Origin of the sequence: Catellatospora sp. NPDC049133 (assembly GCF_040648455.1) — a bacterium.
Classification (GTDB): domain Bacteria; phylum Actinomycetota; class Actinomycetes; order Mycobacteriales; family Micromonosporaceae; genus Catellatospora; species Catellatospora aurea.
The window spans coordinates 111903-168809 of record NZ_JBEZDT010000008.1 but is presented as its reverse complement, the minus strand read 5'-3'; the positions used below and the strand labels follow the sequence as shown (position 1 = coordinate 168809).

The window sequence follows — 56907 nt, the reverse complement described above, 5'->3', positions numbered from 1 at the left end:
GCGGCGTACCCCGTCCGGCCGGGTGCTCGACGAGATCTGCCTGCTCACCGCGGACGGCCCGGAAAGGCTGGTGGCAGCCCGGCCGGTCTGGCGGCGCGACGGCGGCGTGCTGCCCGCGGCCGCCGAACTCGGCACACTGCTGCGCGCTCGTGAGGTCGCCCCGCCGCCCTGGCCGGCGGAGTGGTGAGCGCCTCGAACACGGCCACCGGGCCCGACCGGACGGACACGGTCTCCGGGCCCGGCCGGACGGTGCCGACCTGGCGGAGTGCCGTCGCGGTCCGGCTGCGTGATCTCACGGGCCCTGTTCTCGCATCCAGCGTGCGGCGTCGCCTGGCGCGGGCCACGGGGCGGCCGCAGCGCCCCGGTTCCGCCACGACGGCAGGTGCGGGCCCCGACGGGCAGGCTGCTGGCGCGGGCCGGCTCCTTGGGCGACCGGGCACGACCCTGTCGCCGCGCCGTACGGGGGTCGTCGCCGCGGTGGCCGGTGTGGGTTCGTCGCTGCTGCTGGACTCGCCGGTGGGTGGGCTGATCGCGGCCGGGTACACCCTGCTCGCGCTGCGGATGTGGCGCGAGCAGCGGTCCGCCGGGCGCGACGCGGGACACCGGCAGCGGGCCCTCGACCTGCTCTCCGCATCCGCGGCGGAACTGCGGGCCGGTGGCGCGGGCACGGTGCTGCTGCTGCCGGACGACGAGCTGGACCGGGCGGTGCACGCGGCGCAGCGGCTCGCCGCGAGCACCGGAGCGCCCCTGGCCGACCTGCTGGAACGGCTGGAGGCGCAGTGCCGCGCCGCCGACCGGGCCGACGCCGCCGCCCATGCCCAGGCGGCCGGCGCGCAACTGACCGCGGTGCTGCTCGCCGCGCTGCCGATCGGCGGCATCGGGCTCGGTCACCTGATCGGCGTCGACGCGATGCGGATCCTGCTGCACACGCCGACCGGCGTCGCGTGCGTCTGCGGAGCGGCCGTGCTGCAGGCGGCCGGGCTCGCCTGGACCCGCCGGTTGCAGCGGCCTGCGGCACGTTCGGCCGTGGACCGGGCCGTCGGACGGTTCACGGCCCGCAAACGGCTGAGCCGCCTGCCGCTGCGGCGGTCCGCGGAGCAGTCGAGCGGGCGTACCCCCTGGTTGTTCGGGGTGGTGGCGGGCGGTGCGGTGATCGCGCTGCTGCCGTCCCCCGCCGGTGGCGTGCTGGGTGTCGTCGTCGCGGGCGGGACCGTGGTGGTGCTGCGGCGGATGGAGCCCGCAGCCGTGCGTGCGGAGCGGGAGCGGGTGCTGGCCGACCTGCCGTGGGCCGTGGATCTGATCGGCGCCGCGCTGCGCGCCGGAGCCCCGCTCGACCACGCCGTGCGCAGCGTCGGCGCGGCGCTGGACGGGCCGCTCGGCATCCGGCTGCAGCGGATCGGCCGGTCCCTGCGCCTGGGCGCGACCGCGGCCGAAGCCTGGTCGCACCTGGCTGACCTGCCACCGGCCGGCCGCCTCGTCGCGGCCGTGGAACGCAGCTCCGCCAACGGATCGGCGCTGGCCGGCGCGCTGCACCGGTGCGCCGACGACCTGCGCGCCGACACCGCCGTACGCCGCCAGGCCGGGGCGCAGCGCGCCGGTGTCCTGATCGTCCTCCCGCTCGGGCTGTGCTTCCTGCCCGCCTTCGTACTCGCCGGCCTGGTGCCGGTGGTCCTCGCCGTGCTCGGCGAGGTGCTCTGACCCGCCACGAAAGGAGATCGTCATGCCCCGACAGAGGCCACTGCGAACGGAGGTCCCGCCCGTGGACACCACGGTCCTGACGCCGATCCGCCCGCCCGTGCCCGCGCCCGCACGGCTGCGCGATGTCGACGACGACGCCGCCGCGATCCTCGCGGAGTCGGTGGGACCAGCCCGGCGGCCGGTGCCCGACGCCGGTATGAACACCGCCGAGTACGCCGTCGGCACCCTGGCCGCCGTCGCCTTCGCCGGACTGCTGCTCAAGGTGCTGACCAGCGACGGCGTGCAGGCGGCGCTGGCCGGCGTGATCCAACGGGCCCTCGGGTGAGCCGAACGGACCGGGGTAGCGCCACCGCCGAGCTGGCGGTGGCGCTACCCGCCGTGGTGCTCCTGCTGGTCACCGGCATCGGCGCGGTCGCCGCGGTGACCGTGAAGCTCGGCTGCGTGGCCGCCGCCCGCGACGCGGCGCTCGCCGCAGCACGCGGTGACGGCGTGTCCGGTGGGGCGAGCGTCGACGTCACCGGGGAGACGGTCACCGCGACGGTGCGGCGCTCCCTCCGGGTGACCGAGCTGACCTGCACCGCAACCGCCGCCCGCGAACCGGGTGCGCCGTGAGCTCGCTGTATGCGCTCGGCGTGGGCCTGGTCTTCGTGGCCGCGGGCACCGTGGTGGCCGTGGACGGCGCACACCTGGTCGCCCGGGAGCAGGCGCGTACGGCCGCGGACCTGGGCGCCCTCGCGGGCGCGGCGGCGGCGATCGAAGGCGCCGCGGCCGCATGCGAACGGGCCGGGCGGATCGTGGCCGCCAACGCGGCGACGGTCACGGCCTGCCGCCTGGACGGCCTCGACCTCACCCTATCCGTGCAGGTCGTCACCGGGGCGGGCGCGGCCGAGGCCACCGCCGTGGCGGGCCCGGTCCGCGAGGCGACCTGACCAGGTGCGCCCCGGCGGCACCGGTGGGCCGGGCCCCGATCCGCGAGTCAACGGTGACCCGACGGCGGGCCCGATCCGCGAGTCAACGGTGACCCGGGCGCGAGGGCCTGGCACGGCCACCGCCGGCCGGTTGCGGGGGTCCGCGGCGGGTCGTGCGGGTGAAGATCGCTGTTTGGGGACAGAAAGTGAGGTGTGACCGCAGATCATGACCGGAAACAGCGATCATGCCCGGCTCGACGCGCGGGCCGCGCGCCAGGCCGGGCTATTCACCAGGGATGACGCGAAGGCGTGTGGGTTCACCGACGACCAGGTCCGGCGGCGGCTGCGGCGGCGGGACTGGCAGGTGGTGCTCGGTCAGGTGATGACCCGGGCCGCGCGGCCGGTCACGCCGTTGCTGCGGGATCGGGCCGCGTTGCTGGCCGTGCCCGATGCGGTGCTGGCCGGACCGTCCGCGGCCCGGCGCTATGGCCTGGACGTGCCTGGTCTGCGGACCAGCGTCATCGTCGCGCCGGAACGGCGGGTGCGGCTGCCGGGTGTCTCGGTCCGTCGGGAACAGCTGGATCCGGTGGACCTTGTTCTGATCGAGGGAGTCCTGCTGACCGCGCCGGAGCGCACCGTCGTCGACTGTGTCCGCGAGTTGAGCCCGGACCAGGCCGACCTGGTGATGGACCGGGCATTGCAGCGTCGGCTGATCACCTTCGAGGGATTCGCCGCCAGAGTGCAGGCGATGGTGGGGCAGCGCGGGATACGAAGACTGGTCAGGGCGGTGGCGCGGCACGCGCATGGGGCGCGTTCGGTGGCGGAACGGCTGCTGGTGCAGGGACTGCGGCGGGCGCGGATCGAGGGCTGGCGCGCCAACGTGCCGGTCCATGACGCCGAGGGGCTGATCGGTGTAGTCGACTTCGGATTCCTGGAGATCCGGCTGGCTGTGGAGGTCGACGGCCGCGCGTGGCACAGCGCCGGGGACCGGTTCCAGCACGACCGGGAACGGCAGAACCGGCTGGTCCGCGCCGGGTGGACGGTCCTGCGGTTCACCTGGCGGGACCTGACCGAGGACCTGGACGGCGTCGTCCGCCAGATCACCGCCGTCCGCCGCCACCTCACCCGCGCCACCTCACCGCCGCAGACCGGACCACGGTGAGAGATCGCTGTTTCCGGTCAGAACCTGGGGTTCAACCGCAGATCTTGTCCCGAAACAGCGATCTTCCCGGCGCGAACCACCGCGACCAGGTCGGCAGCGATCACCCTGAGGTTGGGGGGAGGTGGGTGAGGATGATGTCGAGGACGGTGACGGCGCCGGGTTTGTCGAGCGGGTTGTTGCCGTTGCCGCACTTGGGGGACTGGACGCAGCTCGGGCAGCCGCGTTCGCAGGCGCACTCGGCGACCGCGGTCCGGGTCGCGCCGAGCCATTCGGTAGCCATGCCGTACGCCCGTTCGGCGAAACCCGCCCCGCCGGGGTGGCCGTCGTACACGAAGATGGTCGGCGCGTCGGTGTCGGCGTGCCGGGCCGTCGACAGGCCGCCGATGTCCCACCGGTCGCAGCTCGCGACCAGCGGCAGCAGGCCGATCGCGGCGTGCTCGGCGGCGTGCAGCGAGCCGGGCAGGTCCTCCAGCCCGGCGACCGCCGATTCCGCGATGGTGGCCCAGACCGCGACGGTGCGCAGGGTACGGGTGGGCAGGTCGAGGGGCCAGGTGCCGAGCACCTCCCCGCTGTCCATCCGCCGCCGTTGGAACGACACGACCTGGCTGGTCACCTCGACCTCGCCGAGGAACAGCCGGACCGGCCCGGCGTCCACGTGCGAGCGGACCTCCAGCACGGTGAGGTCGATGGTGTCGCGGGCGTGCGTGGAGTACGGCGGGTTGTCGGCTTCGACCAGGGCCACCCCGTCGGCGAGGTCGAGCTCGCGTACGACGTAGGTGCGGCCCTGGTGCGTGTAGACGGCCCCGGCGTGCAGGTGGTGGTGGGCGGCTCCGGCGTCGGCGGTGCCGATGAGGCGGCCGGTGGCGGCCTCGATGACGGCGATCGGCGGCCCGCCGGTGCCGCGCAGGTCGATCTCGGGGCGCTGCGGGTGGGTCCAGTACCAGCCGGTGGGGCGGCGGCGCAGTGCGCCCGCGGCGACGAGTTCGTCGAGCAGGGCGGCGTCCGCGCCGAACAGCGGGAGGTCGGCCTCGGTGAGGGGCTGCTCGGCGGCGGCCGTGCACAGGTGCGGGGCGAGCACGTACGGGTTGGCGGGGTCGAACACGGTCGCCTCGACGGTCTTGCCGAACAGTGCCTGCGGGTGGTGCACCAGGTAGGTGTCCAGCGGGTCGTCCCGGGCGACGAGCACGCACAGCCCGTCGCGCCCGGCCCGGCCCGCGCGGCCCGCGCGCTGCCAGACGGCGGCGCGGGTGCCGGGATAGCCGGCCAGCAGCACCGCGTCCAGGCCGGTGACGTCGATGCCCAGTTCGAGGGCGTTGGTGGTGGCCAGGCCGGTGAGGGTCCCGTCGGTGAGCTGCTGTTCCAGGGTGCGCCGCTCCTCGCGCAGGTAGCCGCCCCGGTAGGCGGCGACCTGGCGGCCGAGCCCTGGCTGCGCCTCCTCCAGCGCGGCGCGCGCGTTGACGGCGACGACCTCGGCGCCGCGGCGGGACGGCACGAAGGCGAGGGTGCGTACGCCCTGGACGACCGCGTCGGCGAGCAGGTCGGCGGTCTCCCGCAGCGCGGAGCGGCGAACGGGGGCGGCGTCGCCGTTGCTGTCCGCGCCCGGCAGCTCCGGCGGCTCCCACAGGGCGAAGGTCATCGAGCCGCGCGGGGCGGCGTCCTCGGTGACCGCCCGCACGGGCCGCCCGATGAGCTTGCTCGCGCTGCCCGCGGGGTCGCCGGACGTGGCCGAGGCCAGCAGGAATACTGGCCCGCCGCCCGCCCGGCGGTCGCCGGCGCTGCCCGGCCGCCGGGCGGCGGCGGTGGCTCCGCGACGTGTGCCACCCGTCCGCGAGGCACCTTCAACCGCGCCCTCACCGGCCGACCCGCCGCCGGCCGCGTTAAGAAGGTGCCCTTCCTCTACGGAATCCGTTAAGAAGGTGCCCTTCCTTTCGGTGAGGCGGCGGAGGCGGCGGAGGATGTGGGCGACGTGGGCGCCGAAGACGCCGCGGTAGCTGTGCGATTCGTCGACGATCACGTAGTGGAGGTTGCGGAGCACGCCGGACCAGCGCTGGTGGCCGGGGAGCAGGCTGTGGTGCAGCAGGTCGGGGTTGGTGAGGATGACGTTGGCGTGCTGGCGGATCCAGTCGCGCTCCTCGCGCGGGGTGTCGCCGTCGCAGACCGCGGCCCGCAGGCCGGGCAGGTTCAGGCCGGTCAGCGCGCGGTGCTGGTCGGCGGCGAGGGCCTTGGTCGGCGCGAGATAGAGGACGCGCGCCCGCGGGTGGGTGAGCACGGCGGACAGGGCGGGCAGCTGGTAGGCCAGTGACTTGCCGGAGCCGGTGCCGGTCGAGATGACGACGTCGGTGCCGCCCCAGGCCAGCTCGGCGGCTTCGACCTGGTGCTCCCACGGTGCGGTGATGCCGCCGGAGCGCAGCGTGTCGAGCAGCGGCGCGGGGACCCAGGAGGGCCACGCGGCGGCGCGCCCGGCCCGCGCGGGCAGCAGCTCGACGTGCGTGACCTGGTCACGTTTGAGCCAGTACGGCAGCAGGTCCACTCCAGCACTCTGCCACCGCGGGGCGGGCGTCGGCCAGCGGCCGTCGTCACCCCGTCCCGAGTGCGCGTTAAGGGCAAAGGGCGCGTAGCCCGGAAACCCGACCAGTGGTTAGATGCATGAGGATCGGATGCACGGAGTGATTCCGGGCAGTGACCGGACGTCGTAGAGGAGGTGCCGATGGAGCTGTCGCTGGCCACGCGTGTCGTCGCCGGGCATACCGTGCTCGAGGTCGGCGGCGAGGTGGACGTCTACACCGCTCCGAAACTCCGCGAACGCATCGCCGAGCTGCTCGACAGTGGGGTGACCGCGGTGGTGGTCGACCTCGCCCGGGTCGACTTCATGGATTCGACCGGCCTCGGCGTGCTGGTCGGCCAGCTGCGCAAGGCGCGGGCGGTGGGAGCCTCCTTCGGCGTGGTGTGCTCGCGGGAGTCGCTCCTCAAAATCTTCCGGATCACCGCGCTGGACCAGGTGCTGCCGCTGTACCCGTCCGTCGACGCGGCCACCGCGAGTTGACCCGCGCGGACATGGCGACCGTCCGGCTCGAATTCACCCCTGAACCCGCGCACGTGCGTACGGCGCGGCTGGTCGGCGTGGCCGTCGCCCGGCGCGCCGGGGTGCCCGACGACCAGCTCGACGAGGTGCGCCTGGCGATCGGCGAGGCGTGCGCGCGGGCGGTGGCCCGGCACCAGCGGGTCGGCCTGCGCGACGTGGTCGCGGTCGCGTTCAGCGATGGCGACCGTTATCTCGTGCAGGTGTGGGATCACGCCGGCGACGAGGAGCAGATCACCGACGAGGAGCAGCTCACCGTCGACGTGAGCGCCAGCCTGTTGCAGGCGATCGTGAAGGATCTGCAGGTCCGTCCGCTGGAGAGCGGGCCTGGCACCGAGGTGCAGATGGCGTGGCCGGTCCGGCGCGCCTCGCGTCTTGGGCGCTGATTCACTCATCTGCGGGCATAGAGTCGCTGAGCGTACCGCACAACCCGGGACGGGCGCAGCAACGAAGATCACCGCGACACAGCAGGTGGCGGGTGTGACCCGGACCACGTGTCCGGTTTACAGTTCACGGGTTGTTTCCAGGCCGTAACCGACGTCACTCGTGACCCTCGGCACGGCTGCCTCACAAGTAGATCGTGATCTTTGGGAGGACAAAGATGTCCGGGTCCATCCTCGCTGCCCCCGGCAGCGAGCTGACCCTTACCGGCGCAAACGTTTCGTACGTGGTCGTCGCGGCTGTGATCGCACTGGTGGCGCTGGGTTTCGCCGCCGTGCTGGTCAAGTCCGTGCTGGCAACCGGTAAGGGCACCGAAAAGATGCAGGAGATCGCGGGCGCCGTCCAGGAGGGCGCGTCGGCATACCTGTTCCGCCAGTTCAAGACGCTCGGCATCTTCGTGGTGCTCGCGGTCATCCTGCTCTTCCTGCTGCCGGTCCACGGCGACGGTGACAACGACACCGCGCTGAAGATCGGCCGTTCCGCGTTCTTCGTGGTGGGCGCGCTGTTCAGCGCCTTCATCGGCGGTGCCGGCATGGCGCTGGCGACCCGCGCCAACCTGCGGGTGGCCGCGGCGGCCCGCGAGGCCGAGGGTGGCCGCGAGGCCGCCATGGCGATCGCCTTCCGCACCGGTGGTGTCGTCGGCTTCCTGACCGTCGGCCTCGGCCTGTTCGGCGCGGCGCTGGTGGTCTTCATCTACGGCGTCGACGCCGCGACCGTGCTGGAGGGCTTCGGCTTCGGCGCTGCCCTGCTCGCGATGTTCATGCGGGTCGGCGGCGGCATCTTCACCAAGGCCGCCGACGTCGGCGCTGACCTGGTGGGCAAGGTCGAGCAGGGCATCCCCGAGGACGACCCGCGCAACGCGGCGACCATCGCCGACAACGTGGGCGACAACGTCGGCGACTGCGCCGGCATGGCCGCCGACCTGTTCGAGTCGTACGCGGTGACCCTGGTCGCGGCGCTGATCCTGGGCCGGGCCGCGTTCGGCGTGGAGGGCCTCGTCTTCCCGCTGATCGTGTCGACCATCGGTGTGCTGATCGCGATCGTCGGCGTGTTCCTGACCCGCCTGCGCAAGTCCGACAAGAACGGCCTGCAGGCGATCAACCGCGCCTTCTACATCTCGGCCGCGCTGTCCGCGGTCGCGGTGGCCGGCGCCTCGCTGTACTACCTGCCGAAGACCTTCGGCGAGCTGGGCAAGCCGGAGATCAGCGGCAACCCGCAGACCGTCGCCATCGGCGCGGTCGTCATCGGTATCGTGCTGGCCGCCGCCATCCAGGCGCTGACCGGCTACTTCACCGAGACCGGCCGTCGCCCGGTGCAGGACATCGGCAAGTCGTCGGAGACCGGCCCGGCCACCGTGGTGCTCGCGGGCATCAGCGTCGGCCTGGAGTCGGCCGTCTACTCGGCGCTGCTCATCGGCGGCGCGGTGTACGGCGCGTTCCTGCTGGGCGGTGGCACGCTGGTCGTGTCGCTGTTCGCCATCGCGCTGGCCGGCTGCGGCCTGCTGACCACCGTCGGCGTCATCGTGGCCATGGACACCTTCGGTCCGATCTCCGACAACGCGCAGGGCATCGCGGAGATGTCCGGCGACATCGACGAGCAGGGTGCGCGCACCCTGACCGAGCTCGACGCGGTCGGCAACACCACCAAGGCGATCACCAAGGGCATCGCGATCGCGACGGCCGTGCTGGCCGCGACCGCGCTGTTCGGGTCGTACACCGACACCCTGGGCGTCTCCCTGGCCGAGGCCGGCGAGACCGCGGAGGGCTTCGTCAACAACATGCTCAACGTGGCGAACCCGGCCAACCTGGTCGGTCTGCTGATCGGTGTGTCGGTCGTCTTCCTGTTCTCGGGTCTGGCCATCAACGCGGTGTCGCGTTCGGCCGGCGCGGTGGTGCACGAGGTGCGCCGCCAGTTCCGCGAGCTGCCGGGCATCATGGACGGCACCCAGCGGCCCGAGTACGGCAAGGTCGTCGACATCTGCACTCGCGACGCCCAGCGTGAGCTGATGACCCCGGGCCTGCTCGCGGTCCTCGCCCCGATCGCCGTCGGCTTCGGCCTCGGCGCGGGCGCGCTGGCGGCGTACCTGGCCGGCGCCATCGGCGCGGGCACCCTGATGGCGGTGTTCCTGGCCAACTCCGGTGGCGCGTGGGACAACGCGAAGAAGATGGTCGAGGACGGCGCGCACGGCGGCAAGGGCTCGTCGTCGCACGAGGCGACCATCATCGGCGACACGGTCGGCGACCCGTTCAAGGACACCGCCGGTCCGGCCATCAACCCGCTGCTCAAGGTCATGAATCTGGTGTCGCTGCTGATCGCCCCCGCCGTGGTGGCGCTCTGGTACGGCAGCACCGAGAACGCGACCGCGCGCAACCTGATCGCCCTCGGCGCGACCGTGGTGATCGTCGTGGCCGTGGTCATCAGCAAGCGGAAGCCGATCACCGTCGGCGGCGACGACCAGGGAAAAGCTGACGCTGCGCCTACGCAGCGCGAGAAGGTCAACGCCTGACGCACCGCACCACTGCGGCGCCCTCCCCACGGGGAGGGCGCCGCTCCTTTTTGCCCCGCTCCCACGACTCCCCGCAGCGGCGATCTTGCGTGAATGGACCCAGCGGTGCCCCGTTTGCCCGTGTCGTGGGGTACATCCGTGCAAGATCGCCGCGGGCGTCGGGGTCGGCGCTAGGCTGCACATCATGCGTAGGCCCCGCGCTGGATTCCTGCCGCTGCTGGTTGTGGTGGCGGCGGTTACGGGTGGGTGTGTGGCGGACGGGCCGCCGCCGAGGGTGTGGGCGGCCTCGGTGTGTTCCGCGCTCAATCCGTGGCGCGAGGAGATCGCGACGCTGACCACCCGGGCACAGCAGCAGACGCCCACGTCGACGACGCCCCAGCAGGCCAAGGAGAACCTGGTCCGCATGCTGGAGGGGGCACGTGACGCCAGCGAGAAGGCGCGCGGCCGCATCGTGGACGCGGGAGTGCCCGAGGTCGAGGGCGGGGACGCGATCGCCGGCGGGGTGACCGGGTCGCTGGCGCAGGTGCGGGACGCCTACGGCCGGGCCGGCGAAGCGCTGCGCGCACTGTCCACCGACGACGCATCTGCCTTCTACCAGGGCGTCAGCACGGTGATGACGAAACTGCAGCAGGAGTACGACGACAGCGCCCTGGACACCAGCGAGCTGCGCTCCACCGAGCTGCAACAGGCGTTCGGCGAGGTGCCGGAGTGTCTCTGAACCGCCAGCTGGCCATGTTCTCCGCCGAGTCGGCCCGCCCCTCGGCGTACGACCTCGCGGGGCTGCTCGTCGGGCCGGGCCAGGTGACCCGGATGGGCGGCACGGCGCGGGTGTCGGTGGTCGTCGACGCGGCCTGGCGGGTGCACGCGCTGGCGGCCGAGTTCACCGCGCGAGGGCTGGAGACCAGCTGGGAGCCGGCCGCGATCGAGGGCCACTTCGGGGTGCGCACCGCGTACACGGGCATGCTCGCGCCGCTGGCGGAGGCGTGGCTGCGCGGGTCGGGCAAGCGCCCGCCGGCCGGGTTCGCGCTCGACGGGGCGCGGCTGCGGCTGTGGTTCGCGGCGGCGGGTTCGGTCGACCCGGAGGGCGACGGCGCGGTCCTGCGGCTCGGGGCCAGCGACGAGCACTGCGCGGCACCGGCGCTGCGCGCGTTCACCGCGCTGGCCTGCATGGCCGAGCTGGGCCGGGGGCCGGTGCTGCGGATCAGCGGCCGGCGGCGGGTGGCCCGGCTCCGCGAGCTGGTCGGCGAGCGCCCGGCGACGGCCCCACTGGGCGCGTGGCCCGGCGACCAGCCGGCCACCGACGAGCCAGGCGACCAGGTGCTTTCCGAGGAGCAGGCAGAACCGCGTCCGGTGCGGGTCGCGCGGGCTCCGCGGCTCCGACCGGTGGTGGCCGGGCAGCTGGACACCGGTCAGCTCGTGCCGACTGCGGCCGGGCCGGAGGAGCCCTCTACAACCGGAGCCGAGCCGGAGTCACCGTCGCCAGGCCTGTCCGCCGACCGGGAGCAGCCTGCGGTCGATCCGGGCATGGCGCGGCCGAAGAGGACCCGGCGGAGCACCGCCGCGCCGACCGAGGCCGAGCCGGATCAGGCCGAGCCGGATCAGGCCGGGACGACGGGTCCGGTGCGGACCGGCAGCGACTTGACCGGGCCGTAGCGGGCCACCGGCGCGCCGGTGACGTGCGCCCAGTAGCGGTCGCCGTAGGACCAGTGCCACCACTCGGTCGGGTAGTTCACCATGCCGACCGAGGTCAGCGCGTCGCACAGGAAGCGCCGGTTGCGGGCGGCCTCGGCGGAGACGTTCTCGGAGTCGGTGTGGCAGGCCTCGCTGTCGGTGTCGTTGACCTGCGTGCCCATCCACAGCTCCACGCCGTCGGCGGTGCACAGCGTCAGGTCCACCGCGGCACCCGCGACGTGCGGGGCGACCTCCGGCGGGGAGATGTACCGGCTGGCCCGGCGGTGATACCAGGCCTCGTCGTGGCCGGGCTGGATGACCCGCAGCCGCTGCTTGTGGGAGTCGAAGTACTCCTGCTGCAGGGTCAGCGGGCGGTAGCACTCGACGATCAGCAGCCGCATCCCCGCGGGCAGCAGCGTCTGGGCGGTGACCAGCCGGTCCACCACGCTCAGGCGGACGTGGGCGAAGGCTCCCTCACCGTCGGCGAGCCGTGGGTCGAGCCGCAGCGCGCCGACCGTACGCAGGTCGACCAGGCACTCGTCGCACTCGGCCACCGGCGTCTCCACGACCGCCGTGTCCGACAGCAGCACCATCTCCGCCATGACAACCCTCCCCGCCCCCCGGCCCGCCCCGGTATGCGCCCGAGGGGTCCCCCACCTGCCCGGTCGCGAAGTGAACGCCGGGACGGGTGGCTCGCCCCGTGCCGAGCCACCCGTATCTCCGACAGAAGAAGACTCGCAGGCCGCGCTGGAACTTTTCTGTAATAGACGGGCGTCAGGCCGGTGGCCGCCGCCTCAGCGGTCTCCGTCGAGCTCGCGGATCTCGCGGGCCCCGTGGTCGTGGAAGGTGCGGCGGGCCCGTGCGCGGGCGGTCTGCGCCGCGGCCGTGTCGCCGCGGGCCGCCAGCAGCCGGGACCGGTCCAGCTCCAGACGGGCCTGCCAGACCGGCACGTCCATGGCCTGCCAGATGTCGTGGGCGGCGTCGAAGCAGGCCTCGGCAAGGTCGAGCCGGTGCTCGGCGAGGTGGAGCTGGCCGAGCACGCGCAGCGTCGCGCCCTGGCCCCAGCGGTCACCCATGGTGTGGCTGACCGACAGCGCCCATTCCAGCCGGGGCAGCGCCTCACCGTGGTGGCCCTGGCGCATCCGCGCCTTGGCCAGCGCGCGCACCGCGTACGCCTCCATCAGCTCGTCACCGAGGTCGTGGAAGATCGCGGCGGACTCGGCGCAGCGCCGCTCCGCCTGCGCCCACTCGTCCCGGGCCCGGTGGTAGAGCCCGAGCGTGCGCAGGGTGTGCCCCTCGCCGAGCCGGCTGCCGGCCCGCCGGTAGGCGGCCAGCGACTCGGTCAGGTCGGCCAGCGCCCGGTCGTAGTCGCCCAGCTCCAGCCGCACCGAGCCGGCGATGCGCCGGGAGTAGCCGATGCCGATGTCGTCGCGGGCGTCGTGCAGCAGCGTCGCGGCCTGGTCGAGGAAGTGCACGCCCTCGGCGAAGCGGCCCGGTTCGCGGCAGGCGATGCCCAGCCCGGCCAGCGCGGCGGCCTGCCCGGGGAGGTCGTTCAGCTCGCGGAACAGGCTCAGCGCGGCCCGGAACTGCCGCCGCGCCTCGGTGTAGTGGTCCTGGTCGTAGCGCAACTGGCCGAGTTCGGTGAGGATCACCGCCTCGTCGTGCGGCTTGCCCGCGCGCCGGGCCGCGGTCAGCGCCGCCTCGATCACTCGGGTCCGGGCCGCGAACCGGTTCGCGCCCATGAAGGCCGACGCGTTGCGCGCCGAGGCGAACTCGCAGACCAGGTCGTACAGACCGAGCGCGAGCGCCCGTTCCACCCCGGAGGCCAGCGCGGACTGCTCCGCCTCGAACCAGTCCCAGGGGTCGGCGATGACCAGGGCGGTCAGCTCCTCCGACACGTCGTGCGGGCTGAACGGCCGCCGCCACCGGATCTCGGCGGGCGGCGAGTCGGCGGCGGTGCGGTGGATCAGCGCCAGCCAGCCGCGCAGCGCCCGCGCCACCGCGTCGGCCAGGTCCTGGGCGGGTTCCTCCAGCGCGGCGCACTCGCGGGCGTACAGCCGGATCAGGTCGTGCAGGCGGTAACGCAGCCCGCCCATGCGGTCCACGCCGACGAACTCCACCAACTGCGCGTCGACCAGCTGCTCGACCAGCTCCTCGGCCTCGGCCAGGGAGGTCTCGACCAGCCAGGACACCACCCAGGGCGAGAAGTCGGGCACGCCGAACCAGCCCAGTCGGCGCAGCGTGGCGCGGCAGTCGGGGTCCAGCGCCCGGTAGCTGAGCTCGATGCTGCTGCGTACGCCGACGTCGCCGGCGGACAGGTGGTTGAGCCGGCGGCTCTCGTCGGCGAGCCGGTCGGCCAGCGGCTTGAGCGGCAGCGCCCGCCGGCCGGCCAGCCGGGCGCTGACGATGCGCAGCGCCAGCGGCAGGTTGCCGCAGTATTCGACGATCCGGCGGGCGGCGTCGAGGTCCTCGTCGACCCGCTCGTCCCCGGCGAGCCGCCGCAGCAGCAGCAGCGCCTCGTCGGGCTCCAGCACGCGCAGGTCGGTCAGCGTGGTGCCGGACAGCCCGGCCAGGCGGTCCCGGCTCGTGATGACGACGGCGTTGCCCGCGTGGCCCGGTAGCAGCGGCCGGACCTGCTGCTCCGAGGCGGCGTCGTCGAGCACCAGCAGCATGCGGCGCTGTGCCAGCAGCGATCGGTACAGGTCGGCCCGCTCGCCGAGGCCCTCCGGCAGCTGGGCCTGCTCGACGCCGAGCGCGCGCAGGAACCGGGACAGCACCTCGCCCGGCTCGGCCGGGACGTCGCTCATGCCGCGCAGCTCCGCGTAGAGCTGGCCGTCCGGGAAGTGCTCGACCAGCCGGTGCGCCGCCGCGGTGGCCAGGGTGGACTTGCCGGTGCCGCCCGGCCCGGCGATGACCTGCACGGCCGGGGCGCCACCGGTCGGCAGCAGGGCCGACGCCAGCGCCTCCAGTTCGGCGGCCCGGCCGGTGAAGTCGGCCGGCACCGGCGGCAACTGCGCGGGCACCGGGTGCACCGTGCCCGGTCCGGCCAGCTCCGGTGACTGGGCCGCGACCGCGAGCTGCTCGGTGCCACCCCGCAGGATCGCGTGGTGCAGCGCGGTGAGTTCCGGGCCGGGCTCCACGCCCAGCTCACCGATGAGCACGTCGCGGCCCTCGCGGTAGCAGGCCAGCGCCTCGGCCTGGCGGCCCAGCCGGTACAGCACGGTCATCAGCTGGCCGCGCAGCCGCTCGTTGGTCGGCCGGTGCCCGATCAGCACGGTCAGCTCGGCGACCAGGTCGCCCCACAGCCCGGCGGCGATCTCGGCGGCGATGCGCTCCTCGACGGCTGCGGCCCGCAGCTCGTCCAGCCGGGACGCCTGCACGGTCAGCTCGGTGGCGTCCAGGCCGGACAGCGCGGGGCCCTGCCATAGCGCGTCGGCGCGGCGCAGCAGCACGGCGGCTCCCGCGTGGTCGCCGGCGGCCGCCGCGGCACGTCCCTGCGCCAGCAGTCCGGTGAAGACCTCGACGTCGAGCGTGTCCGGCTCGATCCGGATCACGTAGCCCGGTGCCGCGGTGGTGATGAGGTCGCCGGCGCCGTGCTTGGCGAAGGTGCGGCGCAGCGTGGAGACGTAGGTCTGGATCAGCGCGCGGGCGGTGTCGGGCGGGTCGTCGGCCCACAGGATGTCGACCAGCCGGCTGGCGGACACCACCCGGCCGTGCTCCAGGAGCAGTGCGGCGAGCAGAGCTTTCGGTTTCGCGCCGCCGAGCGGCACCGCCTCGTCGCCGGCGTCCGCCGAGACGGGTCCGAGCAGCCGGAACTCCACCTCGCACTCCTCCGCCGCGTTACTAGATCGATCCAGCGTACGGCCGGACGGTGGCAGAGGACCACAGCCCGACACGACATCGCAGGTCAGAGGCTAGCGCACCGCCGACATGGCCAATTTGTCCCGGTCCTCCCGCCGGAGTGCCAGAGCTACCGGCCCCACCTGCGGGTTGGCGGAGTTTCGCCATGGCGTAACCCCGCCAACGCCATCTATTCACTACGAAACAACGGGCCGGTAGACCGTTGTCATGTTCTCCCCCTCACAGCCTTCCCGCTTCCGGCGCAGGCGCTGGCAGCTGATTTCGGCGGCCACCGCGGCACCGCTGCTGGCGGCGGGTCTCGCCGTCCTGCAGGCGCCCGCGGTCGCCGCGCCGAGCAAACCCACCACCCCCGCCAAGCCGACGGCGACCCACAAGGTCACGCTGGTCACCGGCGACGTCGTCACGGTCACCACGATGGCCGACGGCAAGCAGATCGCCGATGTGGACCGGCCGGCCAACGCGCTCGGCGGCGTGCGTATGCAGCAGATCAAGGGCGACCTGTACGTCATCCCCGACGAGGCGGTGGCGCTGCTCGGCGCGAACAAGCTCGACCGGCGGCTGTTCAACGTCACCGACCTGATCGAGATGGGTTACGACGACGCGAAGTCGTCGGGCGTGCCGCTGATCGCCACGTACACCGCGGCGCAGACCCGCGCGGCCGGCGAGCCGAAGGCTCCCCGTGGCAGCAAATTGACCCGCAAGCTCAACGGCATCCGGGGCGCGGCGCTCACCGCGGACAAGAAGCAGGCCCGCTCCTTCTGGAAGACCGTCGTGCCACAGGGCAGCACGACGGCTGGAAAGGGCAACGCGGTCCTCGGCGAGGGTGTGGCCAAGCTGTGGCTCGACGGCCGGGTCGAGGTCAACCTGAAGGAGAGCGTGCCGCTGATCGGCGCGCCCGAGGCCTGGGCCGCCGGGTACACCGGCAAGGGTTCCAAGGTCGCCGTGCTCGACACGGGCGTCGACGTCAGCCACCCTGACCTGGCCGGAGTCATCGACGGCACGGCCAGCTTCGTGCCGGGCGAGTCGGCCACCGACGACGTCAACGGGCACGGCACCCACGTCGTCTCGACGATCGTCGGCACCGGCGCAGCCTCCAACGGTGAGCTGAAGGGCGTCGCCCCGGACGCTGACATGATCGTCGGCAAGGTGCTCGGCGGCGTCGAGGGCTACGGCCAGGACTCCTGGATCATCGCGGGCATGGAGTGGGCCGTCCAGCAGGGCGCCGACGTCGTCAGCATGAGCCTCGGCGACACCTACCCGACCGACGGCAGCGACCCGATGTCGCAGGCGGTCGACGCGCTGTCCGCGCAGTACGGCGCGCTGTTCGTCATCGCCGCCGGCAACGCGGGCCCGGAGAGCATCTCCACCCCGGGCGCGGCCGCCTCGGCGCTGACCGTGGCCGCCACGGACAAGCAGGACCAGCTCGCGTACTTCTCCAGCACCGGCCCGCTGGCCTACTCCGGCGGCATGAAGCCGGACATCGCCGCGCCGGGCGTGGACATCACCGCGGCTCGCTCGCAGCAGATGACCGACGGCGGCGAGGGCCTCTACCGCACCATCAGCGGCACCTCGATGGCCACCCCGCACGTGGCGGGCGCGGCCGCGATCCTGGCCCAGCAGCACCCCGACTGGACCGGCGCGATGCTCAAGGAACACCTGATGAGCAGCGCGAAGGGCCTGGCCGAGTGGTACTCGCCGTACGAGGTCGGCACCGGCCGCCTCGACGTGGCCGCCGCCGTGAAGACCGGCGTCCGGGGCACCGGCTCGCTGTTCTTCGGCAACTACACGTGGCCGCACGAGGCGAGCGACGTCGCGGTCACCAAGGAGCTGACGTTCACCAACACCGGCGCCACCGACGTCACGCTGAACCTGGCGCAGACCAACGCGGGCGGACCGTTCACCCTGGGCGCGACCTCGGTGACGATCCCGGCGGGCGCGAAGGCGACCGTCCCGGTCACCGGCGACCCGCAGGCCGCCGCCGCGGGCCAGCGTCACGTCGGCTACGTGATCGGCACCGACGCGACCACCGGCCAGCCGGTGACCCGCACCTCGGTCGCGCTGATCAAGGAAGACGAGCGCTACGACCTCACCATCAAGCTGGTCGGCCGGGACGGCAAGCCGGCCGCCGGCTATGTCGGCATCAACATGGCCGGTGACCAGTGGCCGTACTCGGCGTACATCGAAGGTTCGGTCACCCTGCGCATGCCGAAGGGCGTCTACACCATCGCGTCGTACCTCGACGTCGCCGGTGAGCGGTCGGACCGCAGCGGTCTGGCGGTGCTGGTCGACCCGGAGACGGTGCTCGGCGACGGGCCCGCCGAGGTGGTGCTGGACGCCAGCAAGGCGCGCCTGCTGCAGACCGAGGCGCCGCAGCGCACCGAGGACCGCCAGCGCAAGGTGGACTACAACATCCACTTCACCGGCCTGGACTCCTGGTTCGACGTGCGCGGCGCCTACCAGGTCCCGCCGATGTACGACGACCTCTACGTGGCGCCGACCGAGCCGATGACCAAGGGCGAGTTCATCTTCACCACGCGCTGGCGCAAGGGCGAGCCGATGTTCCGCCTGACGGCGTTCGGCGGCCTGTTCGACATTCCGGCCACCACGCAGGCAGGTTCGCTGCTCGGCACCGCCACCGACCACCTGAAGGCCGTGTACGCGGGCAAGGGCTCCGCGGCCGACTTCAAGAAGGTCAACGCCAAGGGCAAGATCGCCGTGGTGGAGCGCAGTGACGAGGTCACCGCGGACGAGCGCGTCGCCAACGCGATCGCCGACGGGGCCAAGGCCGTCGTTTTCGTCAGCGACCGCCCCGGCACCTCGATGGAGTACGCGGGCGAGTCCACCGTTCCGGTCGCCTCCGTGCACCGGGACGCGGGGCAGTTGCTGATCAAGATGGCGAAGCTGGGCTGGATCACCTTCACCGCCAAGCGCGTGGAGTACACCCCGTTCGTCTACGACCTGGCCCGCGACTACCCCGGCCAGGTGCCGAACAAGCCGCTGGTCTACAAGCCGAGCCAGCGGGACCTCGCCAAGATCGACGCTCGCTGGTACAACGCCGCGACGCCGGGCGACGCGTCCGGCTACCGGTACGACCTGACGCTCAGCCCGTCGCTCGGTTTCCACGAGCGCGAGTGGCACCCGGGCACCCGCACCGAGTGGGTCACCCCCGGACAGGTCTGGGTCGAGTCGCACGCGCAGCAGATCGCCACGGAGCTGCCGTGGGAGATGGTGTCCGGCGTCAACACGTACGCCAAGGGCAGCACCACCCGCACCGACTGGTTCGCCCCGGCGGCCCGGCCGGGCTTCAGCGACTCGTTCGGCGTGTACAACTCCCGCGCGCAGAACTACATGACCTGGAACGTGCAGCCGTGGAGCTCGGCCAGCGACACCATGCGGCTGGGCGGCTACCTGCCGTGGGGTGCGACGCCGACCCACCTGCAGGTGTTCCAGGGCGACACGCTGATCCACGACAACGCGTTCAGCGCGGACATGCAGTGGAAGGAGGTGCCGGCGGAGTACCTGCCGTACCGGGCCGTGCTCGACGCGGAGCGGTCCGCCGAGCAGTTCCGGCTGTCCACCCGTACGCACAGCGAGTGGACCTTCATGTCGGGCTTCGTCGACTCGGACTACTTCCAGCCGTTCTCGGTGCTGAACCTGGACTACCTGCTGGACAGCGACCTGCACGGTGACGTGAAGGCCGGCGCCTGGCAGCAGATCCGCCTGCACCCGGTGTCGATGGACCTGGGCACCGTGCCTGGCAAGATCAAGACGGTGACCCTGGACGTCTCCTACGACGACGGCAAGACCTGGCAGAAGGTCAACGTGGTCAAGGGCGCCGACGGCTACTGGACGGGTTCGTTCAAGGCGAACGGCAAGTCCGGCGGCTTCCTGTCGATCCGCGGCAGCGCGGCGACCGACGCCGGTTTCAGCGTCAAGCACGAGATCATCCGGGCCTACGGCCTGCGATGAGTCCCAGTGTCGGGCCCCGGGGAGGCGACTCCCCGGGGCCCTTCCCGTCACCAGGGTCGCCAGCAGGGTCTATTCAAGATCTGCCGGTATGGCGCATACTCTCCCCGCCGCCGCTGACGGAAAGGGGCAGGTCGCCGATGCTGGGTGTGCTCGGGCTCGACCCTGAGGAGGAGTTCGTCTACCGGGCCCTGCTCGGCCGGCCCAGTGCCACCGCGATGCTGCTGGCCGACCTGCTGGACCGGCCCGAGCCCGTGGTCGACCAGGCGTTGTCCCGCCTGGTGGAGAACGGCCTGGCACTGCGCTCCGGCGGAGAGGCCTTCGTCGCCGCGCCGCCCGCGATGGCGCTGGGCGCGCTGATCACCGAGCGCCGTGACGGGCTGCGCATCGCCGAGCAGGCGCTGGTCACCCTCGCCGAGGAGCACCGGGCGGCGGTCGCCGGGCGCAGCATCAGCGAGCTGATCGAGGTGGTCTCCGGCGTCGACGCCATCCGGCATCGGTTCCAGCAGGTGCAGCAGGCGGCCCGTACGGAGATCCGCAACTTCGTCACCGCGCCCTACATCGCCGTGCCGCCGGGCTCCAACGCGCAGGAGGACGCCGCCGCGGCGCGCGGGGTGCGCTTCCGGGTGGTGCTGGAGCGCTCGGTGCTGGCCCAGCCCGGCATCATCGACGAGGTCGTCGACTCGCTGGAGCGCGGCGTGGAGCTGCGGGTGGCCGACGAGCTGCCGATGAAGCTGATCCTCGCCGACGGCGACCTGGCCCTGGTGCCGGTCACCGCCCCGCACGCGATGGTCCCGGGCGGCGAGCCGGGGGCCGTGCTGCTGCACCGCAGCGGTCTGCTGGCCGCGCTGGAGGCCCTGTTCGAGACGGTATGGCAGCGCGCCTACCCGCTGGAGCTGTCGAGCCTCGGGTCGGACGGGTTACCGTACGTCGAGCTGGACACCGACGGGCCCACGGAGCTGGACCGCCGGATCCTGTCGCTGCTGCTGTCGGGCCTGACGGACCAGGCGGTCGCGACGCAGCTCGACCTGTCGCTGCGCACCCTGCAGCGGCGGCTGCGCCACCTGATGGATCTGGCCGGCGTGGAGACCCGCATGCAGCTGGGTTGGCACGCCGCCCGACACGAATGGGCCTGAGTTGAAGCGACCGCTGCTGATCCTGCTCACCACGGCCCTGCTGGCGACGTCGGCGGCCGGCTGCGGCGACGACGACGACGCGATGGCGCTGCGGCCGGGCGAGGCACTAACCGAGGACGCGAACCGGCTGGTCCGGCAGCTGATGGAGATCGACTTCAAGGACCGCACCGCACCGGACGGCGCCCCGGTGGCGTGCAGCGTGCGCTCGTTCGGCGCGGCCCCCGAGGGGGCGAGCAATGTCGGGCAGCTCACCACCATCTGGGCTAAGACGGTGTGCGGCGCGCCCGGCCCAGACGGGATGCTCGGCATGTCGATGGTGCCCGTCAAGATCACGTTGGGCGGGCAGCCGGAGTTGTTCATGCCGCAGGACGGCGCGCAGTACGGGGCTGACCTGGAGAAACTCTTCCCCGATCTCGGGGTCGACCTGACCGGGGAATGGTCGGAGTTCCCGGAGATGCGGGCCGAGCTGGAGGCGCGCGCAGCCGGACAGTGAGCAGGAGCACCTCGATCAGATGGTTGCCACCCGGGAATCCCCCTTGTCCGTATTGTGGCGGGGAGTATGGTGTCTGCGGTCACAGGAATGTGCCCGTACGTCGATGGGGTGCGCAACCCCTGGCGCACACTGAGCGTTACCTTGGACATCCGCGGACCGTGTCGCTCCCGCGACGCCCACCGTGACCGACCGCTGCGTAACCTCAGACCGAGCCACCTCAGACCGGCCGCCACCACCCGGCGGCGCCAGCCACCCGGACCACTGCGGAGAAGAAACGTGCCGACAGCTTCCAGGAACCGTCTAGTCATCGTCGAGTCTCCGGCGAAGGCGAAGACGATCTCGGGGTACCTCGGCCCGGGTTACGTCGTCGAGGCGAGCCTCGGGCACATCCGCGATCTGCCTGCCGGCGCCAAGCAGATGCCGGAGAAGTACAAGAAGGAGCCGTGGGCCTACCTCGGCGTCGACGTCGACAACGGCTTCGCCCCGGTATATATCGTCAACCCGGACCGCGCGAAGCACGTCACGCGCCTCAAGGCCCTGATGAAGGACGCCGACGAAGTCCTGCTGGCCACAGATGAGGACCGCGAGGGCGAGGCCATCGCCTGGCACCTGGTGGAGACGCTGAAGCCCAAGGTGCCCGTCAAGCGCATGGTGTTCCACGAGATCACCAAGCCGGCCATCCAGGCCGCCGTGGCCAACCCGCGCGACATCGACCGCGACCTGGTCGACGCGCAGGAGACCCGGCGCATCCTGGACCGGCTCTACGGCTACGACGTGTCCGCGGTGCTGTGGAAGAAGGTCCAGCGCGGCCTGTCCGCCGGCCGGGTGCAGTCGGTCGCGACCCGCATCGTGGTCGAGCGCGAGAAGCAGCGCATGGCGTTCCGCGCCGCCGACTACTGGGACATCACCGCCACCCTCGCCGTCGAGAAGGCGAGCGAGACCGGCCCGCGCACGTTCACCGCGACCCTGATCGCGCTGGACGGCGACCGCATCGCCACCGGCAAGGACTTCGAGCCGACCACCGGAAGGCTGCGCCCCGGTTCGGGCGTCGTGCAGCTCGACGGCGACGGGGCGCGCGGCCTGGCCGCCCGGCTCGACGACCGGCCGTTCACCGTCACCAAGGTCGAGGAGAAGCCGTACCGCCGCAAGCCGTACGCGCCGTTCATCACCTCGACGCTGCAGCAGGAGGCGGCCCGCAAGCTGCGCTTCTCGTCAGCGGCCACGATGCGCACCGCGCAGCGGCTGTACGAGAACGGCTACATCACCTATATGCGTACCGACTCGGTGAACCTCTCCGAGTCCGCGATCGCCGCGGCCCGCACCCAGATCGCCGAGCTGTACGGCTCCGGCGCGGTGCCGCCGCAGCCCCGCCGCTACTCGGGCAAGGTGAAGAACGCCCAGGAGGCGCACGAGGCGATCCGCCCCGCCGGTGACACCTTCCGCACCCCGGGCGCGGTCCGCAACGAGCTGTCCACCGAGGAGTACCGGCTCTACGAGCTGATCTGGCAGCGCACCATCGCCTCGCAGATGTCCGACGCGGTCGGCATGACGGTCAGCGTGCGCATCCGCGCCACGACCGCGCAGAACGAGGAGGCCGACTTCGCGGCCAGCGGCCGGACCATCACCGACCCCGGCTTCCTGCGGGCGTACGTGGAGTCGTCCGACGACGAGTCCGCCGAGGCCGACGACGCCGAGCGCAAGCTGCCGGTGCTGGTCAAGGACCAGAAGCTGACCGAGGAGGGCCTGGAGGCCGTCGGCCACACCACCCAGCCGCCCGCCCGCTACACCGAGGCCTCGCTGGTCAAGGCGCTCGAAGAGCTGGGCATCGGCCGCCCGTCCACGTACTCGTCGATCATGCAGACGATCCAGGACCGCGGTTACGTGATCAAACGGGGCCAGGCGCTGATCCCGACGTTCGTCGCGTTCGCCGTGATCGGGCTCCTGGAGCAGCACTACCCGCGGCTGGTCGACTACGGCTTCACCGCCGCGATGGAGGACCAGCTCGACCAGATCGCCGGCGGCGACGCCACCGCGCTGGAGTTCCTGACCTCCTTCTACTTCGGCTCGCCGAGCGCCGAGGTGGGCAGCGTCGCGCAGGCCGGCGGCCTGAAGAAGCTGGTCACCGAGCACCTGGGCGAGATCGACGCGCGCAGCATCAACTCGATCAAGCTGTTCACCGACGACCAGGGCCGCGACGTGGTGGTCCGGGTCGGCAAGTTCGGCCCGTACCTGCAGCGCGGCGCGCAGGCAGGCAACGGCAAAGGCCCCGCCGCCGACGACGCGGATCCCGACGCCGAGACCGCGTCCGAGGGCGACCGCGTCTCGATCCCGGACGGCGTCGCGCCCGACGAGCTGACCCCGGAGAAGGTCGACGAGCTGTTCCTCGGCGGCGGCGGCGAGCGCAAGCTCGGCGAGCACCCGCAGACCGGCGAGCCGGTGGTGCTCAAGTCCGGCCGGTACGGCCCGTACGTGTCCAGCGGCGAGACCAACTCGTCCCTGCTCAAGACGCAGGCGCCGGACCAGTTGACGCTGGCCGACGCGCTGCGGCTGCTGTCGCTGCCCCGGCTGGTCGGCAAGGACGCCGAGGGCCAGGACATCTTCGCCAAGAACGGGCGGTACGGCCCGTACATCGAGCGCGAGGGCGACTCCCGGTCCCTGGAGAACGAGGAGCAGCTCTTCACGGTCACCCTGGAGCAGGCGCTGGCGCTGCTGGCCGCCCCGAAGCAGCGGGGCCGCCGTGCGGCGCAGCCCCCGCTGCGCGAGATGGGCGTCGACCCGCTCACCGACAAGCCGCTCGTCATCAAGGACGGCCGGTTCGGGCCGTACGTGACCGACGGGGAGTCCAACGCGTCGCTGCGGCGCGGGCAGACCCCGGAGAGCCTGACCATCGAGCAGGCCAGCGAGATGCTGTCGGAGAAGCGGGCCAAGGGTCCGGCTCCGAAGAAAACTCCGGCGAAGAAGGCGCCCGCGAAGAAGGCGACCGCGGCCAAGGCGACGACGGCCACAAAGGCTGGAGCTGCGAAGAAGGCCACCACGGCCAAGGCCGCGACCGCGAAGAAGGCCGCCACGGGGGCCGCCAAGAGCGTGCCAAAGAAGGCTGCCGCGAAGAAGACAGCAAGCTGACCGCTTACCGACCCTGCCCAGGGTCGTTGACCCTGGGTAGGGTGTCGATGCGAGCGTGGCGACCGGTTCGGTTCCCGGAACGTACGCCGCGGTGAGGAGCGGATCAGTGTCCACACCAGCTGTCAGTGCCGGGCCGTTGCGCCGGGTGCCGGTACAGGGGCGCAGTGTCGCGCGGGTGCAGCGCATGCTCGACGCGTGCGCTGAGTTGATTGACGAAGTCGGCTACGACGGGCTCAGCACGACGCTGCTCGCCGAGCGGGCCGGCGTCGCGATCGGGTCGGTCTACCAGTTCTTCCCGGACAAGCGGGCCATCGTGCAGGCGCTGACCCTGCGCAACGTCGAGGCATACCTGGAGCGGCTGGCCGAGCGGATCCCCGCCGGCGAGCTCGCGCACTGGTGGGACGGCGTCGACGGGGCCATCGAGGAGTACATCGAGCTGCACCGGAGCGTTCCCGGCTTCCGTACGCTGCACTTCGGCGACGTGGTGGACGTGCATCTGATCGACGCGGAGCGCGACAACAACGCGGTCATCGCCGATCACCTCGCGGACCTGCTCATCCGCTTCCACAACGCGCCGGACTCGCGGGAGCTGCGCTTCGCGCTGACCGTCTCGGTCGAGGCCGCCGACGCGCTGATCAAGCTCGCGTTCCGCCGTCACCCGGACGGCGACGCCGCCGTGCTGGCAGAATCGAAGCGGCTGGTACGGGGCTACCTGCAAACCTTCGCTCTTACATAGGGCCTCGGCTCTGCGGCCTCAATCGGCGTCGTCCTCCGCCTTCGCTCCGGACGACGCCGAGCGGTCGGCAACCGCCGATGCCGCTATCACTTCCTCGTTTTTGTGGCAAGTCTTCAGGGTCGAACCAGGGTCGGCCCTCGCCGGGGCAGGACTAGAGTGAAGCCGCAGGACGCCCGGGCGCTATTGCCATGGCCAAGGCACAGCGAGCACGCTGAGGCCGGGACGGGCAGTGACGCGGGGAGGGTACGGCCATCAGCACGCCATCGCAGGGAGCGGACGCCGCGCCGTTCCTGGCCGCCCAGGCGGACCTGACCGGCGGCGCGGAACTGCGCGCGATCCTGCGCATCCGGCCGTTCCGACGCCTGTGGCTGGTGCTGAGCGTCGCCTCGCTCGGCGACTGGCTGGGCCTGCTGGCCACGGCCACGTTCGCCTCGGCGCAGGTGTCCGGCAACGCCGCGAAGGGCCTGGCCTTCGGCTCGGTCATCGCGGTGCGCCTGCTGCCCGCGCTGGTGCTCGGCCCGCTGGCCGGCGTGATGGCCGACCGGTGGGACCGGCGCTACACGATGGTCATCTGTGACCTGCTGCGATTCGTGTTGTTCGCCACGATCCCGACCGTCGCGCTCTACTCCACCGACGCCAAGATCACGGTTGGCTGGGCGGCAGCCGCGACGTTCCTCATCGAGGCGATCACGCTGATCTGGATCCCGGCCAAGGACGCCGCGGTCCCGAACCTGATCCCGCGCGCCCGTCTCGAAGCCGCCAACCAGCTCACCCTCATCACGACGTACGGCGTCACGCCGGTGCTCGCCGCCGCGGTGCTGGCCGGGCTGAACCAGTTCTACCAGTGGTTGGAGCGCTCGGGCGCGGTCGTCGCGGCCTGGGCCGCCCCGTCCAGCCTCGCTCTGTACTTCCTCGCCTTCTCCCGCCTGGCCAGTGCTCTGGTCGTCTTCTACGGCATCCGCGAGATCTCCGGTCACAACGGCGGCGTGCGCCAGGAGACCAGCATGGTGCGCCAGTTCATGGACGGGTGGCGTTTCATCGGCAAGACCCCCATGGTGCGCGGCCTGGTGCTCGGCATCCTCGGCGCGTTCGCGGCCGGAGGCGTGGTCATCGGCACCGGCCAGTTCTTCGCGCTGTCCCTCGGCGGCGGCGACGCCACCTTCGCCATCCTGTTCGCGGCCATCTTCATCGGCCTGGGGCTGGGCATCGCCCTGGGCCCGCGCCTGATCGGCGGCCTGTCCCGGCGGCGCTGGTTCTGCCTGAGCATCATGCTGGCGGGCGCGTCCGTCGCGCTGCTCGCCCTGGTCCCGCACCTGTCGCTGGCCGTCGTCGGCGCGCTGCTGGTCGGCTCCGGCGCGGGCATGGCCTTCCTGTCCGGCACCACGCTGCTCGGCGGCGAGGTCGACGACGAGGTGCGCGGCCGCGTCTTCGCCGTGGTGCAGACCGGCACCCGGGTGGTGCTGATGCTGGCCATCTCGCTGTCCGGCGTGCTGGTCGGCCTGGGCGGGTCGCACGACGTGGGCGGCACCGGCGTCCCGATCTCCTCGACCCGGGTGCTGCTGGCCATCGCCGGGGTGCTGGGCATCCTGGCCGGGTTCTGGGCGCTGCGCCAGATGGACGACAAGCCCGGCGTGCCGCTGCTGGCCGACCTGGTCAGCTCGATGCGCGGCCGCCCGCTCGGCGTCGCCGAGCCGTCGGCGAAGGCCGGCGTGTTCATCGTCTTCGAGGGCGGCGAGGGCGCGGGCAAGTCGACCCAGATCGCCCAGCTGGCCCAACACCTGCTGGCCGACGGCCGGTCCGTCGTGGTGACCCGCGAGCCCGGGGCGACCGAGATCGGCGCGCGCATCCGCAAGATGGTCCTCGACACCCACACCAGCGGGTCCGGGCCGGTCGGCGCGAGCGCGCTGGCCCCGCGGGCCGAGGCGCTGCTCTACGCCGCCGACCGGGCCCACCACGTGACGGCCGTGGTGCGCCCCGCGCTGCGTCGCGGCGAGATCGTCATCTCCGACCGGTACGTGGACAGCTCGCTGGCATACCAGGGGGCCGGGCGCACCCTGCCGGTCGACGAGATCTCCTGGCTGTCTGCCTGGGCCACCGGTGGCCTCAAGCCCGACCTGGTGGTGCTGCTCGACATCGACCCGCAGACCGGGCTGGCCCGGGTCGGCCGGCGCGGCGAGGCCGACCGCCTGGAGCAGGAGTCGATCGACTTCCATGAGCGGGTCCGGCATGGGTTCCTCGACCTGGCCGCCGCCGATCCGGCCCGCTACCTGGTGCTCGACGGCACCCGGGACGAGCAGGAGCTGGCCGCGGAGATCGCGATCCGGGTCGCGAAGCTGCTGCCGCCGCTGCCCGCCTCCGTCGACGGGGCCGGGGGCGGCACCGCCGGCCGGGTTCCCTCGCCCGGTGAGCCGCCCGTCGCGGACGGGACGCCCGCCGAGTTACGGACCACTCGGGCCTGAGCCGAGGGCGGCGGATGGACCGTGTCAGCGGGTCCCCGTAAGGTCGGTGGAGTGGCGGGAGCAGGCATGAGCGGGCGCGGCGGCACGTGGCCGCACCCCGCCCACACTGTCGCCACGGAGTGCGAGAAGCGGTCCGACCACATGGTCGTGGCCAGGGTGAACGGGCAGGTGGCAGCGTGACGGACGTCTTCGACCAGCTCGTCGGCCAGCCCGAGGCTGTCGCGACGCTGCGCGCCGCCGCCCGTGCCGGGGGCGCGGTGCTGCGTGGCGAGGCCGTCGGCGCGGGCGCGATGACCCACGCCTGGCTGTTCACCGGCCCGCCCGGTTCCGGCCGCTCGGTCGCCGCCCGCTCCTTCGCCGCCGCGCTCCAGTGCACCGACCAGGCAGCCGGACCCGGCTGCGGCCACTGCGCCGGATGCCACACCACGCTCGGCGGCACCCACCCGGACGTGCGCTTCGTGGTGCCCGACGGGCTGAGCATCCCGGTCGCGCTGATGCGTGAACTGGTGCTGCGCTCGGCGACCACCCCGGCCAACGGCCGCTGGCAGGTGCTGCTCATCGAGGACGCCGACCGGCTCACCGAGGCCGCCGGCAACGCGCTGCTCAAAGCCGTCGAGGAGCCGCCGGACCGGACGATCTTCCTGCTCTGCGCGCCCTCGGACCACCCCGACGACATCTCCGTCACCATCCGGTCGCGCTGCCGGGTCGTGCCGCTGCGCCAGCCGGCCGCCGAAGCCGTGAGCACGCTGCTGGTGGAGCGGGACGGCGTCGACCCCCGCACCGCCGCCTGGGTCGCCGCGGCCGCGCAGGGCCACGTCGGGCGGGCACGCCGGCTGGCCGCGGACAGCCAGGCCCGCGACCGGCGGGCCGCGGTGCTGGCCGTGCCGCGCCAGCTGACCGGTGTGGGCGCCTGCTTCGACGCCGCGAGTTCACTGATCGAGGCCGCCGAGGCGGAGGCCGCCGCCGCGGTCGCCGAGACGGACGCCGCCGAGCGGGCCGCGCTGGAGATGGCGCTCGGCGCGGGCGGCACCGGCAAGGGCGCTGCGGGCGCGGCACGCGGCATCGCCGGGCAGCTGAAGGACCTGGAGAAGCGGCAGAAGTCGCGGGCGACCCGGGCCCAGCGCGACGCCCTCGACCGCGCCCTGCTGGACCTGGCCGGCTTCTACCGCGACGTGCTCAACGCCCGCTGGGGCGGCCCGGTCTCACCCGTGCACGCGGACACCGCGGCGCTCGCCGAGGCCGCCGCCCAGCGCTGGACCGCCGAGAGCACCCTGCGCCGCCTCGAATCGGTGCTCGCCTGCCGCACCGCCATCGACGCCAACGTCAAACCCCGCATCGCCGTCGAAGCCATGATGCTCGAACTCTGGCGCGGCTGACCCCCCACCGCCCGTCCCGTGCCGCAACTCTTGACGAGTCGCGGCTTCAGGCTGCGCCGGAGAGCCCGACTTTTTAAGAGTTGCGGCAGGTGGGGGGACGAGTGGGGTGGGTTGTCCACAGGCGTTGTCCACAGGGGTGTCGGGGGTGGGGGATTTACCGGTAGCGTTCTGGCGGAATCGATGCCGTCCATTGAGGAGCCGCCGCATGCCCCGGGAGATCGACGACGCCTGGATCGAGGAGGCGATCGCGTCATACCGGCGGATCGAGGAGCGGCAGGCAAGCCTCGCCCGCGCCCTGGCCGAGCTGGAGGTCACCGTGCACGACCCCGACGACTTGGTCGAGGTCGTCGTGGGCGGGGACGGCGCGGTGCGCAAGGTGGTGGTGACCGGTTCGCTCGACGGGCTGACCGGCCCGCAGCTGTCGCGGGCCATCCAGCAGGCGATCTCAGCCGCTCACGACGCGGCGGCGTGGGCCCGGCGCAAGGTGTACGAGGAGACGTTCGGCGACTTCACGGCGCTCGGAGGTGCCCGGTGACGAACGAGCTGGCAGATCGGATCGGCGGGCTCGCCGCCGAGGTGGCCGGGCTCGTCCCGGTGCTGGACCGCACGGTGCCCGCACCGCCGTCGGTCGACGCGCCGGGCCGCCTGTCGCGCCTGGCCGGCCGGGTCGACGACTGGCAGCGTGCGGCGTGGTCCGGGCACGTGGACACGGCCCGGCGCCTCGACCGGGAGCTCACCGAGTTGGCGCACGGTGTGCGTGCCGCCGGCAGCACCTACCGGATGACCGAGCAGGAACAGGGCGGGCTGGTGTGATGGACGCACTGCGGCACCTGCAATCGAGCACGGCCGGCCTGCTGGCCCAGGTCGACGAGAGCCTCGCCCGCTGGGGTGCGCCCGAGCAGCACCCGGTGTGGCCGCTGCTGCGGCGCACGGGCGCGCTGCCCGGTGACGCCCTGGCAGGGTTGGCGGGCTGGTCGCCGGAGCCGTGGCGGCAGCATGCGACGGCGCTGCGGGGTCATGCCGAAGCGGTCGAGGCCGTCGGTGACGACCTCGACCGGCTGCCGTCCTGGGAGGGCCGGGCCGGTGACGCGTTCGCGGCGGCCCGGCAGCGGATCGGCGGGGACACCGTCTCGTGGGCCGCCAGGCTGCGGGCCGACGCAGCGTTTCACGAGGAACTGGCCGACGTGTTGACGGCGGGCCGGGCGTCGGTCGCCCGGGAGCTGGCCCGGGTCGCCGGTAGCGCGGAAGCGGTCGCGCTCGTCACGGACGTCGACCTGTCGGCCGCAGGTGGGGAGAGCGCCTTCGGGCCGGTGCCCACCGTCCGGGCCCAGGCGGCCGCGACGATCGCGGCGGCCCTGCTGGCCGGTGTCGACACGCTGCTGACGGAGCTGGACGAGCTGTCGGCGCGCGGCCCTCTGGTCGTGGAGACGAGAGTGGTGGCGGCGGACATCCCGTCCACCGCCACCACGTTGCGCGTCGAGCTGTAGATACGGCGTCAGCCCAGCAGATCCTCCGGTCCGCCCGAGGTGCGGCGGCGGGTCAGCAGGAGCAGGAACCGGCCCGCCACGAACAGCAGGGTGCCGGTGCCCGCGATCAGGGCGATGCTCGTGCCCGTACGCGGCAGGCTGCAGCCGGGACCGCCGCAGCCGTCGTCGTCGTCATCGGTGCCGGAAGCCGGCGAAGGAGTCGCGCCGCCACCGCCGTTGCCGGGGCCGCTCGTGCTCGGCGAGGCCGACGGCCGTGCCGAGGGCCCGGTGGTCGGCGCGGTCCGGGCGGGGGCGGTCGCGGACGCGTTCAGCAGGCCGACACCCAGGTCGAGCACGGTGGCGGGCTTGCTGTTCGGGCGGCTCAGCGCCAGCACCTGGATGCGGATGCTCGCGGCCTGCGCGGTCGCGCCGCGGTCGGTGACGCGCTTCTCCAGCTCGCCGATGGAGATCTTCACGACGGCGAGTTCGCACAGCCCGGCGAGGTTGCCGCCGCTGCCGCTCAGGAGGCCGCCCAGGTCGGGCAGGCCGCCCAGCTCCGGCAGCGCGGGCAGCCCGGTGCCGCCGCCGCCCGAGCCGCCGAGGCCCTTGAGAGTCTGCGTCAGGCTGCCCAGCGGGAGCCCGTCGAGCAGGCCGCCGAGCGGATTCGCGTCGAGCAGGGGCAGGCCCTCGGCCTTGGCTCGCCGCTGCACGCTGCCCAGGTCCAGCGCGCCGAGCAGCCCGCCCGCGGATGGAGCCGGGACCGCGAACGCGATCTCCCGGTGTACGCCGGAGAGGGTCTTGGTGCCGATGCCGGGGCCCGTGACCTTCAGGATCGGGGCGTCGTAGTCGACCACCGAGGTGGCTGCGCGGCCGGTGGCCAGCACGGTGAGCTTCGGCGGCTCCAGCACCTCGACGTCGATCGCGCCGCCGAGCAGCTCCAGGTCGGTCAGACCGATCTCGGCCTGCGCGCCCGACGCGATGGTGCGCTCGTCCATCTTCACCGTCGCGGTGCGCGCCTCACCGGAGGCGTTGTGCGTCGCCTTCACCAGGGCGCCCCGGGAGCCGGGCAGGACCGCGGCGTCGACCAGGGCGGCGTCGGCCTCGCCCGCGGGACCGTCGGTCTTGCCGCAGGCCATGCCCTCGGCCCAGCGCGCGTGCGCGGTGAGGTCGCCGGTGCCGGCCTTGACCAGCCCGAGGTCCACCGACAGCGCTCGGTTCTTCACACCGGTCGCGTTCGTCGGCGGGGCCTGCTGGTAAACCCGCCCGTCCAGCGGCCCGGTGGGCAGCTGCAGGCCGAGCAGCTTCGCGTCGGCGTAGCGGGCCGCGGCGGAGCTGGTGACCCGGCTGCTGGCGGACATGCCGGCGTTGGCGGAGGCGATCGTCAGATCGGCCACCGCGGGCAGCTTGAGCCCGAGCGGGCCGAGGTTCAGCACGCCCACCTTCAACAGGTCGGCACCGGCGCGCGCGGCGTATCCGGCGGGCCGGTCGCACACCCCCGCGGCGGCGGGCGTGGACAGGATCGTCAGCGAGCTGAGCGAGACAAGGGCGACCGTGCTGGCTGCGGCGAGATGGCGGCGCATGCTTCCTCCGGGGCGGACGGGTACGCGGGGGTGCGCACCTACGTCGTGGCCCAACGAAGGCTTATGGGCAGGGTTACGGGGGAATCTGAAGACCTATCCACATGAGCTAACGACGAATCAACCGAAAAGGTACGCAACTAGAACTGTTTCTCCAGCGGTCTTCCGCCGATCCCGGAGCGTCGCGGATCTCCGCAGATGCCCGGAACCGGGCTATCGTGTGCCGATGGGCATGCTCTGCGCGGTCACCTTCAACCGGTACGGGAAGCTGTACTACCTCGACCCCGGTGAGTTCCGGCCGCGGGTCGGCGACAAGGTGCTGGTCGCCACCGACGACGGCCCCGAAGTCGCCGACTGCGTCTGGGCGGCCGAGTGGAGCGAGGAGGACACCACGGGCTTCCCAAAGGTCATCGGCATCGCCGGGCCCGACGACGTGACCCGGGACGAGCTGATCCGCCAGCGCAAGGCCGAGGCCCGCGTCGCCGCGAACCGGCTCATCCGCGAGCACCAGCTGCCCATGAAGGTCATCGCCGTGGACCACGTGCCCGGCGGCCCGGCCGACGGCGACGACCCCGGCCCCGGCCCGCGCACGACCGTGTACTTCACCGCCCCGCACCGGGTCGACTTCCGCTCGCTGGTCCGCGACCTCGGCGCGACCCTGCGCTGCCGGGTCGAGCTGCGCCAGCTGTCGGCCCGCGACTCGGCGAAGGTGCAGGGCGGCATCGGCTCGTGCGGCCGCGACCTGTGCTGCTCGACGTTCCTCACCGAGTTCGAGCCGGTCAGCATCCGCATGGCCAAGGAGCAGGACCTGCCGCTCAACCCGATGCGCATCTCGGGGGCGTGCGGGCGACTCATGTGTTGTCTTAAATATGAACACCCCATGTACCAGGACTTCCACGGCAACGCCCCGGCGATCGGCGAGCAGGTGAGCACGCCCGAGGGTGAGGGGCGCGTGGTCGGGCACTCGGTGCCGCGCGACGCGGTCGTCATCCGCCTGGCAGCGGACGGCTCCCGCACCGTCTGCCCGAAGGCGTCGGTGTGCGGGAGCCGCAAGGCGTACGAGGACCGCTACGCCGTCTGAGCCCGGTGCTCGGAGATCGCTCGAGAGACCGGCTCCGGTCTGCTCTCGCGAATGCTGATGAACGTGCAAGCCGAGATGCTGGGGGCATGATGACCGGTGGGGAGATCTTCCGCGAGGCGTGGATCGCCGGAGTTCGCAAGCACTTCCCCGGTGAGCCCAAGCCGTCCTACGTCACGCCGTGGGACGACACCCCGGCCTGGGAGCAGGCCAGTGCCGGCGCCGTCTACGAGCAGGTGGCGCTACTGATCCGCCAGGGCGGCACCGATAAGCTCTCACGCGAGCAGAAGGGCCGTTTCGTGGCCCTGTGCTGGATCGCCCAGATCTACCGGCGCATCCCGGACCCCAAGCCCGCATACGTCGCCGACTGGGAGCTGCTGCCCGAGTGGCAGCAGGAGACGGACGCCGACATCTTCGAGCACGTCGCCTCTTCCATGGCCTGAAGGCCGCGCGACACGGCTCCCGCACCGTCTGCCCGAAGGCGTCGGTGTGCGGGAGCCGTGGGGCGGGCGTCAGGGCGTGACGCCCAGGATGATCGCGATGGTGCCGATCGTGGCCATGAGCAGGCAGGTGCCGGGGTGCATGCCGATGGAGATCCGGATGTCGTGCTTGCGCCAGACGAGCCAGACCGCCGGGAACAGGAAGATGATCTTCGACAGGACCGTCCACGGCGCCCAGAAGTGGTAGACCGAGAACAGCACCGTGTTGAGCACGGGCGCACCCCAGCGCAGGTGGGCGATGCGGGGCAGCAGGAAGCCGCGGAAGTAGTACTCCTCGATCAGCGGCAGCGTGAAGCCGGTCAGCGGCAGGCAGACAAGCATTGTGACGACCAGCTGCGAGTGGGAGTACCCGTCGATGTAGGTGGTGGCGCTACCGCCCGCGCCTTCGAACGGGATCCAGGTGAAGAAGTTGTCGAAGACGAAGTTGTCCAGCGGGACGAGCGAGAGCGACACCACCGTCATCCACACGATGAGGCCGGCGATGAGAGCGATGATCTTTCCGCGCGAGATGGGTTTGTCCCGGTAATGCGCCACGGAGCGCAGTGTGTAGCGGCCGGTGCGTTTGCGGCCCAGCCACAGTAGGCCGAACATCAGCGGTCCCAGCACGATCACCAGGGCGATCGCCCAGGCAAGGAAGACCGGGTAGTTGATCGTCTTGACGAACGGCTCGGCGAGGAACAGGTAGGCGGCGACGACCAGGGCGCCTGGCACCAGGTGCAGCGCGGTGGACAGCGCGAGCGAGTGGCGGTCGGCCAGCAGCAGCTCGACCAGGCGGTTCGAACGGGTGGCCGTCGGAGCGGCGGGGCGGGTCAGCGTGTTCTCCATGCCGCAAAGGTTCGCGCCGCCTCCTGCCACGGCCCTGTTGCGGCGCTGACACGGCGTGCGAGGGCCTGACAGCCGAACGGCTCCCGCACCGTCTGCCCGAAGGCGTCGGTGCGGGAGCCGTGAGCGAGGACCGTTACGCCGCGTTGCTCGGGTCCTCGGCGTCCGAGGGCAGCACGGCGGGCGGGGCGGCGTGCTGCTTGGCCGGGCCGAGGGTGATGACCTCGTCGACCAGGCGCGGCTTGAGCGCTGTGGCAGGGCGGAACCAGGAGCCCGTCGGCTGCGGCTTCCACTTCTTCGAGATCTTGTCGATGCCGACCACGTAGATGCTCAGCGAGCCGTCGGGGGCGAAGCGCATACGCAGGAAGCTCTTGAAGTCCTCGATGCCCTGGCCCGCGTAAAGCTCGTTGACGTTGACCTTGAACGAGGCCGCGATCAGCAGGTACAGCGACACCAGCAGCGCCGCCGCGACCCCGGCCGGGGTCAGGTAGATCAGCACCGCGAGGGCCGCCTCCACCGCGGGCTTGTAGCCGTCGAACGGCAGCAGCCGCCACAGGAACAGGCCCAGCACGCCCAGCGCGATGTGCGCGCAGCCGTGCAAGGCGCCCAGCACCACCGGGGTTATCTTCGCCGCGGCCTCGGTCAGGCCGACCGAGAAGAACACGCACGAGAACATCACCAGCGCCGTCATCATGAAGATCGGCACGGTGAGGATGCGGCCCGCCGCGTTGTTCAGCGCCAGCATCAGCATCGTGTGCATGATGCCGAGCATCGTGGCGAAGCCCGGGTTGCGCCACGGCAGCCGGGCGAACACCCCACTGCCCAGCCAGCGCGAACGCAACTTCGTCGGGTACGTCTTCTGCAGCGCGTACGGCATGCCGGTGCTCTGCCGGCGCACCTGCGAGTGCTTGGGCGGCACGGTGATCTGCTCGGGCAGGTGGTTGGTGGCCGCCATGTACGCCCCGCCGCCGCCGCAGGTGATGAGCTGGCGGCCGTTGTCGGTCTGCGCGTACCGCGCGTAGTGGTGCAGGTCGCCGGAGACCATCAGGGCCACGTCCGCGCCCGTCGGGTCGATCACGGTGCGCAGGAAGTAATCGATGGTGTCGTAGTAGAGCGGGTGCTCCTCGGACTGCACCCAGGCCGGCTGCGGAGTGACCAGGATGATCCGGTCGCCTTCCTCGATGTTGGCGGCGACGCCGCGGAAGTACTCCAGCTGCGGGTCGTCCATGTAGGCCGCGCCCTGGGCGTCCAGCGCCAGCAGCCACCAGCGGTGCGGCAGCTGCAGCGCGAAGTACGAGCGGGTCTGCTTGGTGCGCCAGCCGCCGATGCGGGAACCCTCTCGCCGGGCGAACAGGCGCAGGAACGCGGTGAGGCCGTCGTACCAGTCGTGGTTGCCCGGCAGGGCGAACAGCGTCGGCCCGTTCTCAGCGGGCACCTGCGGCAGCGCCGCGCGGAACGGTCCTTCGAACCGGTCCTCGTACGCCTTGCCGCTGGCCGTCGGGTACACCGAGTCGCCGCCGAGCACCAGCACCCGGCCGCGGGGCAGCCGCTCGCCGCTCGCCTCGATCTCGTCCTGCGCCATCAGGTAGGCGACCGAGTAGGTGGCGTTGAACCCGTCGCCGAGGTCGGCGACGTAGTCCATCCACAACTCTTCGTCGTTCACGTGCTCGTCGTGGACCTTGGTGGGGAAGGCGTTCTGCAGCTCGCGCTTGTCCAGATAGGCGCCGAACTGTGCGGCGAACGCGACGCGTACGCCCGTGGCGGCGAGCTGTAGCGGGCTCAGCCAGGCCACCGGAGGTTGGGGGGTGAACCCGAGCTCGGCCGGTTCGAGTTTGCTCGGACGGTGCGTCCGGCCCGACACCGGCGTCGGGTCTGAGGGACTGCGCGGAGGGATCACGGTCACAGCAGCGCAGCCTAGTCCGCAGTGGAACGGGTCGCAGCGGCCCGATCGGGCAATCCGCACCGGCTGCCGCCAACCGGACACCCGCCGTGGTCTTCGAGTGGGCGACCAGCGAGAGTTAGGTTAACCTAACTCCATGATGATCGTTGAGGGGAACGCCCCGACCACGCGCGCGCCGCGCTACCTCAAGCAGGTGCTGAGCCACTTCAGCCACAAGATCGAGGTGGAGCTGGCGGAGGACCACGGCAGCGCCCGCTTCGAGGCCGGCCGGGCCGAGCTGACCGCCACCGCCGACGCCCTCGTGGTCCGCATCGAGGCTGAGGACGCCGAGCGGGCCGCCACCGTGCAGCGGGTGATCGTGAGCCACGCCGAGCGCTTCGGCGAGAAGGACGGGCTCAAGTTCGGCCAGTTCACGCCCGTCGCCGCGTGAAGATGTGACCCGCCGCCTACCCGTTGGCCGTAGGCCCGACTGATCGCGTATAGTGATGCGACGTTGCCGCCTTAGCTCAGTCGGTAGAGCGTGTTACTCGTAATAACAAGGTCGACGGTTCGATTCCGTCAGGCGGCTCGGTGACGAAAGCCCCAGGTCAGATGTGCTGACCTGGGGCTTTCTGCTGTCGACGACCACCAGATCGGGCCATGAAGAAGGCGTCTCGGGCAGGTTGGGGCCTCAGCCTTGCCGTCTTCAGCGGCTGGGTGACGGGGAGGCGGCGGCAGCCGGGATGCCGTACAGCGCCTGCATGATGGCCATGGCCATCTGGTTGGCCGGCTGCTTGCCGTCCGCCCCCGCGAACAGCGAGGTCAGGACGATGACGGTGTCCTTGCGTACGGGGTCGTGCGCCATGAAGGAGTTGTAGCCGGGGATCTGGCCGTCGTGGCCGTACAGCGGACCGAACCGGACGATCGCCAGCCCGTAGCCGACCTCGATCGGGCCCGGCGCGCCGATGGGCAGGATGCTGGCCATCCGCGTCTGCTGCGTCTTCGCGTCGAGCAGGCCGCCGCCGACCATGGCGGTGACGTACTTGGTCAGGTCGGCGGCGGTGGAGATCGCGCCACCGGCCGCCCACGCCCACGACGGGTTGCTGACCGTGACGTCCTTCGGCAGCAGGGTGCCGTTCGCGGCGGCGGCCTGCTCGGCGGCGGGCAGCGCGGGGTCGGTGAGCGTGCTGACGTTCGTGCCGAACATGTAGCCCTGAGGATGCGGAGCCGGCAGGCCGGAGTCCGTGTCGGGGGGCAACGACGTCTGGCTGAGGCTCAGCGGGCCGAAGATGCGCTGCTGGAACTCCTCCTGCAAAGTGCGGCCGGTGAGCTGCTCGATGATGAGCCCGGCCAGGATCAGGTTGGTGTTCGAGTAGTGGAACGCGGTGCCGGGGGCGAAGTACGGCGGCTTGGCGAACGCGATGGCGAGCAGTTGCTCCGGCTTCCACACCCGGGTCGGGTCATTGTCGAGCTGGGCGTTGAACTGCTCGTCCTCGGAGTAGTTGTAGAGCCCGCTGCGCATGTCCAGCAGCTGGGTGATCGTGATGTTGTCGCCGTTGGGGACCTCGGGCCGGTACTTCGACACCGGGTCGTCGAGGGAGATCTTCCCCTCCTGGACCAGTTGCAGGAGCACCGTGCCGGTCATGGTCTTGGTGTTCGAGCCGATCCGGAAGTGGTCGTCCACGGTCACGGGGCCGCCGCCCTCGACGGTGCGGGTGCCGTACGCCTTGGTCCAGTCGCCCTTCGCGGGAGACGTGATCATGACGACCGCGCCGGGGACGCGCATGTCTTCCATGATGGCCTGCAGCCGGGCGTCGAGCGCCGTTGCGTAAGCGGGGGCGGCCGGGGCGGGTGACCGCCAGGTCGCGGGTCGCTCGACGACGTTGCCGCAGCCCGCGACGGCCGCAGCCGTGACCAGCGAAAGGCCCATCCCGATGACGCCTGACCGTCGCATCCCAGGTACCCCCGCGCCTGTCTGTTTCACGCCGAATGCCCCTTACCTACCCATCGAGTACACCAGATGACAGTTCGGTAGGTGAGCTTTCCTCGGGATGGCGGCCCTGGGCGATGGGAAGGGCACCTTCTACATCGCAAAGCGATAAGAAGGTGCCCTTCCTTTGGTCCTCAGCGGCAGTGCCACTGGACGGGGACACTGGTCTCGCCTTCGAAGGAGTCGCCGGCGATCCTGCCGTCGTCGGCGACGGAGCTTGCTCTCGTCCTGCCCCCGGCGACGATCGGCGGCAGGGCGAGCGCGACACCGTCGACGAGCACCTCGCCCCTCGGGATCCCGGTGACGACCCAGCCGGAGGCGTTCACACCGGTGCCGAGGTCGCGGGTGAGCTCCTTCGCCTCTCCGGTGCGCAGGTTCCACAGCATCACCGTGGGGCCCTTCTGCCCCTCGCGCCAGGATCCCCCGGTCGCCCAGTCACCGCGCGCGGCGGTCGCGTTGGTGGTCGTTCCGGCAGGGCCGGTGAGCTTCCGGCCGTTGCCCTTCTGGTCCCACACGTACGCGTCGTGGCTGCTCCCGTTCTCGCCGACGCCGCCGATGATCCGGCCGTCGTCGGTGATGCCGCGCACGCCGGTGTGCTTGGGCAGGGGGAGGATCACCGGGCTGCTCGTGCCGGCCCGCCACATCGCGATGACCGTGCGGGAGTCGTCGTCATGGGCGTTCTGTGGCTTCGCGTTGATCACCATGTCGCCTGCCGCGTTGATGTACGGGTGTGGGAAAAGCCAGGTCTTGCCTACCGGCGCGCGCAACATGGTGACCTTGCCGTTCTGGTACCGGTAGGCGCGCGAGGCGCTGCCGCCGGACATGCCGACGACCACCCCGTGCTCGTTGATCGCGTCGATGCTCGCCGACGTCGGGTCGATCTGCAGGACCTTCGGCTTGCCGTCGGTCCACAGGATCGGGATGAAGTTCTGGCCGACGACCGCGTGACCGCCGATGTAGCGCCCGGTCGGGTCCGCGGTGCTGACCTCGACTCCGCGGAAGTTCGGCAGGGACTTCCAGGCCTGGTACTCCGGCGGCAGGGCCAGCGCGGTAACCGTGCACACCGGCGGGCCGGCCGGGCCGGGTGAGGGCACCCCGCTCGCGGACGCCGACGCCGGCACGCTGGTCGCCGGTCCGGGCTGCCCGGTCGGGTCCAGGGCCAGCGGGACGGCGCCGAGCACGGTCAGCGCGACCGCGAGCGTGCCGCCGATCCCGGCCAGCCTGCGGTGGCGCGTCCTGCGCCGGCCCGCGTGGAGCATCCGGGCCACGTCGACCCCGGTCGGTGGCACGTCCGTCGCGCTCAGCAGCGCCCGGAACTCGTCTTCCTCGTACATGGTCAGCGACCTCCTCGACCGCGGGCTTCGGCCGGCTCGGGCGCGGCCATGATGGTGCGCAGCGTGGCCAGCCCGCGCGAGGACTGGCTCTTCACGTTGCCGGTGGAACAGCCCAGCGCCTGGGCCGTCGCCTCGACCGACAGGTCGCTGAAGTAGCGGAGCACGAGGATGGCGCGCTGGCCCCGGGGCAGCTGCTGCAGTGCGGCGATGACCGAACTGCGCTCCTCGTAGCCGTCGTCGGGGGTGTACGGCCGCTCCGGCACGGTGTCCCGCAGGAACACCCGGGACCAGCGGGATCGCTTCAGGTCGAGGAAGCGCCGCGTCATGATCCGGTACACGTACCCGTCGAGGTTGTCGACCGATCTGGCCTGCCGCCACCTCCCGTACAGCGAGAGCAGCGTCGCCTGGACGACGTCGTCGGCCGTGTTGGTGTCGCCGCACAGGAAGTACGCGGTGCGATGCAGCCGGACCAGGCGCGCCGAGACGTACTCGGCGAAGTCGCCGTCGGATTCTTGCGACATCCGTCTACCTCCTAACTTCTGTCGCCCTCACATCGGCGGCCGCGGACCGAAAGGTTGCATGGCCGACAGGAAAAGCGAGGGCCCCGGATCAGCTGATCCGGGGCCTCGAAGCGCTGGTGTGCGTCACAGGGGCGGGACGAGGTCCCAGAACGCCTCGTGGCGGTGGTAGGTGTGGTCGCAGCGGATGCAGGTGGCGGTCTCCAGCGTCCAGTTCAGCCGGGTCATGCAGACCGGGCAGACCACGCGCCGGGCCAGGCCCGCCAGCTCCGGCGGCAGGTCCGCGGTGTGCCCGCCCGGCCGGTCGTACGCGGGCTGCGCCGGGTCGTGCCGCCGGGCGACGACGAACTGGCTGGGCCCCCACCAGCCCTTGCCCCAGGTCTGCGCGACCACCTCCATGCCGTGCACGAACGGGCGGGCCAACCGGTTCGCGCGCGGGGCGACCTTCTCCCACTGCCGGAAGTTGTTCACGCTCGCGCCCAGCGAGGTGCGCCAGCCGAGGTCGCCGAGCCGCTCGCGGACCGCGCCGAGCCGGAAGTTCCAGAACTGCTCCTCGACGCCCATGGCCACCGGTTCCGGGCTGCGTACCTCGCGCAGCTGCCCGCAGCGCAGCCCGCGGGCCAGGCCCAGCACGTGGTGCTTGATCGGCACGTCGACCAGCCAGCGGCTGCCCACGGTCCGGCTCATCTCGGTCAGGCCGCGGTCGACGTCGGACAGGTGGTGCAGCACCCGGACCACCATGCCCGCGTCGAAGGCGAAGTCCCGGAACGGGATGCGGTAAAGGTCGGCGCGGACCAGGTGCAGCCGGCCGGCGGCGACCTCGGCGGCGTGCCGCTCGCCCGCGTTGCGCAGGTTGGTCGCCGAGTAGTCCATGATCACCGCGTGTGCGGCCCGGGGCAGGTAGTGCCCCGCGTTGCGGCCGAACGCGCCGCCGAAGTCGGCGAACCAGGCGGGCCGGCCCAGCTTGGGCACCAGCCGCCGGAGCACCCGCTGCTCGGCCCACAGCTCGTAGTCCCGGCCCGACCAGTACTCGCGGTAGTCGTAGCCGTTGGCGTCGTAGTCGATGACGTCGATGGGTGTGGTCTGCATGGCGAACGCCCCGTCCCGCTTAGCGAATTGCCCCAATCAGGAGGCTAATCGACAAGCGTTCCGAAAATGCCCGAAAAGGCAGAAACCTTCCTCGGGCTGAATCGTTCACGCCGGAGTCGGGGCCTCGTCCGGCCGGAGCGCGGCGAGTTCGGCGGCGCGGGCGGCCTCCTCGGCCTGTTTGCGGGCCAGGCCCTCGCGGCCGTCGTACCGCAGGAAGGCGGGCAGGGCGGCGGCCAGTGCGCCGGTGCCGGCCACGCAGAGCACCCCGCCCCAGACGACCGCGCCGCTGTAGCCCCACCAGCGGGCGCTGAGCCCGGCGCGGGTCTGCCCCAGCATCGGGCCGGTCAGGTAGGACAGCATCTCGATGCCGGCCAGCCGGCCGCGGAGGTGGTCGGGGATGGTCTGGTTCCAGATCACGCCCCGGAACAGCCCGGAGATCATGTCCGAGGCGCCCGCGACGACCAGGCCGAGCAGCGCCAGCCACAGCGAGCCGGCCAGGCCGAACAGCACGATGCCCAGGCCCCACGCGCCCGCCGCCACCAGGACTGCCAGGCCGTGCCGGTGCACCCGGGCGGTCCAGCCGGAGGTGATCGTGACCAGCAGGGAGCCGGTGGCCAGCGCGGCGTAGAAGAGGCCGAGCACCGACGCGCCGCCGTACTTGTCGGCGACCCACGGGTAGAGGGCGACCGGGAACGCGAAGAACATCGCGTTGATGTCGACCAGGTAGGTGCCGATCAGCTCGGGGCGGCTGCGGGCATACCGGACGCCCTCGACGACGGAGCGCAGCGACGGGCGCTCGGCGGCCTCCGGCGGGGCGACGGCGCGCACCAGCCCGAAGCAGAGCAGCGAGATCCCGAAGGTGGCCAGGTCGAAGCCGAACACCCAGGCCACGTCCAGATTGGCGATCATGAGCCCGGCCAGCGTCGGGCCCGCGATCTGGGCGACCTGCCAGCGCAGCGAGTTGAGCGCGCCGACCGACGCCATCTCCTCGGCGGGAGCCAGCCGCGGCATCATCGCGTCCATCGCCGGGCGGTGGATGCCGTCGACCGCGGCGGCCAGGCCCGCGATGACGAACAGCACCCAGACCTGAGGGCTGCCGACCAGCGCGTTGAGCAGCAGCAGGCCGGTCAGGACGGCCAGGCCCGCCTCAGCCCAGAAGACGAGCTTGCGACGGTCCACGTAGTCGGCCAGCGCGCCGCCCACGAACGCCATGAACAGCAGTGGGACCAGTTCCACCACGCCCAGCAGGCCGACGATCAGCGGGTCGCCGGTCATCTGCTTGAGCTGGAACGGGATGGTCACGTACGTGATCATCGAACCGAAGCTGCTGACCCCGGCCGCCGTGTACACCAGCCGGAAGTCGCGCCGGCGCAGCGGCGTCAGGTCCAGCGCGAAGCGCCTCTTGCTCGTCACGTGCGCCGATACTGCCTGCTGAGGCGCGTCACCGGCAAGCAGGTATCGGGCTCAGTCGGAGTAGATCTGGCCGGTCTCCTCGAACCGGGCCAGGTGGTCCAGCGTCCAGCGCACCGCGCCCGAGGTCGGCTCGGGCAGGTCGTCCGGGGCGAACCAGCCCGCGTCGGCGGCCTCGTCCGGGTCGGGGGTCAGCTCGCCGGAGATCTCGGTCAGCAGGTACGACCCGGAGACGTGCTGGTAGGTGTCGCCGAAGATGTTCGTGAAGGTGTACTGCGGCCCGGACAGGAAGGCGAACAGCGTCGCCTGGCCGGCCTTGAGCCCGGTCTCCTCGAACGTCTCCCGGATCGCGCAGTCGCGCATCGACTCGCCCAGCTCCATCGCCCCGGCGGGGAAGGCCCAGTACCCGTTGTCGGTGCGCTTGATCAGCAGGATCCGGCCCTGCTCGTCCCGGATGACACCGCGCGCCCCCAGGAAGAAGAGCGTCGCGTCGCCCATGGCCGCGCGCATCCTGCCGTGGTAGGAGTTCACCCAGCCGTCGTCAGAACCCATGCGAGCCAGCCTAGATCCCCCGGACTACCGGCGGTACAGGGCGTGTAGTGGGCATACTTCCCATATGAGGGCGATCTGGAAAGGCGCCGTCTCGTTCGGCCTGGTCTCCATCTCGGTGAAGCTCTACTCCGCGACGGAGGAGAAGGACATCCGCTTCCACCAGGTGCACCGCGCCGACGGCGGACGGATCAAATACCAGCGTGTCTGCTCACTCGACGGCGAGCAGGTCAGCTATGACCAGATCGCCAAGGGGTACGACGTGGGCGGCGGCGAGATAGTGGTGCTCACCGACGAGGACTTCAAGAACCTGCCGCTGACCAGTTCGCGGGCCATCGAGGTGCTGGAGTTCGTGCCCAACGAGCAGATCGATCCGATCCTCTACGACAAGGCGTACTACCTGGAACCCGACGGCGCGGCCGGGGTGAAGCCGTACCTGCTGCTGCGCGAGGCCCTGGAGAACGTGGACCGGGTCGCGGTGGTGAAGGTGGCCCTGCGCCAGCGGGAGACCCTGGCGACGGTACGGGTGCACGAGGGCGTGCTGGTCCTCAACACCATGCTGTGGCCGGACGAGGTGCGCCAGGCCGCGTTCGACTTCCTCGACGACGAGGTGAAGCTGCGCCCGCAGGAGGTCAAGATGGCCGCCTCGCTGGTCGACTCGATGTCGGGCGACTTCCACCCGGAGGAGTTCACCGACTCCTACCGCGGGGCGCTGCAGCAGGTCATCGACGTGAAGATCGGCAAGAAGGACACCGTGGTGCAGCCGACCACCGAGGAGCCGATCGCGCCCACGATCGACCTGATGGCGGCGCTGCGCCAGTCGGTGGAACGGGCCCGCGCGGCCCGCGGCGGGGCGGCGGAGCCGGCGGAGAAGCGCGCCGGCCACGCCACCGTCACCCCGATCAAGAAGGCGGCCAAGGCCGAGCCGGAGCACACCGAACCCGCGCCGAAGAAGGCCGCGGCCCGCAAGGCGGCGCCCGCGAAGGCCGCCGCGTCCGCGAAGGCGGGATCCGGGGACGACGGCGCGAAGAAGTCGACCACGAAGAAGGCGGCGGTCAAGAAGACGCCGGCGAAGAAGGCCAAGGCAGCTTGATCGGGGTCCCGCCCGGCCGGGCGGCCATCGCGCCGATGCTGGCGACGGCCGGCCCGCTGCCGAGCGGGCCGCTGTGGGCGTACGAGGTGAAGTGGGACGGCTACCGGGCCGTCTACGCGGGCGGGCGGTTCCTCGGCCGGTCCGGGCGGCAGCTGGCCGGACCCGCACTGCCGCTGTTTCCCGAGGTGCTGGACGGCGAGCTGGTCGCGTTCGACGCGGCCGGGCTGCCCAGCTTCCACGCCATGCAGCAGGGCGTCGCCCCCGTGTACGTCGCCTTCGACGTGATCCGCCCCGAACTGACCTACGACCAGCGCCGCGAGGTGCTGGACGCGCTCGGCCTGCCGGAGGCCACCCCCGCCGCGACCGTGTCGCCAAGCTTCGACGACGGTCCGGCGACGGTGGCGGCCGCCCGCGAACTCGGCCTGGAAGGGGTCATGGCCAAGCGTCGCGCCTCGCGTTACCAGCCCGGAGTCCGCTCACCCGACTGGATCAAGTGGAAGTTCGTGCACACCGGCGACTTCGTGATCGGCGGCTGGCGTGAAGGAGCCCGTCCGCTCGGAGCGCTGCTCATCGGCACGCCGCTGCCCGACGGCACCCTGCGCTACCGGGGCCGGGTCGGCGGTGGCCTGACCGTACGCACCGAACGGGCGCTACTGCCGGTGCTGCGGGAACTGATCCGGCCCGGCTCGCCGTTCACCGGCCCGGCCGAGCCGGCGACCTGGGTGGAGCCGCTGCTGGTGGTCGAGGTCCGCTACAGCGAGATCACCCCCGACGGCCGCCTGCGTTTCCCGATCTTCCTGCGGCTGCGCCCGGACAAGCTGCCCGGCGACTGCCTCGGGGAGGACTGCGGATGAAGGTCAGCGTCGACTCCCGCGAGCTGAGCCTGTCCAACCTGGACAAGCCGCTCTATCCCGACGGCACCACCAAGGCCGAGGTGATCGACTACTACCACCGGATCGCCCCCGTGATGCTGCCGCACCTGGCCGACCGCGCGCTGACCCGCATCCGCTTCCCCGACGGCGCGGACCGGCCGGGCTTCTTCGAGAAGAACGCCCCGCCCAAGAAGCCCGCCTGGGTGCCCGTCTCCCCCGACGGCCTGATCATCTGCCAGGAACCGGCGACCCTGGTCTGGCTGGCCAACCTCGCCGCCCTGGAACTGCACACCCACCAGTGGAAAGTCGGTGCCCCCGGCCCCGACCGCGTGGTCTTCGACCTCGACCCCGGCCCGCCCGCGGGCCTGGACGAGTGCCGCGCCGTCGCCCTGGCCCTGCGCGACCGCCTGGCCGTCGACGGCCGTGAGGCCTACCCGAAGACGTCCGGTCGCAAAGGCATGCAGGTCACCAGCACTTTCGCGGGCAGCTTCGACGATGTCATGACCTACGCCCGGGACATCGCCGCCGAGTTCGCCGCCGCCGCCAAAGACATGGTCACCGACCAGATGGCCAAGGAGCTGCGACCGGGCAAGGTCTTCATCGACTGGAGCCAGAACAACCAGGCCAAGACGACGGTATGCGTGTACTCCCTGCGCGCCGGCCCCACGCCCACCGTCTCGGCCCCCCTGACCTGGGACGAGGTCGCCCACGCCGACTTCACGGCGGCCTCCTTCGACCCCGCCGAGGTCCTCGACCGGGTGTCCCGCCTCGGTGACCTCCACGCCGCCCTGGCCTCCGCACTCGACTGACCAGCGGCCGCACGGTGCTCACCCGGTCGCGGCCCGTCCGCACGCTGGCCGGTCCGCCCAGGGCCGTTCCACCCGAGGGCTGTCCTGCACCGCGCCGGGGATGTCCTGGGCCACCAATCGGTGCGGGCGCTTTCCTCTCGGCGTCAGGAGAAGGTGTGACTTCTCACCGCTACATCTATTTTGATGTGGCCACATCAAAATAGATGTAGCCGCATCGCGGAAACCCTTCTGCTGCCGGGTTTTCCACAGGCGCTGTGGCGCATGGCCCCGCTTGTCCACAGCCCCTTTCGGCCTGGGCGTTCGGCGGTGAGGATGAGGTTGTGGACGAGGCGGTGGACGTGCGGCAGGAGACGCTGGCCGGCCAGCTCGGCTGGTTGCTGCAGGACCGGCGGCAGCGGCGCGGATGGAGCCAGCACCAGCTCGCCGAACGCGCGGCGATCTCGCAGCAGCAGATCTCCCGATTCGAGCGCGGAGCGCTCGGGGTCACGGCTGGGCTGGCCGACCGCCTCTTCGCGGAACTCGGCTTGCGGCTGCGGGTGGATGTCGAGGCGGCGGAAGGTCCGCTGGACGAGATGATCGACCGGGTGCGGGCCGAGCTGGCCGAGCGGCAGCGCATGGTGCTCGCCGACTTCCGATTGCTGACGGTGCTGAGCAAACCGGGCTTCGCCTACGTGATCGACGGGACGGCGGCGGCGCTGCTGCAGGGCGTGCCGGTCGCGGCGAGGCGGATCGACCTGCTGGTGGCCGAGGCCGAGCTGGACCTGCTGGCGGCGTGGGTCTACGTGGTGCCGGGGCTGCGGCGACGGAACGAGCGGCATCGGGACTTCTCGCGGTACGACATCGATCCGCGGGACGCCGGGCCGTTGTGGTGGGGCACGGCACTGGTCGAGCTGAAGGTGCGGCTGGTGGCGGAGCTGCCGCGTCCGGTGCTCGTCACCGTGGCGGAGGCCGATGGGGACGAGCACCGGGTGGCGGTGCGGGCGTTGCCGGCCGTCGAGGCCGACTTCGCCGAGGTGGCGCGGGTGCTCAGCCGCCTGCGGGCCCGCTGAGCACGTCGTCGGCGTCGACGATGGTGTACGCGTAACCCTGCTCGGCGAGGAAGCGCTGGCGGTGCGCGGCGTACTCGGTGTCGATGGTGTCGCGGGAGACGACCGTGTAGAAATGCGCCTGGCGGCCGTCGCCCTTGGGGCGCAGCACCCGGCCCAGGCGCTGGGCCTCCTCCTGGCGCGAGCCGAACGTGCCCGACACCTGCACCGCCACCGCCGCCTCGGGCAGGTCGATGGAGAAGTTGCCGACCTTGGACAGGATCAGCGTGCGCAGCGAGCCGGCCCGGAACGCGTCGAACAGCCGCTCGCGCTCCTTGTTCGTGGTGCCGCCGTGCACGATCGGGGTGGGCACGCCCTGCTCGTCCAGATAGCGGCCGATCTCGTGGAGCTGCTCCAGGTAGGCCCCGATCACCAGGACCTGCTCGTCGGCGTGCCGCTGGATCAGCGCTTCGATCACCGGCAGCTTGGCCTTCGCGGTGGCCGCGAACTTGTACTTCTCCTCCGGCTCGATCGCGGCGTACGCCAGCCGGTCGGCGTCGGGCAGGGTGACCCGGATCTCCGTGCAGTCGGCGGGTGCGATCCAGCCCTGGGCCTCGATGTCCTTCCACGGCGCGTCGTACCGCTTGGGGCCGATCAGGCTGAACACGTCGCCTTCCTTGCCGTCCTCGCGGACCAGGGTGGCGGTCAGGCCGAGCCGCCGGCGGGCCTGCAGGTCGGCGGTGAACCGGAACATCGGCGCGGGCAGCAGGTGCACCTCGTCGTAGACGATCAGGCCCCAGTCGCGCGCGTCGAACACGTTGAGGTGCGGGAACGTGCCGTTGCGGCGCGTCGTCAGCACCTGGTAGGTGGCGATGGTGACCGGCCGGATCTCCTTGCGCTCGCCGGAGTACTCGCCGATCTCGTCCTCGGTCAGGGTGGTGCGGGCGAGCAGCTCGCGCTTCCACTGCCGGCCGGCGACCGTGTTGGTGACCAGGATCAGCGTGGTCGCGCTGACGTCGGCCATCGCGGCCGCGCCGACCAGGGTCTTGCCCGCGCCGCAGGGCAGCACGACGACGCCCGAGCCGCCGGCCTGGAAGTGCTCCACCGCCTCGCGCTGGTACGAGCGCAGCTGCCAGCCGTCCTGGCGCAGCGCGATCGGGTGCGCCTCGCCGTCGACGTAGCCGGCCAGGTCCTCGGCGGGCCAGCCGAGCTTGAGCAGCACCTGCTTGAGGTGGCCGCGCTCGGAACCGTGCACGGCGATGGTGTCGGGGTCGAGCTGCGCGCCGAGCATCCCGGCGACCTTCTTCGACTTGGCCACCTCGACCAGCACCGCGCGGTCCAGCCCGCGCAGCACCAGCCCGTGCGCGGGGTCGTTGAGCAGCTGCAGCCTGCCGTACCGGTCCATGGTCTCGGCGACGTCGACCAGCAGCGAGTGCGGCACCGGGTAGCGCGAGAAGCGCAGCAGCGCGTCCACCACGCCCTCGGCGTCGTGCCCGGCCGCGCGGGCGTTCCACAACCCCAGCGGCGTCAGCCGGTACGTGTGCATGTGCTCCGGCGAGCGCTCCAGCTCCGCGAACGGGGCGATCGCCATCCGGCAGGCGGACGCGTCGGGGTGGTCGACCTCGAGCAGCAGGGTCTTGTCGGACTGGACGATCAGCGGGCCGTTCGTCATGCTCACCTCGCGCTGGGGATGGAGGGTCAACAGTCCAGTGTCCCACGGTATGGCCGAACGGCTGGCAACCCTGCGTACAGCGTGAGCGTCTATCATCCCGACACCGGCGGACATCGAAACCTGGGGAGGCCTGGTGCGCCGTTTTCTCGTGAGCCTGTTGGCTGTCACGACGCTGGCCCTGGCGGCCGGTTGCGATCCGAAGGACCCGAACGCGGGCGGAAAGCCGGACTTCATGGCCGCGCCTACGGACCAGCCCGTCCCGGCACCCGCTTCGAGCGCCCCGGAGCCGAGCGTGGCGCCGTCGCCCAGCGTGGTGCCGTCGCCGACGAAGAAGCCGACGACCAGCCCGACACCGGCCGGCTGCCCGCAGGGGGAGTACCAGAAGGTCGTCGAGCAGGCGCTGGCCACGCTCGGTGCGTACGGCAAGGTGACCGTGGACGGCAAGCAGTCCGCCGCCGACTGCGCCGCGATCAAGAAGTTCCAGAAGCGCTTCGACATCCGCCCCGTCAACGGCAAGGCCGGGCCGCTGACCCGTAGCGTGTCGCAGCGGCTGGTCAACTCGAAGCCGAGCAGGTGCAACGCGGGCAACGCCCTCACCGCCTGCATCGACCTGACCAACCAGACCACCTGGATCATGAGCGGCGGTAAGGTGATCTACGGACCGACGGTGACCCGTACCGGCATGGCGGGCTACACCACGCCCACCGGTTCGTTCACGATCCACGACCGGCAGACGAAGAACTGGTCGACCGACTGGGACGTGTGGCTGCCCCTGTGGCAGCGGATCGTGGAGGGAAAGGGCTTCCACACCACCACGACCTATATCCACAACAGCAGCATCGGCTCGCACGGTTGTGTCAACCTGCTGCCCGTCGACTCGCAGAAGTACTGGAACACGCTCAAGAGCGGTACCGCGGTCAAGATCTTCGGGCGTCGTCCGGGTACCTGATCGATGCTCCTCCGTACGGTTGGTGAGGGTCAGTCGTTCGGATTAAAACGAGACTAAGCCGCAACCGCTGACCGTCCGGGATGCGTAATCCGATTGCCGTGCGCGTTCGGGGCGCCAAACGGGGGCGAGCGCAACGTCGGATGGGCCGTGGCGGTTAGGGGCAGCCACGGCCCATCACCCTTTTCCGGGTCACCTCCGGGTCACCTGCGGCTGCGGTAGGTCGCTCCGGCCACCGACAGCACCAGCAGCAGGAAGATGCCGCTGCCGATCGATTCCCCGGCCGCGTCCACCACATTGCGGCGCAGGCCCAGCCAGGCGTAGAAGAACCAGGCCACCAGCCCGCCGCCGACCGCACCGGCGATCATGACGAGGTTGCGCGATGGCCGCCGCGCCGGGGTGCGGGCCGGTTCGATCTGCTCGGCCGCCGTCTCCTGGTCAGTCGTCATCGTTTCCCATCCCTTCCCGGTTCCAGCGTGCCATCCGGTGCCCGATTGCGGCTGAAATGCCAGGCATTAGGGGGATAGGGATAGGTCAGTCGGCCGGTGCCGCCGCGGTGATCCGGTGCAGGGCGAAGGTGTGCAGGGTCTCCGTGCGGTCGTCCTCGGCACGCAGGTAACCCGCCCCGATGGAGACCGGGCGGACCAGCCGGGAGGCGTTGGCGCCGTGCGCGTCCACGTACCCCACCCAGACCTTGGCCTTGTCGCGGACCGCCTGCTGGAGCACCGCCAGTGCGTGGCTGTGCGCCTGAACCGCGGTCAGGCTGGACATCGGCTGCCCGGCGGCGGCCCGCACCTCGGCGGGCGCTCGGCGGGCGGCGCGGGCGCGGGCGTCCCCACGGCGGATCTCCTCGACGATGCCGAGCAGGCGCGGCGCGGTGAGCCCGGGGGCGTCGAGGGCGTCGGGCGACGGCTCCAGTGCGGGGCGGGCCGCCGCACGGCGCACCTTCGGCCGGGTCAGCACCGCGGCGCCGGTGGCGTCCTCGGGGACCGGCGAGTACCCGGCGTCGCGCATCGCGGTCAGCAGCCTGGCCGAGCTGAACGGGGTGACCAGCACCGTCGGCGCGAGCCGCCGCAGCTGCAGCCCGCTCAGCCGCCGGTCGGCCAGCGCTGCCGAGATCAGCCCCTCGTCGTCGCTGCGCAGGTAACTCGTGGCGGTGCCCGTACGCAGCCCGCCGTGGGTGCGCGAGACGTCGTCCACGAGGTAGGTCAGCGCCTGCGGCACCGGGGTCCGGGAGCGGCGCGCGAACAGCGTGTGCAGGTCCGGCCCGGCGTAGCCCGCATCCAGCGCGCGGCGCAGGCTCGCCGCGGTGACCCGGTAGACGCTGGCCCCGCCGCCCGACTCGTGCTCGGCGACCAGGTCCAGTTCGGCGGCGAGCGCCGGCTCCGGCGGCCCCGGCACCACCACGGTCAGGTCGGCCTGGATCAGCACGTGGTCCACCGGCGGTGGCAGCAGCTTCGCCAGCGCGACGACCACCGGAGTCTCCTCCGGGGGCAGCTCCCCCTCGGGTCGCCGCCCCAGCGGGTCGTCGTCGTCCCCGGCCGCGGCCGTCTGCTCCACCAGCACCCGGCCGTACCCGGTCAGCGCGCCCAGGGCAGTGACACCCAGGTCGGCGGCCTCGGCCAGCGCTTCGCGGTGCAGGTCCTCCCTGCCGCGCAGCCGTCGCGGGGCCTGCCAGCGCAACCATTCCAGCAGCTCGTCAGCGTCCGGCCCGGTCCCGGGCAGCAGCTCGCCGAGCGCCGTCAGCACCGCCCGCCGCACCGCGGGCGTGCCGGCCCGCTCCAATTGGGGCGACAAGACGGTCAGCGGCTTGTCCTTCAGATCACGCTGCCCGGCCAGCCCCGGCTGCCGCGGCATGGCCAGCCACGCCCCGGCCAGCAGCGTCCAGCGCTGGGCCAACGGCGCCACCCGCCACTGGTCGTACCCGGCCGCGGGCAGGAACGCCACCTCCGAACCGAGTTCCAGCTCGCCGATCAGCCCGGCCGCGGCGGCGGTCTCCAGCAGCAGCCCGGCCAGCGGTTCGGTGATCCCGGCCGCCTTGGCCAGGCGGCGCAGCGGCAGCACCCCGATGCCCCCGGCGCGCAGCACCGCGGCGGGCTCGTCGCTCAGCGCCTCCAGCAGGTCCTCGGTATGCCGCACCACGGTCATCGCCTGGCCCGCACCGGCCCGGTCCACCGTGGTCGCCGCACGCGGCGCGGCGCTGATGGTGGGCGGCAGTGGATGCAGCGGGCCCAGTGGACCCGCGTCGCGGCGCAGCAGCAGGCCCAGCTCGCGGGGCAGCTCGACGGAGCCCTCCGCGGTCTCCACCAGCAGATGGTGTTCGAGCAGCCAGGCCACCGGCTCGGTGCGGTTGGTGGTGGTGCCCACCGGAGGGCCCTCGGCCAACCGGTCCAGCACCGCGCGGGCGGCGGGCGGGGCGGCCAGCAGCGTGCGGCGCAGCCGAGCCGGGTCGGTGACCAGCGCGACGACCGCGCCCTTCAGGTCGGCGGCGGTGTCCAGCTCGACCGCGGGACGGCCGAGACCGGCCAGGTACGGCGAGCACACCTCGTCGACGGTGGGCACCAGCCGCAGCGTGTCCGGGTCGCCGGGGCTCGCCGGGTACAGCAGGAACCGGGCGCGCAGCCGTTCGATCGCCTCGGCCACCCGGGCCGGTTCCGGCCCGCCGGCCGGGGCGCAGGCCATCGCCACGATCGCCGCGGCCGAGGTGGTGCCGTCCGATGGGGACCGGGTGAACCGGGCCGCGTCGAGCACCTCCAGCGTGAACCGGTCGAGTGTGTCGAGCGTGCGCGCCACCGACACCCGTGTCTGGGCCCGCGCGGCCAGCACCGTCAGGTCGGTGGGCACGGGGGTGATCAGGTCGGGGCGCAGGCGGAGCAGCGCGCCGAGGCCGTCGTCGGACAGCGCGCGCAGATGGTCGGACAGCTCGGTGCTCATCGTGCCTCCACGCTATCCGGTCCGCGGTGCGCGCGCGGCAGTCGGAAGGACGGGACGGTGACGCGGAACCGGGGATTCCAGTTGGGCCCCCGGATCACGATCGCTAGCCTTGTCAGCGGGCCACCGACGGCGTGGTCCCTCAGACGTGACGGGCGCCGGGCGCCCGCGGGGAAAGAAGCAGGTGTGCGGTAGTGCCTACGGGTCGCGTGAAGTGGTACGACACGGAGAAGGGCTTCGGCTTCCTGACCCGTGACGAGGGTGGCGACGTCTTCGTGCACAAGGCCGCGCTGCCCAACGGCGTGGACGAGCTCAAGCCCGGCCAGAAGGTCGAGTTCGGGGTCGCCGCGGGCCGCAAGGGCGACCAGGCGTTGCAGGTCAAGCTGATCGACGCGCCGCCGTCGCTGCAGGAGCTGCGCCGCCGTCCCGCCGACGAGCTGAACAACATGATCGAGGACATGATCAAGGTGCTGGAGTCGAAGGTCCTCCCGGACCTCAAGCGCGGCCGCTTCCCCGAGAAGAAGACCGCCCAGGCCCTCGCCCACGCCCTCCACACCATCGCCCGAGACCTCGAGGTCTGACCCCGGCCGGTCCCGTGCCCCGCAACTCGAAACCTGCGCCCTCAGCCACGGCTGAGGGCGCAAGTTTTTCAGAGTTGCGGCAGGCCGGAGGCCAGACGCGGGGCCGGGTCAGAGGGTGACGGGTGGGACGAGGCCGGCGGCGGCGGCGCGGTGCAGGAGGGCGCGGGCGGCGGCGTGGCCGTCGGGGCCGAGGTCCTCGGTGAAGTCGTTGACGTACAACTTGATGTGCTGGTCGACGACGTCCGGCTCCATCTCCTGGGCGTGCGCGAGCACGTACGCGCGGCTGGCCTCGGGGTCGGCCCAGGCGGCCCGGACGGAGGTCCGGATCCAGTCCGCGGCGGCTGCGGCGTCGACGGCGCCCCGCTTGGCCAGGATCGCGCCGAGCGGGATGGGCAGGCCGGTGTCGGTCTCCCACCACTCGCCGAGGTCGACCAGGCTCGTCAGCCCGTACCGCTGATAGGTGAAGCGGGCCTCGTGGATGACCAGGCCGGCGTCGTACCGCCCGGCCGCGACCCCGGGCATGATCTCGTGGAACGGCACCACCTCGATGCGTCCCGGAACCTGGCCGGTCTGCTCCGCCCACAACCGGAACAGCAGGTATGCCGTGGTGCGGTCGCCGGGGACGGCCACGGTCGCGCCGGTGATGTCGGCGCGGCCCGCTCCGCTAGTGGCTCGTCCTGGCGGCCCGCCTGGGCGGCGGTCCTCCGGCGACTCCCCACCAGCGGTCAGCAGCAGCGGCCCGCAGCCGCGTCCCAGCGCCCCGCCACAGGGCAGCAGCTCGTACTGGTCCAGCAGCCACGGCAGTGCCGCGTAGCTGACCTTGACCAGGTCGAAGCGCCCGTCGAGGGCGGCGGTGTTGGTGACGTCCACGTCGGCGAAGGTCACGTCCAGCTCCGGCGCGCCGGGCACCAGGCCGTGCACCAGCGCATGGAAGACGAAGGTGTCGTTCGGGCAGGGCGAGAAGGCGATCTTCATGAGCGGCGCGCCTTCCGGTGGCGGTCGTGCACGATCATGGTGGCGAGGCCGGGCAGGCCCCAGAGCACACCGGCGACGCAGATCCAGAGCCAGCTGGAGTGACCGTTGGCCGACAGCCAGTCGCGGAAGAACAACAACACGATCCCGACCAGCGCGAACGCGGCCATGCCGCCGAGAGCGAAGGGGACGGTCGGGGGGTCCAGCGGTTTGGGTGGTTCCAAGGGCACGACAACAGCGTACGCGCTGGCAGGATAGGCACCATGCCCCTGCTGCGCGCGCTCCAGACGTTCGCGGACGTCGTGGTCCGGACCATCCGGGTGCTCATCGCCACGGTGAGCAGATCGGTCGTCGGCATCCGCTGGCTCACCCGCACCGCCCTGCGGATCCGGGTCCAGGGTTCGGGCGGCGTCACCGGCGTCGCCCGCCTGTACGACCTGCATGCCGTGGTGGTGGCCGCGGACCTGTCGCTGCTCGTCGGACTGGTCTGGGCGGTCGCCGCGCCAGGCCGGCTGGAGCTGGCGCTCGCGCTCGGGGTGGGGGCGCTGGTCGCCGTGCCCGCCGGGCTGCTGGTCTCGGGCGCACCCGTGACAGGGCGGGCGCTGATCGGCCTGTCACTGGTGGGCCGCGCCGTCGCGACGCTGCTCGCCGCGCAGTGGCAGCCCGGCTGGATCCTGCTGGCGGTGCTGGTCGCGCTGATCGTGCCGCAGTGGGTGGTGCACCTGGTCCTGCTGCGCCGACTGCTGCCGGCGGGCGCGCACGTGTTCGGCGCATTGTGGGGCGCGGTGCGGTATGCCTCCATCGCGGGCCTGGTCGCGGGGGTGACCGGCCTGGTCATCGGGGCTTTCGTCGCGGGCTGGCCGCTGTGGGTCGCCGCACTCTGCCTCTCCGTCGGCGCGCTGCTGGCGCTGCGCCTGCCCGCACCTGGTGCGCCGGTCCCCGGCCTGGCGAAGCCCGCGCCGCCGACGCCGCCGACCAAGCGGCTGCCGCAGCAGGAGCAGCGCACCATCCCGGAGGGCTTCCACGTGTACCGTCCGTCGTCGCTGGACCCGTCCGACGAGGGGAAGAAGAAGTGACACTGCTGGTCGTGACGGCGGTTGCCGCCGAGGCCGAGGCGCTGGCCCGCGGCCTGACGCCGGGCGCGGACGTGACCGTGGCCCCGGTCGGGGTCGGCCCGGCCGCGGCCGCCGCGGGCACGGCGCGGCTGCTGGCGCTGGCCGGGGACCGCTACCGGGCGGTGGTGTCGGCGGGCATCGGCGGCGGCATCGGCCTGGACCCTGGCGCGACCGTCCTGGCCACCCGCTGCGTGGCCGCCGACCTGGGCGCGGACTCCCCACAGGGTTTCCTGAGCCTGGACGAACTGGGCTTCGGCAGCGCCACGGCCGACGTCGACCCCGCCCTGCTGGCCGCGCTGCGCGAGGCGCTGCCGGACGCGGTAACCGGCGAGGTGCTGACCGTATCGACCGTCACCGGCACCGCCGAGGGCACCGCCGAACTGCTGCGCCGCCACCCGACCGCGGTCGCCGAGGCGATGGAGGGCTACGGCGTGGCCTGCGCCGCCCAGGGCGCGAACCTGCCCTTCGCCGAGCTGCGCACCATCTCCAACGTCGTCGGCCCCCGCGACCGCGCCGCCTGGCGCATCGGCGACGCCTTCACGGCCCTCACCGTTGCAGGCGCGGCTCTGGCCGCACTCCATCCCTGACGGGCCGGCTGCAGTTTCAGGGAAACCGCGGGTTCGGAGACGGCGATGGCTGCAGCTTCCCTGAAACTGCAGCCATCGAAAACCGGACCTCCGGCGACCCGGGGCGGTGCGTGCTTACTCGACCTCTTCGACGACGCCGTCGTCGTAGATGGTGGGCGGGGCGGGGATGACGGTCTCGTCGATGAGGACCTCGCTGTGGCCGCCGCAGCCGTGGTCCAGGGAGACGATGCGGCCGTCGTCGGGGGCGTACACGTTGGCGCAGGCGCCGAACATGCGGCCCAGCGAGCCGCCCAGTTTCACGTAGAACGCGCAGGACACGCAGCGCGCGGTGCGCGGCGCGGCGAGCGAGATCGGGGCGTCGGGGCCGTTCTCGCCGTCGTACCAGCGCTGGGCGGCCTCCTCGCGGCCCAGCGGGGACAGCACGCGCGGGCGGCCCAGGCCGAGCTCCCAGGCGACCTCGTCGACCTCGGGGTCGCCGCCGAGCAGGTAGCCGGGGGTGAGCCGGTCGTCGTCCTCGGGGGTGGGCAGTAGGTCGCCGACGCCCAGGTCACCGGGGTGCAGCCGCTCGTGCCAGGGCACCCAGCCGGGGGCGAGCAGGGCGTCGCCGCCGGGCAGCAGCACCGTCTCGCAGACGGTGACGTGCTTGCTGCGCGGGGCGCGGGTCACCGTGACGGCCCACTGCCAGCCGCGGTAACCCGGCAGGTCGCAGGCGAAGTAATGGGTGACCACACGATCGCCTTCGGCGACCACGTTCAGATGCTCGCCGATGTGCCCGGGTTCCTCGGTGATCGCGGCACGGGCGACGTCGACCGCCTCGGCGCAGGCTTGATCGACTTTCGGGGCGCGGGTGGCGGTCCTGGTCACGTTCCCCATTCTTCCTCATCGCTGATTCGGAGTTTCGCTGACCCGGCAGCCCTGGCCGGGGACTCGCCGGGCCGGCCGCCACGGGACGATCTCCGTGGGTCGGTACACAATCGGCCTTCGATCTGGAACGATGCGCCCCATGAGCACAGCTGGTCCTGGTGTGGTCGGAGCCTTCGACCGCTACTTCGAGATCTCCGCCCGCGGGTCGACGATGTCCCGCGAAGTGCGTGGTGGCTTGGCCACTTTCTTCACGATGGCCTACATCGTGGTGTTGAACCCGCTCATCCTCGGCGGCGGCAAGGACATCGACGGGGTGTCGCTGCCGCTGGCGGCGGTGGCGGCGGCGACCGCGCTGATGGCGGGTCTGCTGACGATCCTGATGGGTGTCGTCGGCCGGTTCCCGCTGGCGCTGGCGGCGGGTCTCGGCGTCAACGCCCTCGTGGCGTACGAGATCGCGCCCCTGATGACGTGGGCCGACGCGATGGGTCTGGTGGTCATCGAAGGTGTGATCATCGCGATCCTGGTGCTGACGAACCTGCGGGTGGCGGTCTTCCACAGCGTGCCGATGCAGCTGAAGACGGCCATCGGCGTCGGCATCGGCCTGTTCCTGACC

50 protein-coding genes, 1 tRNA gene and 1 pseudogene (2 of these 52 running past the window's edge) are annotated in these 56907 nt (G+C 72.1%); 34 read left to right on the top strand and 18 right to left on the bottom strand.

All coding sequences use genetic code 11. From position 1 onward, the window contains the following. From AB0B35_RS11545 to AB0B35_RS11520, 6 genes and pseudogenes are all read left to right on the top strand, one after another. Positions 1 to 187 (top strand): annotated as a pseudogene (locus AB0B35_RS11545) (TadA family conjugal transfer-associated ATPase) (its annotated part extends 815 nt beyond the left edge of the window); the annotation flags it as partial. Positions 188 to 1158: 971 nt separating this feature from the next. Then, positions 1159 to 1698, top strand: coding sequence for a type II secretion system F family protein (locus AB0B35_RS11540; RefSeq protein WP_361043912.1), 540 nt, complete (start codon positions 1159 to 1161; stop codon positions 1696 to 1698). Between the two features lie 160 nt (positions 1699 to 1858). Further along, on the top strand, positions 1859 to 2023 hold the full coding sequence (locus AB0B35_RS11535; RefSeq protein ID WP_361043909.1) for a DUF4244 domain-containing protein: 165 nt from the start codon (positions 1859 to 1861) through the stop codon (positions 2021 to 2023). Continuing rightward, positions 2020 to 2310 carry a hypothetical protein gene (locus AB0B35_RS11530; protein WP_361043707.1) on the top strand — a complete coding sequence of 97 codons (291 nt, stop codon included), beginning with the start codon at positions 2020 to 2022 and terminating at the stop codon, positions 2308 to 2310. Before AB0B35_RS11535 ends, AB0B35_RS11530 begins: the two co-directional genes overlap by 4 nt. Continuing rightward, positions 2307 to 2627 carry an Rv3654c family TadE-like protein gene (locus AB0B35_RS11525; RefSeq protein ID WP_361043704.1) on the top strand — a complete coding sequence of 107 codons (321 nt, stop codon included), beginning with the start codon at positions 2307 to 2309 and terminating at the stop codon, positions 2625 to 2627. The genes AB0B35_RS11530 and AB0B35_RS11525 overlap by 4 nt, the downstream gene beginning before the upstream one ends. Before the next feature lie 205 nt (positions 2628 to 2832). Beyond that, positions 2833 to 3768, top strand: a complete 936-nt coding sequence (locus tag AB0B35_RS11520; protein ID WP_361043702.1) for a DUF559 domain-containing protein — start codon at positions 2833 to 2835, stop codon at positions 3766 to 3768. A 100-nt stretch (positions 3769 to 3868) separates the two neighbouring features. Here the strand turns inward: AB0B35_RS11520 and AB0B35_RS11515 are convergent, their stop codons facing one another. Further along, positions 3869 to 6298, bottom strand: coding sequence for a DEAD/DEAH box helicase (locus tag AB0B35_RS11515; protein ID WP_361043699.1), 2430 nt, complete (start codon positions 6296 to 6298; stop codon positions 3869 to 3871). Between the two features lie 177 nt (positions 6299 to 6475). Between AB0B35_RS11515 and AB0B35_RS11510 the strand changes: the two genes are divergently transcribed. The 5 genes from AB0B35_RS11510 (at position 6476) to AB0B35_RS11490 (ending at position 11447) form a co-directional block, all read left to right on the top strand. Then, entirely contained in the window at positions 6476 to 6811 is a 336-nt protein-coding gene (locus AB0B35_RS11510) for an STAS domain-containing protein (RefSeq protein ID WP_361043697.1), read from the top strand. 11 nt (positions 6812 to 6822) lie between these two features. Next, positions 6823 to 7233, top strand: coding sequence for an ATP-binding protein (locus tag AB0B35_RS11505; protein WP_203697672.1), 411 nt, complete (start codon positions 6823 to 6825; stop codon positions 7231 to 7233). A 215-nt stretch (positions 7234 to 7448) separates the two neighbouring features. Beyond that, a complete protein-coding gene (locus AB0B35_RS11500; protein WP_361043694.1) occupies positions 7449 to 9794 on the top strand; it encodes a sodium-translocating pyrophosphatase in 2346 nt (781 codons plus the stop codon). 184 nt (positions 9795 to 9978) lie between these two features. Next, the gene (locus AB0B35_RS11495; RefSeq protein WP_361043692.1) at positions 9979 to 10512 is read left to right on the top strand and encodes a hypothetical protein; all 534 of its coding nucleotides are present in this window, start codon (positions 9979 to 9981) and stop codon (positions 10510 to 10512) included. Further along, positions 10503 to 11447, top strand: coding sequence for a hypothetical protein (locus tag AB0B35_RS11490; protein WP_361043689.1), 945 nt, complete (start codon positions 10503 to 10505; stop codon positions 11445 to 11447). Before AB0B35_RS11495 ends, AB0B35_RS11490 begins: the two co-directional genes overlap by 10 nt. On the opposite strand, the gene AB0B35_RS11485 is transcribed toward AB0B35_RS11490, so the two are convergent. Next, entirely contained in the window at positions 11393 to 12067 is a 675-nt protein-coding gene (locus tag AB0B35_RS11485; RefSeq protein ID WP_361043687.1) for a M15 family metallopeptidase, read from the bottom strand. The genes AB0B35_RS11490 and AB0B35_RS11485 overlap by 55 nt on opposite strands. A 192-nt stretch (positions 12068 to 12259) precedes the next feature. After that, positions 12260 to 15286 carry a BTAD domain-containing putative transcriptional regulator gene (locus AB0B35_RS11480; RefSeq protein ID WP_361043684.1) on the bottom strand — a complete coding sequence of 1009 codons (3027 nt, stop codon included), beginning with the start codon at positions 15284 to 15286 and terminating at the stop codon, positions 12260 to 12262. Positions 15287 to 15533: 247 nt separating this feature from the next. Here AB0B35_RS11480 and AB0B35_RS11475 point away from each other — a divergent pair, with 247 nt between their 5' ends. The 10 genes from AB0B35_RS11475 (at position 15534) to AB0B35_RS11430 (ending at position 30102) form a co-directional block, all read left to right on the top strand. Continuing rightward, positions 15534 to 19295 (top strand): S8 family serine peptidase, encoded by a 3762-nt coding sequence (locus AB0B35_RS11475; RefSeq protein WP_361043681.1) that lies wholly within the window; start codon positions 15534 to 15536, stop codon positions 19293 to 19295. Positions 19296 to 19432: 137 nt separating this feature from the next. Continuing rightward, the gene (locus tag AB0B35_RS11470; protein ID WP_361043678.1) at positions 19433 to 20428 is read left to right on the top strand and encodes a helix-turn-helix domain-containing protein; all 996 of its coding nucleotides are present in this window, start codon (positions 19433 to 19435) and stop codon (positions 20426 to 20428) included. 1 nt (position 20429) lies between these two features. After that, on the top strand, positions 20430 to 20921 hold the full coding sequence (locus AB0B35_RS11465; RefSeq protein ID WP_361043676.1) for a hypothetical protein: 492 nt from the start codon (positions 20430 to 20432) through the stop codon (positions 20919 to 20921). Between the two features lie 276 nt (positions 20922 to 21197). Beyond that, complete coding sequence (gene topA, locus AB0B35_RS11460) at positions 21198 to 24044, top strand: type I DNA topoisomerase (RefSeq protein ID WP_361043672.1); 2847 nt, start codon at positions 21198 to 21200, stop codon at positions 24042 to 24044. A gap of 106 nt (positions 24045 to 24150) precedes the next feature. Then, positions 24151 to 24780: a TetR family transcriptional regulator gene (locus AB0B35_RS11455; RefSeq protein WP_361043669.1), complete on the top strand. Its 630-nt coding sequence runs from the start codon at positions 24151 to 24153 to the stop codon at positions 24778 to 24780. Between the two features lie 371 nt (positions 24781 to 25151). Continuing rightward, complete coding sequence (gene tmk, locus AB0B35_RS11450) at positions 25152 to 27239, top strand: dTMP kinase (RefSeq protein ID WP_361043667.1); 2088 nt, start codon at positions 25152 to 25154, stop codon at positions 27237 to 27239. 176 nt (positions 27240 to 27415) lie between these two features. Then, positions 27416 to 28615: a DNA polymerase III subunit delta' gene (locus AB0B35_RS11445; protein ID WP_361043665.1), complete on the top strand. Its 1200-nt coding sequence runs from the start codon at positions 27416 to 27418 to the stop codon at positions 28613 to 28615. Between the two features lie 205 nt (positions 28616 to 28820). Beyond that, positions 28821 to 29150 (top strand): YbaB/EbfC family nucleoid-associated protein, encoded by a 330-nt coding sequence (locus AB0B35_RS11440; RefSeq protein ID WP_360538030.1) that lies wholly within the window; start codon positions 28821 to 28823, stop codon positions 29148 to 29150. Then, the gene (locus AB0B35_RS11435) at positions 29147 to 29428 is read left to right on the top strand and encodes a hypothetical protein (protein ID WP_361043663.1); all 282 of its coding nucleotides are present in this window, start codon (positions 29147 to 29149) and stop codon (positions 29426 to 29428) included. The genes AB0B35_RS11440 and AB0B35_RS11435 overlap by 4 nt, the downstream gene beginning before the upstream one ends. Beyond that, a complete protein-coding gene (locus AB0B35_RS11430) occupies positions 29428 to 30102 on the top strand; it encodes a hypothetical protein (RefSeq protein ID WP_361043661.1) in 675 nt (224 codons plus the stop codon). The genes AB0B35_RS11435 and AB0B35_RS11430 overlap by 1 nt, the downstream gene beginning before the upstream one ends. Positions 30103 to 30110: 8 nt before the next feature. On the opposite strand, the gene AB0B35_RS11425 is transcribed toward AB0B35_RS11430, so the two are convergent. After that, positions 30111 to 31661, bottom strand: a complete 1551-nt coding sequence (locus AB0B35_RS11425) for a hypothetical protein (protein WP_361043658.1) — start codon at positions 31659 to 31661, stop codon at positions 30111 to 30113. Between the two features lie 223 nt (positions 31662 to 31884). Between AB0B35_RS11425 and ricT the strand changes: the two genes are divergently transcribed. Next, positions 31885 to 32739 (top strand): regulatory iron-sulfur-containing complex subunit RicT, encoded by an 855-nt coding sequence (ricT, locus tag AB0B35_RS11420; RefSeq protein ID WP_361043655.1) that lies wholly within the window; start codon positions 31885 to 31887, stop codon positions 32737 to 32739. An 86-nt stretch (positions 32740 to 32825) separates the two neighbouring features. Further along, positions 32826 to 33179 (top strand): hypothetical protein, encoded by a 354-nt coding sequence (locus AB0B35_RS11415; RefSeq protein ID WP_361043653.1) that lies wholly within the window; start codon positions 32826 to 32828, stop codon positions 33177 to 33179. A 69-nt stretch (positions 33180 to 33248) separates the two neighbouring features. Here the strand turns inward: AB0B35_RS11415 and AB0B35_RS11410 are convergent, their stop codons facing one another. Continuing rightward, positions 33249 to 34061 (bottom strand): CPBP family intramembrane glutamic endopeptidase, encoded by an 813-nt coding sequence (locus tag AB0B35_RS11410; RefSeq protein WP_361043650.1) that lies wholly within the window; start codon positions 34059 to 34061, stop codon positions 33249 to 33251. 133 nt (positions 34062 to 34194) lie between these two features. Beyond that, positions 34195 to 35961 (bottom strand): metallophosphoesterase, encoded by a 1767-nt coding sequence (locus tag AB0B35_RS11405; protein ID WP_361043647.1) that lies wholly within the window; start codon positions 35959 to 35961, stop codon positions 34195 to 34197. A gap of 133 nt (positions 35962 to 36094) precedes the next feature. Here AB0B35_RS11405 and AB0B35_RS11400 point away from each other — a divergent pair, with 133 nt between their 5' ends. Continuing rightward, positions 36095 to 36388, top strand: coding sequence for a DUF2218 domain-containing protein (locus tag AB0B35_RS11400; RefSeq protein WP_361043644.1), 294 nt, complete (start codon positions 36095 to 36097; stop codon positions 36386 to 36388). Between the two features lie 65 nt (positions 36389 to 36453). Next, positions 36454 to 36526, top strand: a tRNA-Thr gene (locus AB0B35_RS11395). A gap of 117 nt (positions 36527 to 36643) precedes the next feature. On the opposite strand, the gene AB0B35_RS11390 is transcribed toward AB0B35_RS11395, so the two are convergent. From AB0B35_RS11390 to AB0B35_RS11365, 6 genes are all read right to left on the bottom strand, one after another. After that, positions 36644 to 37867: a serine hydrolase domain-containing protein gene (locus tag AB0B35_RS11390; RefSeq protein ID WP_361043641.1), complete on the bottom strand. Its 1224-nt coding sequence runs from the start codon at positions 37865 to 37867 to the stop codon at positions 36644 to 36646. Positions 37868 to 38061: 194 nt separating this feature from the next. Continuing rightward, positions 38062 to 39261: a hypothetical protein gene (locus AB0B35_RS11385; RefSeq protein ID WP_361043638.1), complete on the bottom strand. Its 1200-nt coding sequence runs from the start codon at positions 39259 to 39261 to the stop codon at positions 38062 to 38064. 2 nt (positions 39262 to 39263) lie between these two features. Continuing rightward, the gene (locus AB0B35_RS11380; RefSeq protein ID WP_361043635.1) at positions 39264 to 39782 is read right to left on the bottom strand and encodes a SigE family RNA polymerase sigma factor; all 519 of its coding nucleotides are present in this window, start codon (positions 39780 to 39782) and stop codon (positions 39264 to 39266) included. A 123-nt stretch (positions 39783 to 39905) separates the two neighbouring features. Further along, the gene (locus tag AB0B35_RS11375) at positions 39906 to 40868 is read right to left on the bottom strand and encodes a class I SAM-dependent methyltransferase (RefSeq protein WP_361043632.1); all 963 of its coding nucleotides are present in this window, start codon (positions 40866 to 40868) and stop codon (positions 39906 to 39908) included. Between the two features lie 105 nt (positions 40869 to 40973). Further along, complete coding sequence (locus AB0B35_RS11370) at positions 40974 to 42281, bottom strand: MFS transporter (protein ID WP_361043629.1); 1308 nt, start codon at positions 42279 to 42281, stop codon at positions 40974 to 40976. A gap of 51 nt (positions 42282 to 42332) precedes the next feature. Beyond that, complete coding sequence (locus AB0B35_RS11365; RefSeq protein ID WP_360538062.1) at positions 42333 to 42830, bottom strand: NUDIX domain-containing protein; 498 nt, start codon at positions 42828 to 42830, stop codon at positions 42333 to 42335. A gap of 64 nt (positions 42831 to 42894) precedes the next feature. Here AB0B35_RS11365 and AB0B35_RS11360 point away from each other — a divergent pair, with 64 nt between their 5' ends. The 4 genes from AB0B35_RS11360 to AB0B35_RS11345 all read left to right on the top strand — a co-directional run bounded on the left by AB0B35_RS11360 (position 42895) and on the right by AB0B35_RS11345 (position 46650). Continuing rightward, positions 42895 to 43920 carry a Ku protein gene (locus AB0B35_RS11360; RefSeq protein ID WP_361043626.1) on the top strand — a complete coding sequence of 342 codons (1026 nt, stop codon included), beginning with the start codon at positions 42895 to 42897 and terminating at the stop codon, positions 43918 to 43920. 35 nt (positions 43921 to 43955) lie between these two features. Beyond that, positions 43956 to 44774, top strand: coding sequence for a DNA ligase (locus tag AB0B35_RS11355; protein ID WP_361043907.1), 819 nt, complete (start codon positions 43956 to 43958; stop codon positions 44772 to 44774). Then, positions 44771 to 45601, top strand: a complete 831-nt coding sequence (ligD, locus tag AB0B35_RS11350; RefSeq protein WP_361043623.1) for a non-homologous end-joining DNA ligase — start codon at positions 44771 to 44773, stop codon at positions 45599 to 45601. Before AB0B35_RS11355 ends, ligD begins: the two co-directional genes overlap by 4 nt. Positions 45602 to 45921: 320 nt before the next feature. Next, positions 45922 to 46650, top strand: a complete 729-nt coding sequence (locus AB0B35_RS11345) for a helix-turn-helix transcriptional regulator (protein WP_361043621.1) — start codon at positions 45922 to 45924, stop codon at positions 46648 to 46650. Here AB0B35_RS11345 and AB0B35_RS11340 read toward each other — a convergent pair. Next, positions 46628 to 48298 carry a DNA repair helicase XPB gene (locus AB0B35_RS11340; RefSeq protein ID WP_360538121.1) on the bottom strand — a complete coding sequence of 557 codons (1671 nt, stop codon included), beginning with the start codon at positions 48296 to 48298 and terminating at the stop codon, positions 46628 to 46630. The genes AB0B35_RS11345 and AB0B35_RS11340 overlap by 23 nt on opposite strands. Before the next feature lie 133 nt (positions 48299 to 48431). Between AB0B35_RS11340 and AB0B35_RS11335 the strand changes: the two genes are divergently transcribed. Beyond that, positions 48432 to 49247, top strand: coding sequence for a L,D-transpeptidase family protein (locus AB0B35_RS11335; RefSeq protein WP_361043618.1), 816 nt, complete (start codon positions 48432 to 48434; stop codon positions 49245 to 49247). A 200-nt stretch (positions 49248 to 49447) separates the two neighbouring features. On the opposite strand, the gene AB0B35_RS11330 is transcribed toward AB0B35_RS11335, so the two are convergent. Both AB0B35_RS11330 and AB0B35_RS11325 read right to left on the bottom strand, forming a co-directional pair. Then, complete coding sequence (locus AB0B35_RS11330; protein ID WP_361043615.1) at positions 49448 to 49693, bottom strand: hypothetical protein; 246 nt, start codon at positions 49691 to 49693, stop codon at positions 49448 to 49450. 85 nt (positions 49694 to 49778) lie between these two features. Continuing rightward, positions 49779 to 52178, bottom strand: a complete 2400-nt coding sequence (locus tag AB0B35_RS11325; protein WP_361043612.1) for a helicase-associated domain-containing protein — start codon at positions 52176 to 52178, stop codon at positions 49779 to 49781. Positions 52179 to 52369: 191 nt separating this feature from the next. Between AB0B35_RS11325 and AB0B35_RS11320 the strand changes: the two genes are divergently transcribed. Continuing rightward, positions 52370 to 52756 carry a cold-shock protein gene (locus tag AB0B35_RS11320; RefSeq protein ID WP_360538076.1) on the top strand — a complete coding sequence of 129 codons (387 nt, stop codon included), beginning with the start codon at positions 52370 to 52372 and terminating at the stop codon, positions 52754 to 52756. A 108-nt stretch (positions 52757 to 52864) separates the two neighbouring features. On the opposite strand, the gene AB0B35_RS11315 is transcribed toward AB0B35_RS11320, so the two are convergent. Then, on the bottom strand, positions 52865 to 53731 hold the full coding sequence (locus AB0B35_RS11315; RefSeq protein WP_361043610.1) for a 1,4-dihydroxy-6-naphthoate synthase: 867 nt from the start codon (positions 53729 to 53731) through the stop codon (positions 52865 to 52867). Next, positions 53728 to 53898, bottom strand: coding sequence for a DUF2530 domain-containing protein (locus AB0B35_RS11310; protein WP_360538123.1), 171 nt, complete (start codon positions 53896 to 53898; stop codon positions 53728 to 53730). The genes AB0B35_RS11315 and AB0B35_RS11310 overlap by 4 nt, the downstream gene beginning before the upstream one ends. A 93-nt stretch (positions 53899 to 53991) precedes the next feature. On the opposite strand from AB0B35_RS11310, the gene AB0B35_RS11305 reads away from it, so the two are divergent. Both AB0B35_RS11305 and AB0B35_RS11300 read left to right on the top strand, forming a co-directional pair. Beyond that, positions 53992 to 54804 (top strand): hypothetical protein, encoded by an 813-nt coding sequence (locus AB0B35_RS11305; RefSeq protein ID WP_361043607.1) that lies wholly within the window; start codon positions 53992 to 53994, stop codon positions 54802 to 54804. Further along, positions 54801 to 55430 carry a futalosine hydrolase gene (locus tag AB0B35_RS11300; RefSeq protein ID WP_361043605.1) on the top strand — a complete coding sequence of 210 codons (630 nt, stop codon included), beginning with the start codon at positions 54801 to 54803 and terminating at the stop codon, positions 55428 to 55430. Before AB0B35_RS11305 ends, AB0B35_RS11300 begins: the two co-directional genes overlap by 4 nt. Before the next feature lie 114 nt (positions 55431 to 55544). On the opposite strand, the gene AB0B35_RS11295 is transcribed toward AB0B35_RS11300, so the two are convergent. Next, entirely contained in the window at positions 55545 to 56303 is a 759-nt protein-coding gene (locus tag AB0B35_RS11295) for a DUF3027 domain-containing protein (protein WP_360538084.1), read from the bottom strand. 130 nt (positions 56304 to 56433) lie between these two features. Between AB0B35_RS11295 and AB0B35_RS11290 the strand changes: the two genes are divergently transcribed. Next, positions 56434 to 56907 carry the start of an NCS2 family permease gene (locus AB0B35_RS11290; protein ID WP_361043602.1) on the top strand. 966 nt of this gene lie beyond the right edge of the window, so only the first 474 of its 1440 coding nucleotides appear in the window; the start codon lies at positions 56434 to 56436; its stop codon lies beyond the right edge, outside the window.

Bases quoted from the DNA above. Each gene is read 5' to 3' on its own strand.
- AB0B35_RS11375 (WP_361043632.1), bottom strand. From the start codon at position 40,868: ATGCAGACCACACCCATCGACGTCATCGACTACGACGCCAACGGCTAC.
- AB0B35_RS11440 (WP_360538030.1), top strand. From the start codon at position 28,821: ATGCCCCGGGAGATCGACGACGCCTGGATCGAGGAGGCGATCGCGTCA.
- AB0B35_RS11410 (WP_361043650.1), bottom strand. From the start codon at position 34,061: ATGGAGAACACGCTGACCCGCCCCGCCGCTCCGACGGCCACCCGTTCG.
- AB0B35_RS11360 (WP_361043626.1), top strand. From the start codon at position 42,895: ATGAGGGCGATCTGGAAAGGCGCCGTCTCGTTCGGCCTGGTCTCCATC.
- AB0B35_RS11415 (WP_361043653.1), top strand. From the start codon at position 32,826: ATGATGACCGGTGGGGAGATCTTCCGCGAGGCGTGGATCGCCGGAGTT.
- AB0B35_RS11500 (WP_361043694.1), top strand. From the start codon at position 7,449: ATGTCCGGGTCCATCCTCGCTGCCCCCGGCAGCGAGCTGACCCTTACC.
- AB0B35_RS11380 (WP_361043635.1), bottom strand. From the start codon at position 39,782: ATGTCGCAAGAATCCGACGGCGACTTCGCCGAGTACGTCTCGGCGCGC.
- AB0B35_RS11325 (WP_361043612.1), bottom strand. From the start codon at position 52,178: ATGAGCACCGAGCTGTCCGACCATCTGCGCGCGCTGTCCGACGACGGC.
- AB0B35_RS11430 (WP_361043661.1), top strand. From the start codon at position 29,428: ATGGACGCACTGCGGCACCTGCAATCGAGCACGGCCGGCCTGCTGGCC.
- AB0B35_RS11495 (WP_361043692.1), top strand. From the start codon at position 9,979: ATGCGTAGGCCCCGCGCTGGATTCCTGCCGCTGCTGGTTGTGGTGGCG.
- AB0B35_RS11475 (WP_361043681.1), top strand. From the start codon at position 15,534: ATGTTCTCCCCCTCACAGCCTTCCCGCTTCCGGCGCAGGCGCTGGCAG.
- ligD (WP_361043623.1), top strand. From the start codon at position 44,771: ATGAAGGTCAGCGTCGACTCCCGCGAGCTGAGCCTGTCCAACCTGGAC.
- AB0B35_RS11365 (WP_360538062.1), bottom strand. From the start codon at position 42,830: ATGGGTTCTGACGACGGCTGGGTGAACTCCTACCACGGCAGGATGCGC.
- AB0B35_RS11315 (WP_361043610.1), bottom strand. From the start codon at position 53,731: ATGAAGATCGCCTTCTCGCCCTGCCCGAACGACACCTTCGTCTTCCAT.
- AB0B35_RS11340 (WP_360538121.1), bottom strand. From the start codon at position 48,298: ATGACGAACGGCCCGCTGATCGTCCAGTCCGACAAGACCCTGCTGCTC.
- AB0B35_RS11400 (WP_361043644.1), top strand. From the start codon at position 36,095: ATGATGATCGTTGAGGGGAACGCCCCGACCACGCGCGCGCCGCGCTAC.
- AB0B35_RS11305 (WP_361043607.1), top strand. From the start codon at position 53,992: ATGCCCCTGCTGCGCGCGCTCCAGACGTTCGCGGACGTCGTGGTCCGG.
- AB0B35_RS11385 (WP_361043638.1), bottom strand. From the start codon at position 39,261: ATGTACGAGGAAGACGAGTTCCGGGCGCTGCTGAGCGCGACGGACGTG.
- AB0B35_RS11485 (WP_361043687.1), bottom strand. From the start codon at position 12,067: ATGGCGGAGATGGTGCTGCTGTCGGACACGGCGGTCGTGGAGACGCCG.
- ricT (WP_361043655.1), top strand. From the start codon at position 31,885: ATGGGCATGCTCTGCGCGGTCACCTTCAACCGGTACGGGAAGCTGTAC.
- AB0B35_RS11505 (WP_203697672.1), top strand. From the start codon at position 6,823: ATGGCGACCGTCCGGCTCGAATTCACCCCTGAACCCGCGCACGTGCGT.
- AB0B35_RS11295 (WP_360538084.1), bottom strand. From the start codon at position 56,303: ATGGGGAACGTGACCAGGACCGCCACCCGCGCCCCGAAAGTCGATCAA.
- AB0B35_RS11520 (WP_361043702.1), top strand. From the start codon at position 2,833: ATGACCGGAAACAGCGATCATGCCCGGCTCGACGCGCGGGCCGCGCGC.
- AB0B35_RS11310 (WP_360538123.1), bottom strand. From the start codon at position 53,898: ATGGCCGCGTTCGCGCTGGTCGGGATCGTGTTGTTGTTCTTCCGCGAC.
- AB0B35_RS11330 (WP_361043615.1), bottom strand. From the start codon at position 49,693: ATGACGACTGACCAGGAGACGGCGGCCGAGCAGATCGAACCGGCCCGC.
- AB0B35_RS11390 (WP_361043641.1), bottom strand. From the start codon at position 37,867: ATGGGCCTTTCGCTGGTCACGGCTGCGGCCGTCGCGGGCTGCGGCAAC.
- AB0B35_RS11355 (WP_361043907.1), top strand. From the start codon at position 43,956: ATGCTGGCGACGGCCGGCCCGCTGCCGAGCGGGCCGCTGTGGGCGTAC.
- AB0B35_RS11470 (WP_361043678.1), top strand. From the start codon at position 19,433: ATGCTGGGTGTGCTCGGGCTCGACCCTGAGGAGGAGTTCGTCTACCGG.
- AB0B35_RS11425 (WP_361043658.1), bottom strand. From the start codon at position 31,661: ATGCGCCGCCATCTCGCCGCAGCCAGCACGGTCGCCCTTGTCTCGCTC.
- AB0B35_RS11510 (WP_361043697.1), top strand. From the start codon at position 6,476: ATGGAGCTGTCGCTGGCCACGCGTGTCGTCGCCGGGCATACCGTGCTC.